Raw genomic sequence first — 43705 nt, 5'->3', positions numbered from 1 at the left:
CGACTTTGTCGCCAGGAGCGATTTTGTCGGCTTCCAGCCACTCTTCAGCCACGCTTCCGTCGTCCTGGGTAGCCATCACCACCTTATAGGGCTGTGATTCCAGGCTGACTGTGGCAAATGCCGACAAAGGCAGGAGCAGGAGTAATGTGGTCAGTAAGCGCATATGTCACCTCAATATCAGTTGATTTCAGCCTGAAGGCGGATTTCTACCGTTGTGTTTTCAGTCAGAGTGCCCAGGGTTACTGACACGTCAGAACCTGCAACGTCGACTTCGTCGTCACCGGCAAGGTCAGTTTTTGCTGCACCGTCGATCGTTACGGAATCGGCTACCAGCGTCATAGACAGTGGAATGGAGTCAGCCACGACCAGGTTGTTAACGTCGCCGTTTACCGCAGTTGCAGTAATCAGGTAAGTAACGATGGTGCCTGGGATGTCAGTCGTGCCACCGAATGGGTCAACGCGGCTCTCAATAGATTTATCCAGATCGATGTAGGCATCAGTGATCAGAGTGCCAACCACGAAGGTACCTGTGTCTGTATCGGTAACCGCAGTACCAACCACAGCGCCTGCTGGAGTGTTGGTGCCCTGACCTGGCAGCAGAGTACCCGGAGCAGCGGTTGCAGCGCCCGGCGTTGCTGATGTCGCAGTCAGTTCAAGTTCAGCTTGCTGGCCAGTCGCCGCAGTACCTGGGATGTTACCCACGATAAATACGGTGGCTGACTCGTCAGCGTCCAGTACCAGGTCAGCAGTGACTACCTGATCGCCAGTGTTGAACACGCCGTCGTTGTTGCTGTCTAGGTAAACAGTCACGCTTTCAGCGTCAAAGTCATCACCAGCCAGGTTGGCTGCTGTCAGGGTGAAGGCTTCGGTACCGTTACCTGTGTTGGTGACGGTAAACTCCAGCACCTGATTCGCACCGCCCGGCTGAGTTTCTACCGGTACTGTGTTTTCGGCTGTGACGTTAACGTTAATCAGCTCGGCAACAGTGATATCTGGTGCTGTTGCTGATGTGCTGCCAGGGTTGCCCGTTGCCGGGTCATCAAAGGTAGCGGTTGCGGTGTTGGTAATGATTGAACCTGCATCTGTACCTGCAGCCCAGGTTGCCGTAGAGGCAGCCAGGCCCGCAGTCAGCAGGGCGATTTTACTGATGGTCTTCATAGGGATCTCCTTAGTTGACCTTTACTTGATAAAAAATGCTGAATTCAGGACTGCCGTCTTCGTCCGTACCCGGCATAGAGCCTCCGAGACGGATTCGGATATCTGTTATCAGCGGATCGAAACCTTCGGCATCCGGCGTTGGCTGGTAGTCAAACGTCGTGCCGTTGTTGTTTGAGAACTCGATGTCGTCTGCCGTCGACGTCAGGTTTTCAAAATTCAGGGTCAGGGTGCTGGCGGTCGCGCCTTCTGTCAGAGTGATGGGGCTGACACTGGCGTCAGTACCAACGAAGAAAGCCGTGTCAGCCGGTAAGCTGTCAGTAATGGTGACTGTATCTGTGTCGGCGGTACCCTCACCTGTGTTAGTCACCGCCAGTTCATACTCAATCAGAGCGCCTGGAATGGCCTTAGGGTTGGCACTGCCGTTAATCGGGTCACTGGTTACCTGAAGCGATTTATTCATGGTCAGCTGCGCCGGTTGAAGCAGAGGGACGGTTACCGTCCGTACGTTAAATACGGTGCCTTCGTAGCCTTCATCAGCCCTGACGGTGAACAACCAGTCGCCGCTCTGAGCGTCGGATGCTGTGGTGTAGGGGTACTCAACTGTCACGGTTGATGGCGTGGTATTCACCGAGGACATCACAGCCAGGCTGACGGGAACCTCACCACTGGCAGCATTAATGGTCAGGCGGGTATTCGTAACGTCGTAGGCTCCAAAGGGGTCAGTGACATCTGCACGGACAAAATATGCGGTTCCAGGATTGATTGAACTGACAGGGCTGCCATCTGGGTAGGCCTGATCGTATAGCTCAACAAGATCGACACTGATCACTGTGTTAGAGGTCAGTGCCACCAATGAAATAACGCCATTATCAGAGCTGTAGACCCTGAGGTTGCGGTACTGAGGGAAGTCTGCAGAACCGCCAACCCGGCTCTGGGTGACAGCCAGACGCAGGGCATCCCCAGCGAGTAAAGGCTGGTTGCTGGAGACGGCCATATCAAACTGGAAGGTCCGCACAGAATCACTTGAGACAGTATTCGCTGCCGTCAGCAGACTCACCTGTTGGGTATCTGACGCAATGGTTGTTGAAGACCCGTTGCTTACTCTGATCAGAGAGACGGTTACGTTGTGCTGATATTCGTTGTTATTGCCCTGGCCTGCCGTCAGGTTGTTCTCGAGGCGCAATGTCACCGGAATAGGGCTGGAGTAATCCAGTTCCACATCGGTCTGGAGTGCCGGAGTCAGGGTCCATTGAACCGTCTGCTGATCATTCACTACCTGAAAACCGCCTGACGTATCGGCAATCCGGGTCAGGGTACTGTCGGGTTGCAGGTACAGGGGCTTATTACCGCTGTTGCCGAGGGCATTGTTGATAGTGACTGTGGGCGAGGTCATCGGATAATTGACCGCCGGATTACCCACAGTCGCGACGTTGGTAATGGTCTCACCGTCTTGCGCCCCGGCGGAAATAACAGCGTCAACGACAACATTCACTGTTGCCCCGGCAGGAATCGTCAGGTTACTGATCTCGACGATGCCAGTGCTATTGTCACCAGCAGGTGCAGGCTGACTGTTATTGATTGAACCACCTGGACGGCTGAACACACTGAATGAGGATATCAGCGCTGGCATCGGGTCGGTCAGAGTCACAGCGGTCGCGTTGAAGTTACTGCTGTTCGACAGACTCATGGTATAGCGCAGGGTGTCTCCGGGCAGGACCTGACCACCATTGAGATCGAGCACGCTTTTGACTGATGAGGACAGGTTCGCGTCCTGCAGCTGAACAGTAAGATCATTGGTATTGTTGGCCAGGCGGTTGTCGAAGTTCACGCCTTCAAGGCTGGCATTGCCACTGATCTGGCTTTGTGTGGTCGCCGACGTATCAAAAATAACGGTCAGGGGCGGTGCTTGATTACCGACAGGGATAATCTGATTGTAGGTACACAGCAGCTCACTGCCGCTGACTGAACAGTTCCAGTCAGTACCTGAGTAACTATCGAGCGTCAGGCCGTCATTCAGTGGGATGCGGATGACACTTCCCTGAGGCGCGTCCAAAGGACCATTGTTTGACGCGGTGAAGGTATAGATTGCATCGGCTCCGCGGGATATGCGGGCAGGTGCGCTGGTATCCAGTATGAGGTCGGAGACAGGTTCATTCGGTACACTGATGATTTCTGCAGTAAGAAAAACCAGATCCTGACCGGAAGAGTAGGTGGTTGTTACTGAGGTGTTACCCGGCGTTAGATATTGTCCTACCTGAAAGTCATCAATATCGACGCCCGGCGAGTTACCTTTGATATTCGAGAACGAATTAAACTGATTATTCGTTGGATTACCTCCATCGGTGAGGCTATTGCCCTCGAATACCAGAGCCTCATTCTGACCATTGAAGCTTTGTGAATTGCTATCGTCGCCTTCCCAGGTGATGTGCGCGTGTTTCGCGCCGAGAGATTGGGCGTTCTGCGAAATAATAAAATTATCGGGGGCTAATGTAATCGACTGCCCACGGAACGAGCGGAAGCCATCGTAGAGGTTAACCACACGTAGCGGCTCACTGGCATTTTCATAGATAATCAGAAGTGCCCAGCCACCGTATGCTGTCGCATAATCGCAGTAAGGGGTCTGTGCTCGCGTGAAATTTACACCACTGACTGTGTATGTGCCCGAGCCGTTGACCAAGCCGGTGACATTAGCGCGCGAACTATAGTAAATGGAATTAAAGCTTTGCCCCTGTTGTCCAGGGATGACGTAAGACTGCTCGTACGTATAGCCCGCAGTGACCTGAGCGCCATTCAACGTAGCCGTGTTGTCGGCGTTACCCGAACCGGACCAATACAGGTAAGCAGCTTCGACGTTGCTTCCCGCGGGAAGTGTAATGGAATCGCTTGACGAGGCCAGGGGAGTCTGACATCCATTCGTACCCTGACGGAAATGGCCACCTAATAACTCGTAATTCAGATTGCCCGCGAGGCTGTCCCGCAGAAGGATTTCGCCATTGCTCAGGCTCTGCGAGGCCACCGTAATGGGTGGAGCGGCGATTTGCGTATCGGAAGAACCCGAGCTAACCACTGCTATATTGGAGATTACAGCACCCTGTGGCGCACTGGCCGAGACCGTCGCATCTATAACAATTTCTTCGCTGCCGTTGGCGGCAACCGACATATTATTGATGACCACAACGCCAGTGCCATTAGCCCCCGCCGTCGCTGGCTGGCTGTTGTTAACACTGCCCGCAGGCTGGCGGATAACATTAAAGCCGTTTATGTACTGCGGCATATTGTCGGTGAGCGTCACGTTGTTGGCGTTGAAGCTGCTGTTGTTGATGAGGTCAATGGTGAAACGGAGAGTGTCACCGGGGTAGAGCTGACCACCATTGAGATCGATGACGCTTTTTACAGACGCAGAAAAATCCGCATCCTGAATATCGATGCTGACCGCGTCTGTGTTATCGAACAGGTTGTTGTCAAAATTGACGCCGCTGACTGTGGCTTCCGTCGTGACGCTGCTGGCGGTACTGCCTGAGGTCGACAGCAGCATGGAAAGCGGTGGCGTTGTGGTATTAATGGTCAGAGGTGAGTTATAGGTACATGTCACTTCTGAGGTGTTTGCGGAGCAACCCCAGTTCGTACCTTCGGCACTGACGAAGCTGGTCTCAGAGCCCAGGGGAATGGTGACGACGCTTCCAGCAGGCTCATTACTCGGCCCCTGGTTTGTTACTGATAAGCTGTAGGTAATATCAGAGCCACGGGATACGAGGGTATCGAAGCTCTGAATATCGACCGCCAGATCGCTGACAGCTTCATTCGGGATACTGATGATTTCGGCGCTGAGGAAAACCCTGTCCTGACCAGAGGAATACGTTGTGGTGACGCTGGTCTGGCCTGCCTGCAGGAAATTACCAATCTGATAAACATCAAGGTCTACCCCTGATGTGTTCGAGCTGGTGCTATTGGAGTACGAGTTAAACTGATTGCCCGCGGGATTGCCCGTACCAGTCAGGTTGCTGCCGTTGAAGATCAGAGCTTCGGACACACCGTTGAGTGTCTGAGAGTTCCCTGTGTCACCTTCCCAGGTGATATGGCCGTGGCGACCTTGTTTCAGTGAAGGATTGTCAGAGACGATAAAGTTGCTTGGGGTAAGAGTAATTGATCTACCCCAGTAATCGCGGAAGCCGTCAAACAGGTTGACCACCCGCAGAGGCTCATTGGTATTCTCATACACCACCAACAACGCCCAGCCGCCATAGACATTGGCGACATCACAGTATGGCTGGCTGGTATCGAAGGTCAGACCGCTAACACTATAGATACCAGAACCATTGATTCGATTACTGACATCCGCGCGGGCACTGAAGTAGTTACGGTTTTCAACAACCAGACTGTAGGAGACACCCGCATTTACTGTGGCGCCGTTCAGAGACACTGTATTGTCGGCCTGGCCTGAACCCGACCAGTAAAGATACGCGGCACGAATGGTACTACCAGCCGGAATCTGTAACGCGGCGCTGGAGGATTGCAACGCCTGGCATTGGTTGAATGAGCTGCCGTCTCTCAGAGAGGCCCCGGTCAGAGCAAAGGCAATGTTGCCTGCATAGCTTTTATACAGCTCTATCTCTTTCGCATGGGAGAGGGCGCTGAAGAAAAGTAACTGAATCGTGATAACGCAGAAAACCAGAGCGGATATCCATCGGCTCTGGTTATGGTTGGCACAAGACACCCGCCCGCAGATACTAGCAGGTAGAGCCAGATTCAAATGATTACTTCCCCAAGCAATATTATGCGTCACGCACTCGCCGATGACTGCACACCGGTTAAATTGCGTCACAAATCGAAATGTTGCGTAATATTAAGGCCGGTAATGTTACGCGTCAATTAACTGATAAAGTGTTAATTAAATGAGAAATATACGTAAAAACAGTTAGTTGGCGAGCGTCTCTACTACTTAGTGGTAGGTTGAGTGTAATTCTGACGTTTTGAGTTTTATTGTTGTTTGTATGATTCCAATAACAGCTATTAACTCACATTTATCGCGGGAGTGTCGGGATTGGCCACTAAGGAAGACTATTTGTCAGATGAATGTAAATGGCTGCTGGGCGTTCAATTCTGCCATCTCTTGCTGGGGTGAACATCTTTACTAACGAGATGTAAAAAGCCCGGCAAATGCCGGGCTCTTGGTTTGCTATCGATCGTTTCAGGAATCAGAAGGCGTATTTAGTGGTGAAGTAAATACGATTCATACTGGCTTCGTCGCCACCTTCACGTTCTACGGTGGCTGTACTGAATTCCGCGCCGTAGGTCAGTTTCGCAACGGGGGAGCGCATGACATTTACGCGTACACTGGATGCGTCTGTAACAGGAGCACTGGTAAAGGTTGCATCATCATCATAGTCTGCGGACAGCATGCCGTAGATCAGACTTGAGCGCCATTCGCTGTTCCAGTGGTGACGGTAGGAAATAAATGCAGCGGTTGTTTCACTGGCTTCGAGGTCGTCGCCTACCAGAGAGGCGTCCGCGACGGCACCCAAGCCAACGTAACGGCCAACACCGCTACCAGCGGTTGCGCTGAATTTCAGATCGTCTTTACCGATCATTACTTTACCGGACAGATTGACGCCATAACCGATAGTTGTGGTGTCGTCGTCTTCAAGAGCACCGTCGTAGGTTAGTTGACGCACCAGAGCAGCAGCTACGAGATCAGCGTTGCCCGCTTTGATTTTGTAGCTGGCAGTGATATCCGGAATCATGCCGTTGTCACCGCTATCGCCGGCACCGGTTGTCTGCGGGTTTTCCAGAGCAATCGCGAGGTCGCCCATGGTATAGCGCACCTGAGATTGGCGGATAAATACGGTGGATTCACTTGGGCCAATAAAGTCAGCAGACTCAGGGAGAGCGCCGACATTCATAAAGTTTGACCAGGTTTGACCGACGAGTAAGCCGTCGTATTTGATAAAGGCATGGCGCAGGCGTGGACCGTAGGAATTCGAAACGACCTCGTTACCGCCCGCACCTTCAAAATCCAGCTCGATAAATGTCGTGACGGATTTGTCGTTGCCGACGTCCGTGACAGTTTTGAAGTTGAAACGCGACGTTCGGGCTGTCATATCAAGCTCTGTCGTATCTGGCTCGGTTCCGGGCTGGATGGTAGACGGAACATAAAATTCCCTGCCCAGTCCGTCAGTCACGTTGCCATCGGAATATGAACTCAGCATGGCATCCATTTTAATGAAACCGCCGAAGCTGAACTCGGTGTTAGCAGCATTCACAGCCATGGGTAGTGCTGCGGCCATCAGAATTAAGGGTGTTTTGCGCATGCTTACTCTCCTGATTATTGTTTGAGCAATTTCACTATGGTGCACAAAATCTGTGCAGCGGAATTAGCCAATAGTCGAAGCCACTTAAGTCGAAGGCATATATACGGTCACCAGAAAGTCTGGCCTGAAAGAGAGAACTGCTTTGGGGAGTGGGTGCTTTTGTTGTCTCTTGTGACTTAACTGACTAGTCTGTGAGTAAGTAGAAATGAAGACCTGAAGTCTCAGAACGGGGCGGGCAGTTGATTATCCGGGCAAACCATCGCTAGACCATCGTCTAATTCAGGTGTGGCGCAGGATTGCAGACACTGAAACTAATCGGAAGCCGTGACAGGGCCGTGTTTTCACAGGAGAAATAATAATGAGTGATCAGCCAAAGGCGAATGAAAAGATTTACAGCGTGAAACCAGAATACGCCGACAGCGCCTGGATCAACAATGAAAAGTACCTGGAAATGTACCAGCAGTCAGTGGTGAACCCAGAGGGCTTCTGGCGCGATCAGGCTAACGACCGTATCGACTGGATCAAACCTTTCAGTAAAGTCCGCAACGTATCGTTTGATGATCACAACGTGGATATCCGCTGGTTTGAAGACGGTACACTCAACGCGGCTGCCAACTGCCTGGATCGCCACCTGGAAACCCGTGGAGACCAGACCGCTATTATCTGGGAAGGCGACAACCCAGAAGAAGATCGCACTATTACCTACCGCGAGTTACATGAAGAGGTATCGCGGTTCGGTAACGCGCTTCGGAGTCAGGGTGTGCGCAAAGGCGATGTTGTCTGCATTTATATGCCGATGATTCCCGAAGCGGCCGTCGCCATGTTGGCGTGTGCCCGTATCGGCGCCATTCATTCGGTCGTCTTTGGCGGTTTTTCGCCGGATGCACTGGCAGGGCGTATTGAAGACAGTAATGCCAAAATCGTGATCACCGCAGACGAAGGTGTCCGCGCTGGCCGGGCCGTTGCTCTGAAAGCTAACGTAGACGAAGCCTTAACTCACCCAAGCATTCGTTCACTGGAAAAGGTCATTGTTGTTAAGCGGACCGGAGGTGACATTGCCTGGCATGATGCGCGCGATGTCTGGTACGAAGATCTGGTTAAGATTGCCTCTCCAAATTGCCCAGCTGAAGAGATGGGTGCAGAAGATCCGTTATTTATTCTCTATACCTCGGGCTCGACCGGTAAGCCGAAGGGAGTACTGCACACTACAGGCGGTTACATGGTCTGGGCGTCAATTACGCACGAGTATGTATTTGATTATCACGATGGTGATGTGTACTGGTGTACTGCAGACGTAGGCTGGATTACCGGGCATACGTACCTGCTGTATGGTCCGCTCGCTAACGGTGGTATCACCGTAATGATGGAGAGTGTACCGAATTATCCGACCAGCGCACGTATGTCGCAGATCGTTGATAAGCATAAGGTCAATATTCTTTATACCGCTCCGACAGCGATTCGTTCGCTGATGGCTGAAGGTACCGCGCCAGTAGAGGGTACCAGCCGGTCTTCTCTGCGTCTGCTTGGTTCGGTTGGTGAGCCGATCAACCCTGAAGCCTGGGAGTGGTACTACAAAACCATTGGTGACGAGCGTTGCCCAATTGTTGATACCTGGTGGCAGACGGAAACAGGCGGCATCATGATCACGCCATTACCGGGTGCGACCGATATGAAGCCGGGCTCGGCAACCCGTCCGTTCTTTGGGGTTCAACCAGCGCTGGTGGACAACTCGGGCATGATTCTCGAAGGTGCTACCGACGGTAATCTGGTGATGGTTGATAGCTGGCCGGGCCAGTCACGCAGTGTTTATGGTGATCATGAGCGCTTCGTGCAGACATACTTCTCTACTTTCCGCGGTATGTATTTCACCGGTGATGGCGCACGTCGCGATGCCGATGGTTACTACTGGATTACTGGACGGGTCGATGATGTTCTCAATGTATCCGGACACCGCATGGGCACCGCAGAAATTGAAAGTGCGATGGTTGCTCACAGCAAGGTCGCAGAGGCCGCGGTTGTGGGTTATCCGCACGACATTAAAGGGCAGGGCATCTACGTTTACGTAACGTTAAATGCGGGCGAAGAAGCCTCAGATGAGCTGGCAAAAGAGCTGCGTGACTGGGTGCGATCAGAGATCGGGCCGGTGGCGACCCCTGATTTAATTCAGATCACGCCGGGGCTGCCTAAGACTCGCTCAGGTAAGATCATGCGCCGGATTCTTCGCAAGATCGCCGCCAACGAGCATGATGCCTTGGGGGACACTTCCACACTCGCTGATCCAACGGTGGTTGATACTTTGATTGATCAGCGGTTAAATCGCTGAGGTCGGCCTGAAAGGAATACCGGACAAACTGTCCGGTTTTCTGTATCTGGCCCATAATAAAAATAAATCTTTGCCGGAGTTAGCTATGCAACTAGCGCAAAAGATCATTGTTGCAGATGATCATCCTCTGTTCCGTACTGCGTTACAGCAGGCTGTCAGCCAGATAGCACCAGATGCTGAGATCGTTCAGGCTGAGTCCTTGCCCGAGCTTCAGACCGTGGTTGAAGGCCATACAGACACAGATCTGATTCTTCTGGACCTCAATATGCCTGGGGCTCACGGTTATTCGGGTCTGGTATTCCTTCGTTCTCATTACCCTGAGATACCGGTGATGGTTGTGTCTGCCTGTGAAGACCCTGCCGTTATGTGTCAGGCGATTGATCACGAAGCATCGGGGTACATCGCTAAGTCTTCGTCGCTGGAAGAGATCTCTGCTGCTATAGGTGAGGTGCTCAAAGGGGATATTTATCTACCCAAGCAAGCCCGGCAGCATCAGCATGCACCAGACACAGTATCTATGGATCTGGCGCAAAAACTGGCGAGCCTGACACCCCAGCAGTTCAGGGTACTGACAATGATGTCGGAAGGTATGTTGAATAAGCAGATCGCTTACGACCTGGAAGTCAGTGAAGCGACGATTAAGGCGCACGTCACGGCAATATTCCGCAAGCTGGGCGTACGCACCCGGACTCAGGCGGTGATTGCTGTACAGACGCTCGACATAGAACGTAATGACCTGGCATCAGATCCGGTTGGTGAGGCCGAGTAAGGCCTCTATGTCTGTCTGCCGTATCAGTGTTTGGCAATACGGCGCATCAATGCCCTGAGGGATGCCGGTCTTACAGGCTTACCGAGGAATTGATAACCATCCTGTTTCGCTTTTTCAGCCACTTGTGAGCGCGGGTCTGCAGTAATCAGAATGCCCGGAATTTCAATATCACCAAACTTTTCCCGCAGTCGCGACATCACATCCAGCCCCGTAACATCGCCGTCCAGTTGAAAATCAGCCAGCATGATGTCGGGTTTAAATGGGATATCTTCCGCATCAATTTCATTCTGGGCTGCGAAAATGTCGCAGCCCCAGCTTGAGAGCAGGGCTTTCATGCCTTCCAGGACTTCCGGATCATTATCGATACAGAAGGCCTTCAGATGCGCGAAGCTGGCAGCCTGCGGCGTGGTATGAACTGCTATCGCCTCTTCAGCCTGAGCTGCGGTTAAGGGCAGAGTAATAGCGAAACAGGTTCCTGCTCCTGGCTTAGATTTTACCTGAATCGGATGATCCATCCGCTTTGCCATGCGCTCAACAATCGCAAGCCCGAGTCCCAGCCCTTTACTGTCTTGCGGTGTGTTATTGAGACGGCGGAACTCACGGAATATTTCTTCTATTTTATCATCCGGTATTCCAGGGCCTGTATCCCAGACTTCTAACCTGAGGGTGTCACCACGAAAGCGACAGCCAACCAGAATACCGCCACTTTCGGTGTAACGGACAGCGTTACTGATAAAGTTCTGAATGATCCTGCGTAGCCAGTGAGCATCACTTATTACCCAGGCAGTGGTATAGCGGACGGTTAATTTGATACCACGCTCCTGCGCGAGCGCACCGAACTCGTCGCGAAGCGGTTTAAGAATCCTCTCCAACGACACAGGCATAGGTTTCGGTTCCATATTACCGGAGTCAAGCTTGGATATTTCGACAAGATGCGAGAGTACTTCCTCTGCAGATTGCAAAGACCCTTCAAGGTGCTGCAATAGTTCACTTTGTTTTTCTGAAAGAGATTGTTGGGCCAGAGTAGAGGCAAACAACTTAGCCGCATTCAGCGGCTGCATAAGATCATGGCCCGTAGCTGCAAGGAAGCGTGTTTTACTCTGATTGGCTTCAATCAGCTGTGCAGCGAGTTCATCCAGTTCTTCGGAGCGTTTTTCTACCCGACGTTCAAGGCTGATGTTCGCCTCTTTGAGAGCACGCTCCGCTTGCCTGTGAACGGTAATATCTGTAAAGCTCGTTACGAAGCCTCCGTCCGGCATTGGATGGCCTTGCATGGAAACGACGACACCGTTCGGTAGTTGTCGTTCAAACTCGTGCGCGGATCCTGTTCTCAGGAATTGCATGCGGCGTTGCACTTGTTCTTCGACTTCGCCTTCGCCACAGAAGCCACGCATGGCGTTGTAAGCAATGACGTCTTCTATAGCTTTACCTACGTGTATGAAGCCACTGGGGTATTCAAAGAGCTCGGAGTAACGGTTATTCCAGGCGACGAGCTTGAGGTCGCGGTCAATAACGCTGACACCTTGTCGAATATTTTCCAGCGCTGCCTGGAGTTGTTCCCGGCTCATGGCAAAGGCGTTAGATGCTTCGCTGGCGAGAAGAGTAAGATCCTTGAGCTGGATCTGCTCGCCGCCCAATAAAGTAGAAAAAATCAATCGTGCAGAAGATGACCCTACGACAGAGCCGAGCAGCTCTTCAGCATCATGTAAGAGTTCATTTGAAGCGGCGGCATGGTCGTACTGAAGGCCGTGCGTTCCCTGATAAACGTGGAAGAAGCTATCAGATTTTTCCTGGCCAAGAATACGTTCCAGAACGACCCTGACATCGTCGACCTTGCAGTCCAGGCTGCTTTTCGGGCGTCGCTCCGGTGCTGCACGCATACTGGTGAACTCGTTCGCCAACATACGCTCTCTTACAGGAGCTGTAGAGACCACAGAAAATACAATATATAGCGTGATGTTAACCATCAGGCTGACAATGACAGCGAAGCTGAAATCGTCCATATCGAAACCCAGCAGGGCGTATGGTATGAGCACATCGACGCTGTCTGCGCCCAACTGTTGGCTGACAACGGGCCAGAACAGCTGCTGAAACCAGATAAATATGCCACCGAGAATACCCGCAATGGCCCCCTGACGATTACCGCCTTGCCAAAGTAATCCGCCAAACAGCGCGGGCGCGAACTGAGCGATGGCAGCGAACGACAGAAGACCGATCGCTGCCAGAGACTCCAGCCCTCCGGCGAAGCGGTAAAAGACATATGAACTCAACAGAAGCAGACCAATAACAAGACGACGGACTGTCAGAACCAGCTGGTGAACAGATTCCAGCTGCTGTCCGTCACGTTGCTGACGGCGGAAAATAACAGGCAGCACGACTTCATTTGAAATCATGGTGCTGACCGCAATGGTTGCGACAATGATCATACCCGTGGCAGCACTGGCGCCACCGATGAAGGCAAACATGGCTAACGCGTCTGCCCCCATGGTCAATGGCAGGCTGACAACGTATGAGTCGGGCGAGAAGCCAAGGTCCTTCATAAACAGATGGCCGGAGAGTGCCAGTGGCGCAACAAATAACAACATGAGTGCCAGGTAGAGAGGAAACATCCATCGTGCCGACTGGATGTGGCCTGTGGACTCGTTCTCGATTACTCCTACCTGAAACTGTCGCGGTAAACAAAGAATGGCGATGCCGGCAAGCAAAGTCTGGAGCATAAAGGAGACAGAGATGAAACTGCTGTTAAACAGCGGATGGTTAGGGTCCGTTTCTCGGGCAATACGCACCACATCGCCTGGCGTATCATAAAGTGAATAAATCGCCCAGAGGCCGACCGTCACCATGGCGACGAGCTTTACGACAGATTCAAATGCGACAGCCAGTATCATGCCGGGGTGTTGCTCGCTGGCATCAATATCCCGGGTGCCAAACATGACGACAAAAAGTGCCATCAGCAGAGTGATATAAAAAGCCGTGTCTTGAAATATCAGTTCGGGAATAGGGTGGCTGAACCCTAGCGGCTGGGTCAGTAACTCGTAGGTCGTCGAAATGGCTTTTAATTGCAGCGCGACATACGGAATCACCCCAACAACTGCAACCACTGTGACCAGAATGGCCAGTGAATGGTCTTTACCATATCGGGTGGCAATAAAATCGGCGATAGACGTCAGGCGCTTCTCTTTGGTGATACGGATAATGCGTTCGAGGAGTGGCCATAACAGCAACAGAAATATAATCGGGCCGACATATATCGCCATAAACAGCCAGCCACTGCTGGCGGCCTGACCGACCGCACCGTAAAACGTCCAGGACGTGCAGTAGACTGCGAGTGAAAGGCTGTACACCAGTGGGCGGTTATGGACGGGGTTACCTGAAATCGCACGCTTGTCGCCGTACCAGGCAACTGCGAAGAGAATGGCGATATAAGCTAGTGAAAGAAGCAGTAGATGCCAGTCAGGAATCATACATTTTTCCGGTTATTTTCTTTCAGCCTAACACTATTTTCATCAGATGCATCTTCAATTATTGGGCCAGAACGCAGCGATATGATAGAGCTTTTCACTTCTACTATGGTAGGGCAGAGAAAAGCCAGCTCAGGCGGTAAACTGATAGTCCAGTATTTGCCCGGGACCGGCCAATGCCCTCGCATCTCAACTTCAGTCAAAACTCGAACGCCAAAGAGTATCGTGCGAAGCTTCTGATACATCCAGAGTATCAGCGATTGCGGGTCCGTATCCGGCAGTATCGTGCAAGTGTCGCCGTCGTGTTGCTTACCTGTTACCTGAGTTTTCTTTTTGTCTTTGTCTCTTTCCCTCAGGTACTGTTGCAGCCGGTCAGTGCACAGAATCCGACTCCTTGGCTCATTCCTGCAGCCATCATGCTTATCCTGTTTCAGTTCCTGGTGACTGGCGTTTACGTCAAACAAATGAACACTGTATTTGATGATGAGCTCGAACGGATCAGGCAGGACGTCGAGGTTTAATGCTGATGAGTAATACGGCACTGTATTTTGTCCTGACTGCACTTCCTTTAATGATTCTGATGATCTGGAGTGCTAATCGGATTCGCACCGCCGCTGAATTCTACGCCGCAGGTCGCGAGTATGGCGGTCTGAGGAACGGACTCGCTATTACAGGAGATTATCTGTCAGCAGCATCATTACTGGGCATTACTGGTCTGATACTGTTTTCTGGTTACAGTGGACTTCTCTATGCCGTCGGATTTTTTTCTGGTTGGCCGATAATTCTGATTTTGCTTGCAGATAAACTGAGAACAATCGGACATTTTACTCTGGCTGATGTTCTTAAAAGTAGATTTTCAGACCCTCGTATTGTGCTTGTCGCTACCCTGGGGTATTTCCCTGTCGTAGTGATTTATCTCTCTGCCCAGCTCGTTGCCATGACCTGGCTACTCAATTATATTTTTGGTGTGAAGTATGAAATCGTTCTGGCCGGCCTTACAGGTGTGGCACTAGTCACGGCGCTGACAGGGAGAATGATATTTTCATCACGCGCACAGATGATTAAGGCAGGGCTGGTCATGACCCTGATGCTTTCTATGACTCTACTTGCCTTTGATAGGGCAAGTTCCAGCCTTTCTGAGTTATTCAGTATTGATATATGGTTTGCCAGTAATCCGCCGGTAAACGGCGCTGTTAGTGAGGACTCACCATTAGCCTTGTTCAGTCTTGGTATTGCTTTGATTCTCGGGCCGGTGGGACTGCCGCATGTCATGAGTCGTTTTTTTTCCGTCGCAGATGAGCGGCGAGCACGTATGTCGGTATTCTATGCCACAGGGATGATCGGAATATTTTATATACTGATTATCCTCCTAGGATTCCTTACAGTGCACCTTCTCGGACAACCAGAAGCGTCAGTAACAGCAGCAGGCAGTAATCTGGTATTAGTCAGGTTGGCTGAACTTATCGGCGGAGAGTTTCTCGCTGCTGTGCTTGTGGCGATTCTTGTGGTCGTATTATTTTCGGTTATGACCTCTTTAATTCTTACTGGTAGCTCTGCGTTTTCTCATGACTGGTATGCCAGAACCGTGATTGGCGGTAGTAAGCGATGGAATGAGCGTCATTTGCACAGGCTGGCATCAAGCGTGACAGTCGTCTTCGCAGCTTCTTTGGCGTTACTCTGGCAAACGGAAAATGTCGCTAATCTCGTAGGCTTAGCATTTGCATTTTCAGCCAGTGTGAACGTGCCCTTGTTGTTGGGGGCACTGTATTGTGACCGGCTCACTTCAGCTGGAGCCTTGTCTGGAGGTCTCGCAGGCTTGTCAGCAACCCTGATCGCAGTCATTACCGGCCCTCTGATCTGGGGCAATCTTTCAGGAAGTGGAGAATCTTTTTTCTCCTGGCGTCACCCCGCACTATTTTCTTTGAGTGTGGCGGTGTTGGTCATGTGGTTTGTATCCCGTTGGTACCACCCGTCACGTAGGGAAGGAGACAGTGACAAATGAGCTTGCAGATTAATCTTGATCAGCCTCCTTTTAGCTTTCTTGGTGAAAAAGAGCTGGCGTGGCTTAAAAGTCGACTGGACCTTGTTTTTTTTCCTGCTGGTGAAGTGATTCTTGATGTGGGGCAGGCGTCACCGGGTATCTATATTCTGTATAAGGGCGTTGTTGAAGAAACCGGAAGCGATGGCCAAGTGTTTACGCAATACGGCACCGAAGACATGTTTGATGTACGAGCGGTATTGGAAAGTAGCTGCAAGCACAGATTTACGGCCATAGAAGAAACTCTGTGTTATCTCCTGAAAGCAAAGGATTTTATTCAGCTTCTGAATAGCTCAGATGACTTCTCTGTCTATTTCAGAACAGATCTGGGCACACAACAATCTCTGGTGGAGCAGCGAGGCGGAGAGGTTTCCGAATTTATTCTGGCGCAGGTTGATAGCGACACTATGCGCACGCCTGTGTACGTTACCGGCCAGACGACTCTGGTTCGAACGGCCGGGATGATGCGAGATGAAAAGCACGATGCGTTATTGGTTCGTGACGGTGATCGGCGTGGAATAGTGACAGGCTCTGATCTGCTGCACGCTGTACTCAATGACTCTCTTCCAAAAGACACGCGTGTCGCCGATGTCGCCTGCTTTGACCTGGTCACGGTGGAGGAGGGGGAGTACCTCTTCAATGCGTTGCTTAAAATGACGCAGCATCAGATTGAACGCGTTGTTGTTACCAGAAATCAGGAAATTGTCGGCGTACTGGAACTGATGGATATGCTCAGTACATTTTCGACGCACTCTCATATTGTGGCCATGCGGATTGAACAGGCCCGCTCACTGGAGGATTTGATTGTCGCAGCCGGACGTCTGGAGAATCTTATAGCTAACCTGTCAGGTCAGGGTGTCAAAGTGATGGCAATTATGTCACTGATCACGACGCTAAATCGTCGACTTATCCGAAAAGCTTTCGAGTTACTTGTACCTGAAAAACTGAATTCTCAGGTTTGTCTTCTGGTGCTGGGTAGCGAGGGCCGGGGTGAGCAGATTCTGAAAACAGATCAGGACAATGCCATCATCATTCGTGATGATCATGTCAAAGATGCGCTGATGCCATCGCTGCAGAAGCTTCATCAGGTGTTGCTTGATTTCGGTTATCCGCGTTGCCCGGGCGGGGTCATGTTCATTAACGATGCCTGGATTCACACGGCGGGAGACTGGCGGGCACGTGTTGGTAAATGGCTGAATAACTCATCCCCCGAAGCCATGATGAATATGGCCATACTGATGGATGCTGAACCTGTTGCAGGAAACAAAGAACTCTTTGACGAAGTTCGCAGTGCCTGGCATCAGGAATCATTGAGATCCAGTATTGCCTCCTCCTGGTTTGCCCGACCGGCGTTACAGTTTGAAACACCGCTCACCCTGCTGGGGAATATCCGCGAAGATCATGGTGCTATTGATATTAAAAAAGGAGGAATCTTTCCTCTGGTTCACGGCGTCCGCGCTCTGGCATTCGAGCATGGGCTTTATGAAACGAATACATTTGACCGTATTGATCGCCTCTCGGAGCAGGAAGTGCTGAGCCCGGATGTCGCGCAGGGACTTAAAGACTCTCTTGTACTCTTCCTCAGAATCCGACTGCGTCACCAACTTGAGAAAGCGGAAAAGAACCCCGGGCTGACACAGCAGCTGAAAGTGTCTGAGTTACGCAGTGTTGACCGATCGTTATTACGTCATGGGTTGCATCGAGTGAAGAAGTTCAAACAATGGCTGATCAGCCACTACCATCTGGAGAACCTGTGAGGTTACCTCTTTGGCTTCGTCGTCGACTCCCGGGCTATCGTCCTCCTCCGGAACGTTGGGCGCATATGGAGCTGCCTTACACCGGTGACGATGTTGTTGTGGTCGATTGCGAAACCAGCGAATTCGACAAAAAGAAGGGGCAGTTATTAAGCCTCGCTGCGGTGGTGGTCAGTGGCCGCTCAATCGAGCTATCTTCGGCGCTGGACCTGACCGTTCGTTCTGATGCCATTACCCATCCAGACGCTGTCAGGGTTCACTATCTCAGGCAAGAAGACCGCATACATGGTGTTGCGACCGCAGATGCCATACAGCAGTTCCTCGATTTTGTTGGCAACCGTCCGATCTGTGGTTTCTACATTGAATATGACAGAGCGATCCTGAACCGCCACATCCGGGAACTTTACGGATTTGAATTACCCAATCGGTTTATTGAAGTATCTGAGATCTATGTCCGGCAGAAACGTCGCTATATCCCCGAGGTGAACCTTGATCTCACATTTGAAGGCTTGGCACGAGATCTGAACGTTCCTGTGATTGATCGCCACACAGCGCTTGGCGATGTGGTATCCACCGCGCTTATGTTTATCAAACTGCAGCGACACTCTGCTTCCTGATGGCTCGAAAAGAGAGCCTCTGATGCCCGCTTTACCCTCGCTCGTTCCAATTCAGACTTTGCGGGAAAGGCACTTCTTGACTACGTTTAATATATAGCGATGGGCAAACCAACGACGAGTCGCGAGTGCGCCGTTCATCGAATTGGAAACCGTTAACTGTCAGCGTATTGACTGTAACTTAGGAGCATGGCGTCGTATGAATGACAAACTGGGGGGCTTTTTCGTTCGGGCACTCGTTCTTTCTTTCTGTCTTCTTTTCGCCTTTCGGCTCTCTGCTCAGGAATATCGGATAAAGATCACAGATATGGCGGGGCAGCCGATGGGAAATGCCGTGGTCTCTGTACGCACTGACAGTCCGACTGAAGTAGCACCGACGATCGCTCTGATGGATCAGGTTGAGCGTAAATTTGCTCCCCGTGTGCTCTCGGTCAATCAAAGCGATCTGGTTTCCTTCCCCAACAGCGATAACATCCGCCATCATGTTTATTCGTTTTCTGCTCCGAAGGTATTCGAAATCAAACTGTACGCAGATGTCCCTGAGGCTCCGATCGAATTCGGTGAGCCGGGCATTGTTGTGCTCGGATGCAATATCCACGATGACATGATTGGCTATATCTACGTAACACCGACTGGTTTCAGTTCGGGTGTTACCGGTCGAAATGGCGAAGCACTGATCCGGGCTGAGGGAAAAATAGAAGAATTGCGTATCTGGCATGAGCGCTTGTCGGCAGTCGAAACCGACCAGATAACGCTGACGGCACAAGGCCTGCAGAATTATCAGAGTGGTGATTCAGACTACTTGATTGCTATTAACCCTGAGCTCCCTCCTGTCGAGACCAAAGCTAGTTGGCATAACCACGGCGGTTTTGGCAATGGGATGAGAAGGTAGATCCGTGCTTGGTTTAAAAGGCGCACCTTTCAGCCTCAGGGCTCAGTTACTAACGTTTACAGCAGCACTGGTTGTCGTATCTTCCTGTACGGTATTGATACTTGTTTTGTTGAGCAGCGGCAGTGCCATTCGTGAAACGGTCAATCAGGAGATGCGCGAAGGTGTAAAGAGCTTCACAACTGCAATTTACGCAAGGCGACAACAACTGATTAATAATGCGACCTTGTTGGTCTCTGACTTTGGTTTCAAGCAGGCTGTCGCTACTAATGACGCAGAGACGATTCTCAGCATGTTGCAGAACCATGGTGAGCGTGTCAGTTCGGATCTTATGGTCATTGTAAATCTGGATGGTCGGGTCGTTGTATCGACCGAACCTGCACTGACCCGTGGGCAGCGCTTTTCGTATGATCGTGCCATAGGGGAAGTTCGCACCGGAAAAACATTTGCAGACTTTCTGGTCGTTGGCGACGCCATTTATCACATGGCAATAGTGCCCGTACGGGCCCCACGTCTGACCGCGATGGCAGGTATCGGTACCAGAGTGCGCCCGGAAGATATCCGTAAATGGATCGCACAATCGACTATTCACCTGACCTTTACCAACGGGCTTCCCGGTCAACAGGCCAATTGGGTCGTGGAAACGTCTTTGCCAGATCTGAGTTCTGTGGTGGAGGCGATCCGTGCACCAGACAACCTGACGAGTCTCGTGCGTTTGCCATTCCAGCGTGTACAGAAGTATTCCAGTCGGGAGGTCGATCTTTCCACTGACGATAGTTCCGTCAGAGTATTTATGACAGAGGATCTGTCGTCGTACTTTAGATCCTACGAATTCATCAGAAATCAGATTCTTGCGATCGCAGTTCTCGTACTCATCATTGCCGTGATCGGTAGTTTTGTTATCAGCCAACGACTGACGAAACCTTTAGTAATCCTTACTGGAAAAGCGCGTGAAATAGCTCGTGGTGTATACAGCGACATGTCTGAGATACCCGTGACGAGTTCGGATGTTGGTAGTCTGACCCGTGCCTTCCGGCGCATGAAAGTTGATCTGGCCGAGCGTGAAGAGCGCATTCTTTATCAGGCTTCTCATGATTCTCTGACGGGCTTACTTAATCGTGACGCCATGATTGAAGCGGTTTCTGGCATTGCTGAGCGTGGAGAGAGCTTCATACTCCTTGGTCTTAACCTGGTTGGCTTCAAAACGATTAACGACACCCTGGGCATGGAGATCGGTGACGAATGTCTGGTGACGGTTGCTAAGCGATTGCAGAAAGTGGCTATGGAGGGAGTTGCCTCCCGTCATTCTGCGGATGAGTTTTCAATGCTCTTGCCGATAACCCAGGACCAGGAAACGACAGCCCAGAGAATTCTTGCCTGTCAGCGCGTACTCAACGAGCTGGCAGCGCCCATGCAAATCGACGATATTAGCCTCACAGTGGAGTATCGAGCAGGGTTTATCGTCTACCCTGATCAGGCAGAGTCCCCGTCTCAGCTCCTCCGTCGCGGCAAGGTTGCGCTGGAGCATGCCATTACGACTGCAACGCCTCTGTACTTCTTTCGTGAGGGGCAGGATAAGGTTCACCTTAAAAAGGTCAAAATTCTTAAATACCTCAAAGAGACACTGCAGAACGACGATGACCAGCTGCAGATGTATTACCAGCCGAAATATAACGTACGTACGGGCGAAGTAGAAAAAGCTGAAGCACTCATTCGCTGGTTCCACCCGGACGAAGGCTTTATTCCCCCGGATATGTTTATTGAGCTAGCGGAACAAACAGGCTTGATTGGCCTGGTCACATCCTGGGTAATTGGTCGTGTTCTGGATGATCAGGCCGACATGAAACGGGCCGGAATATCCCTGCAGCTTTCGATCAACATGTCGGCTCAGGATCTGAGTAACGACAACTTACGTGTACTGATAGATCAGAAGTTGATTGAGAATAATCTGGATGCTGCAGATATCTGTCTGGAAGTCACTGAGCGGGACATGATGACGGAGGTCGATAAGTCTCTGGATCTTCTCAATTATTACCGCAGTCGTGGCTTCAGATTGTCCATCGATGACTATGGCGTTGGTTATTCCGCGTTGTCGAAGCTGGCGATGATGCCGGTGCACGAATTAAAGATTGATAAGTGCTTTATTCTGCGATTAGCCAGCCGTGCAGATGACCAGATTATTGTACGTTCGACGATAACGATGGCTCATGAGTTGGGTCTTTCTGTTATCGCGGAAGGGGTCGAGGATAAAGAATCTCTCGACTTTCTTACGACGCTCGGATGCGACTATATACAAGGATATTTTATTGCTAAACCTATGTCTCGAGATGCACTGGGGCAATGGTTGCAGGAATTTAACCCAGAGCGTCTGGTGGAGGAAAAATGAAGAGTAAACTAATTCCATTAACAGCGGTAGCCATATCCACTCTGGCAGTCGCTGATGTAAATGCAGGCTCGCGCCTGATAGCAACATCGGGTGTTACTCAGCTTGAAGGTGGTGCGGGTGGTGGTTTGACGCCCTGGGCAGTGATCAGTGGTTACGCAGATGAAGGTGAGTATTCGGTGGGTGCCTTTCATACATCCACCGATGTTCAGGACTTTCGTCTGAAAGTAAACGGTGTTTCGGCCAGTTACGATAATCGATTTGAAGTCAGTGCTGCTTTACAAAGTTTCGAAATTAAGGGCGTAGCAGGAGACCTTAGGCAGGAAATTTACGGAGCCAAATACCGGATTTATGGTGATGCTATTTATACCGCTCTACCGCAGGTTGCAGCAGGTATTCAGTATAAGCGGCTGCTTGACGGAGATATTGCAGAAGCTGTGGGAGCCGAAGATAGCGATTCAGGTATTGACTACTACGTGTCTGCGACGAAAGTGCATCTGGCTGCTGTGGGAGGCTATCACCTCTTATGGAATGCCACATTGCGGGCAACACAGGCAAATCAGATGGGGTTGTTGGGGTACGGTGGTGACGATGAGTCGGGCTACACATTACAGCCTGAAGTATCCGCTCTGGTACTGCTGAGAGATGACCTGGCTATTGGAGCTGAATACCGGAAAAAGCCCGATAACCTGAGTGCATTCGATGAAGACAGTTTCAGTGATGTATTCATCGCCTGGTTCCCGAACAAAAACGTCAATCTGACACTCGCGTATGCTGATCTGGGCAGTATTGCTGGTAGTGAAGATCAGGACGGTTTTTATTTTTCCATTTCAAGCTGGTTTAAATAAGGAAGTATCATGATTAGAAAATTGACCTACGTCGCTACCTTGTTTGCAGGCTTGACCTGTTTCAGCGCCGCCCATGCCGACGACTATTATCAGGAACTTGGTGGGAAAGAGGGGGTTGAGAAAATTGTTGATAATTTTATTAACGAAATCTCCTTTGATCAGGACATCGTGACGTTTTTCGAAGGGACTGACATCACTCGTCTTCGTGAGAAGCTCATTGAGCAATTCTGCCATGAGAGCGGTGGGCCGTGTGAATATACCGGTGATTCCATGAAGGATGTGCACGCGGGTATGAAGATTACTAAGGCTCAGTTCAATCGTGTGGTAGAGCTGCTTCAGGCTGCCATGGATGACGCCGGGACGCCTCAGACAGCTCAGAACCGGCTGATACGCTCTCTGGCGCCTATGCGCCCAGACATCATACATCGCTGATGCTGTTCCCGATGGTGAAAGGACTGTTTTGTCGCCATCGGGATTTTCTTTGTTAAGAATGATTGAAAGACCTATCGAGCCATAGCATAGTAATCGTCCATTTCATCGATGTGAGACGACTCATGGCAACTGTTACTCTACAAGGCAATCCATTTTCAACGGCTGGTGAACTCCCACCTGTAGGCACGAAAGCGCCTGGCTTTACCCTTGCTGCAGCAGATCTCGGTGATCTGTCTCTCGATAGCCTGTCGGGTAAGCGGGTTGTTCTGAATATCTTCCCATCTGTTGATACTCCGACCTGTGCGACTTCCGTACGTAAGTTTAATGAAAAAGCAGCGTCTCTGGATAACGTTGTTGTTGTCTGTATTTCCGCTGACCTGCCTTTCGCAATGGCAAGATTCTGTGGTGCTGAAGGCATAGACAATGTGATGGTGGGGTCGACTTTCCGTTCCAGCTTTGGCGACAACTACGGTGTAACCTTCGTTGAAGGGCCGCTGACTGGCCTGTTGTCCCGTGCCGTTGTGGTGGTTGATACCGACGGTTCAGTACTGCACATTGAGCAGGTGGGTGAAACCGCTGATGAGCCGGACTACGACGCGGCACTGTCTGTACTCTGAGGCTCAGCTACACCAAAGCCGGTAGCGTATGAACACCGGCTTTTTTGTCCTTTTCTTTTGTACGCCTTTACTGTGAGATTAAATCTCAGTTTCAGCTTTCTATTTCTCAGGTTCATACATCATGAAAAAACTGATCTGGCTCCCTATTGCTTCGATCTTAAGTGCGTGCAGTCCACTGGGACTTGTGAACGGTATCTCGAATGTTTACAACGCTGAGTTGCGTAAAGATATAGCGTACGGAGAGCACGAGCGTCATAAGCTTGATCTGTACCTTCCTGAGCGTGACGGTGCTCTTTCGCAAGAGGAAACGACTCCCGTTCTGTTGTTTTTTTATGGAGGTAGCTGGAACAGCGGTTCGCGCAGTGACTACCGTTTCGTAGGGCGTCGCCTAGCCAGTGCAGGGTACATTGTTGCTGTCGCCGATTATCGTCTTTACCCAGAAGTCCGCTATCCAGAGTTTCTTTATGACAGTGCTGGTGCCGTACGTAAAGTATCAGAGATTATCCGCTCTGATGAGCTTAAACAGTACCAACCGGATTCGAAGATGACGTTAATCGGGCACAGTGCCGGCGCTTATAATGCCGCCATGATGGCGCTCGATCAGACCTGGCTCCGTCGTGAAAACCTCGACCGCGAAGATGTGTTAAATGGTTGGGTAGGCATCGCTGGGCCTTATGATCTTTATCCGATTAAAATCGAAGAGGTGAAGCCCGTGTTTTTTCACCCTGATTACCCCGCGGAATCCAATCCTATCGAATTTGCGGCAGAGGCGGTTATTCCCGCTTTGCTGCTGGTTCCGGAGGAAGATGATCTTGTCGATCCCCAAAGAAACAGTGTTGCAATGGCAAACAAGCTCCAAGACGCTGGTAAGGAGGTGGACCTTCAGCAACTGCAGGGTACTTCCCATGTGACCATTATCGGCACTATGTCACCCCTGTTGTTTTTCAAAGAAAGCAGCGTTGAACCTGTAGTTCAATTTGTTGAAAAGCTTCGCAAGTAGCAAATTGCAGACATCAAAAAACCCGGCAATGCCGGGTTTTTTGTTCAGTATCACCGATTTAATCAGTGATCCTGAGCGTCTCCCGCACCTTTCGGTACGCGAATGTCTTCAACCATCTGGCGGATATCGTCAGGCACAGGTGCCGTCATGTTCGATACCACAAAGGCCACGATAAAGTTGAGTAAGGCACCCAATGCACCGAACGCTTCAGGCGCAATACCAAGGAACCAGTTATCCGGAGTATTCGCCAGCAGCTCAGTGCCAGGGATAAACAGGAAGCCTTTGTAGCTGAAGATGTAGAGCAGTGTACTCAGCAGACCTGTCAGCATACCGGCAATCGCGCCTGCTTTGTTCACCTTCGTTGAGAATATACCCATCATCAGTACCGGGAAGATCGATGACGCTGCCAGACCAAAGGCCAGAGCCACGACTTGAGCTGCAAACCCTGGAGGGTTAAGGCCAAGGTAGCCCGCCACCAGAATCGCACCTGCCATCGCAATACGTGCTGATAAAAGCTCGTTCCTCTCGCTGATACCGGTCATAAAGGTACGCTTCAGCAGGTCATGAGAGATGGCTGTTGAGATGGCCAGCAGCAGACCCGCAGCGGTAGACAGTGCAGCAGCAAGGCCACCGGCAGCCACCAGAGCGATAACCCAGTTAGGCAGTTTTGCAATTTCAGGGTTGGCCAGTACCATGATGTCACGGTCGACTTTCACCATCTCATTACCTTTCCAGCCGTACTCAGCTTCGGCTTTTGCAGCGAACTCAGCATTGCCATCGTTGTAGTACTGAATACGACCGTCACCGTTCTTATCTTCGAACTGCAGCAGGCCAGTATTTTCCCAGTTCTTGAACCAGTCAGGACGTTCTTCATACACCAGGTTGCCTTGTGGGTCACCGACTTCACCATGTTGAATAGTGTTGGTCAGGTTCAGACGAGCCATAGAACCTACCGCAGGCGCAGTGGTATACAGGATCGCAATGAACAGCAGAGCCCAGCCAGCAGAGGTACGTGCGTCGCTCACTTTAGGTACAGTGAAGAAACGAATGATGACGTGTGGCAGACCGGCTGTACCCAGCATCAGAGACAGCGTATACATCATCATATTGAAGGTACCACCTTTCTGAGCCGTGTATTCCGCAAAACCCAGGTCAACCAGCGTCTGGTCGAGTTTCAGCAGCAGCGGTGTACCGTCAGCCGTGTCACCGATCAGGCCCAGCTGAGGCAGAGGGTTACCGGTCAGGTTCAGTGAGATAAAGACCGCAGGGACGGTGTAAGCGAAAATCAGTACACAGTATTGCGCGATCTGTGTATAGGTAACACCTTTCATACCACCGAGTACGGCGTAGAAGAATACGATTGCCATACCTGAATACAGGCCGGTCGCGTAGTCCACGTCGAGGAAGCGGGAGAAGGCCACACCGATACCTTTCATTTGACCAATTACGTAGGTCAGCGAAGCGACGATCAGACAGATCACTGCCACGATACGGGCGGTGCTTGAATAGAAACGGTCACCGATAAAGTCAGGCACAGTGAACTTACCGAACTTACGCAGGTAAGGTGCAAGGCAGAGTGCCAACAGCACATAACCACCGGTCCAGCCCATCAGAAAGATAGAGGCGTCGTAGCCTTTAAAGGCAATCAGACCCGCCATGGAGATAAATGACGCGGCTGACATCCAGTCCGCGGCCGTTGCCATACCGTTGGCGACCGGGTGAATACCGCGGCCAGCCGCATAGTACTCACCTGTCGTTCCGGCGCGAGCCCAGATAGCGATACCGATGTAGAGTGAGAACGTCAGTCCCACTACGATATAGGTTAAGGTTTGCAGATCCATATCAGGCTCCTCTTATTCGTCATCATCAACGCCGAACTCACGGTCGAGTTCGCGCATTTTTTTGGCGTAGAAAAACACAATGCCAAGGAACACATAGATGGACCCCTGTTGTGCGAACCAGAAGCCAAGGCCAACGCCACCGACTGGAATTGCGTCCAGCACAGGGCGTAACAGAATGCCGAATCCGTATGAAACGACTGCCCAGATCACCAGCAGTACGAACATCAGATTCAGGTTTTTACGCCAATAGGCCTTTTTGTCTTCATCAGATCGGAAAGCCATAACCCACTCCTCGTTTTTATTGGTACTTCACCAAACTAGCCTTGAGGGATGTCGCAGAACAGCTAGACCTTGGTATTAACGCCCGGATTACGGGCATTCACTGGAGTCGACTTTGGGGGAGTGCTAGAGTCAAAGTTGAACAGGATAAAACAAGGTTGAGTTGTGCTAGAAATCGCTGCAATCACACTGGCCACGCTGTTTGCGACGGTCAGTCCGATTGATATTTCCGCTATTTTTGCGGCGTTAACATCTGAATATTCGGATCAGAAACGTAAGAAAACGGCGATCCGGTCTGTTGTGGTTGCGACTATAGTCTTACTCATTTTCGCCATCCTGGGTGAGGCCTTGTTGTCCGTTCTGGGAATTTCGATGGCCTCATTACGTACTGCCGGTGGCATTATTTTGCTGTTGATTGGCATCGAAATGGTGTTTGCGAGGACTTCGGGGGCCAGCAGTACAACCGAACTTGAGGACGAAGAAACACAGGAGCGTCAGGATGTTTCTGTGTTCCCCATGGCATTGCCTCTGATTGCCGGGCCCGGAAGTATGGGGGCCGTTATGCTGATGATGGCCCACGCCAGCGATATTTATCAGCAAGCCACCGTGGTTGTGTGCATTCTGGCCATTATGATTCTGACGTTGATCTGTCTGTTTGCTGCAACTCCGATTACCCGCTTGCTGGGGGTAACCGGAATGCATGTGATTATGCGGGTAATGGGGGTATTACTGTGCGCTCTGGCCGTTCAGTTTATCTTTGACGGCATCATCGAGAGTGGATTGCTGGCGCCGGTCCACCAGGAGTAGCAGTGGCGGCAACAGCAGAAAGTCGATAATCAATGCAACGGCAATGGTGAGGGCCAAGAGCAGGCCCATCGCCCGGCTCGGGTTGAAATGCGAGAATTCCATGACGGTAAAACCACCGACAAGAATCGCTGATGTGATCAGCAGGGCGATGCCGACGGTGTGGAAGGCGTAACGTATGGCGTCTTCGACATTTCTGCCGAGCACAACACGTGCGTGATTGTATTTACTGAGAAAGTGTACCGTATCATCGACCACGATTCCGAGTGACAGGCAGGCGACCACCGAGGTTGCCGTATCGACGTGACCGACAATAATCCCCCACAGTCCATAAGCCATTAAAGCGGGAAACACATTCGGGACCATACTGATGAGGCCAAGGCGCAGGGAGCGTAAAGCGCCAATCATAAGCAGTGAAATAATGACCAGGGCCAGTGCAGTTCCTTCAAGCATCGAAGACACATTGCGGTGGGTCAGGTTGGCAAAAACCACATCGAGGCCTGTCGTTTCCGTAATATTTAATAGAGGTGCGTTTTCTTGTGCCCAGAGAACGGCGGCTTGTTCCATGTCGCGGATCGTTGCTGAGTCAGTTCGCTCCAGTGTAGCGCTTAAGCGGGTCGCGCTACGGTCACTGGTCATGGTTGTTTCCAGTCCCAGCCCCATCGGCAATGACAGCTCGTATAGCAATAGATACTGTGCTGCTGCCTCTGATGATTCGGGTATCTGATACCAGGCATCGTCGTTCTGGTGCAGGTTTTTATTCAGGCGCTTTATGGTGTCACTTAATGAACTGACATGGACGACGCCGGGTTGTTTCTCCAGCCACTGATCAAACGCATCCAGTTGATGTAAAAAATCGACCTGATTAATACCGTCGCTTTGGCGAGAGTCGGCGACAAAATAAAGTGCGTGAAGGCCTTTTAATGATGTGTCGATATTATCGACGGTGCGTCTGACCTCGAAGGACTCGTCAAAAAATTCGTGCCAGCGCTCAGTAATAATATTGCGATTGGCCATGGTGGCGCAGCCGGCGACAATAGCCAGCATTACGATGAAGAGAAGTTTGTGATGTCGTATGACGCCATCTGCAAATGTATCCATCCAGCGGTGTTGCCCCTTTGCTTTAAAGCGGTCGGGTGCAGGCAGAATTGTTAGTGCGGTAGGTAAGAAGGTGATCGTCAGCGCCCAGGCCACCATAACTCCAACAGCAATCATGTTGCCCATATCACGATATGGCGGTGAGTCGCTTGTATTAAGTGCCAGTACGCCAATCATCGTGGTAATGCTGGTTATAAAAACCGGGGCAAAGTTAATGCGTAAACTGTTGAGCAGTGCCTCGCGTTTTTCCTCTCCCTCGCGTAGGTGAAAATAATACGACACCAGAATATGGATGGTATCGGCAACAGCGATGGTCATCACTGCAGTAGGCACAAAGCCAGTTGGCGGGGTGAGGGTGTAACCTGCCCAGCCAAACAGCCCCATGGTAATCAATACCGACATTCCTATCAGAGCCGTGACCAGAATTACCCCTGAAAGTGTGCGGAGCATGACCAGCATAATGACCAGCATGACGGCAAAAGAAATAACCAGAAGCGAACTTATATCCTGAGCAATAGCTTCGCCCATGGTGACATTCGATGTCGCCGACCCGCCCAGTTCTATCAGAAAGTCCGGGTAGTCCGGGCGAATAGATTCGAGAAGCACTCTTGCTGCATCGACAGCCTCAAGGGATGCTTGCGATGATTGCCCATCGGGTAAATACAGAGTGAGGTTTATGCCGGTAACTTCGCCGTCTTCGCTGATCGTTTTTAACACCAGATCAGAATGCTCGATGGCTTTTTTCTGCAACTCGGTTAAATCGTCGGGGAGTTCGTCGATGCGATAGAAGTTGTCGATAATCAGTTCGTCGCCATCGACATCGGTATTCTGAAAATTTTGCAGAGAATCGACGCGTTGCACGTGAGGCAGTGTCCATGCTTCTTCTGTCAGGCGTTCAACCAGTCTCAGACCTTCTTCAGAAAACAGGGTCTGATCGACGGAGGACACCAGAAAATACAGGTTGTCTTGTCGGGAGAAGCGTTTTTCCATGGCTTCGAAAGCGCGTAATTCCGGGTTCTTTTCACTGAAATAGGCGCGGAAGTCGCTGGTAAAGGACAACTCTTTCACGCCACTGCCTGTCGCCAGAAGCACCAGGAGTACAGAAAACAGAGTGATCAAAGGGTTGCGAAGTATCAGCTCAAAATAACGATTCAGCATGGTGCCTGCTTAAAGAAGAAAAGATCTGACCCTGAGCATAACGCTGATCAGTGTGTGATCAAGGTGATTAAGAGACATATGCCTGCACGCAAGCGTTGAGTGACGTTATACTCCTGAGCACAATTAATTTCAGTGAAGTTATTTATGGAATCTCAGGAAAAATCGCAATCAAACCAGAGAATGAGCTGGGAGCGTCTGTTTTCACCGATTCGCTTTGGTGAGCATCAGGGCAGTCTTGCGCTAGAAAGTGGTCGGACGCCATTCCATAAAGACTATGATCGCATTATCTTTTCCTCAGCATTCCGCCGCCTCGACAGAAAGACTCAGGTACACCCACTGAGTGAAAACGATCATGTACATACCCGCCTGACCCACAGCCTTGAAGTCGGTTGTGTCGGTCGCTCCCTCGGGATTCGCGTCGGTCAGATGCTGGGAAAGCAATTGCCCGGACACGTTGACGCCAGTGATGTTGGCGCAATGGTTCAGGCCGCCTGCCTCGCGCATGACATCGGTAACCCTCCGTACGGTCATACCGGCGAAGATGCCATCCGTCATTTTTTCGTAGACCCTCGAAACGCACATTTTCTGGATGGCCTCAGCATTGATGAAGCGGCTGACCTGCAGACTTATGAAGGCAACGCTCAGGGCTTTCGTATCGTCACTCAGGTTGAATATCACAGGTTTGAGGGGGGAATGCGCCTGACTTACGGGACGCTCGGCGCCTTCCTCAAGTATCCATGGACGGTCGACTACGTTGTGCGTGGCGAAGAAAAGAAGTTTGGCTGCTTCAATACGGAGTTGCCGGTACTGAAAGAGGTCGCTTCCAGTCTGGGATTGTTGCCGACTGGTAAGAATGCCTGGTGTCGTCACCCGTTAGTGTATCTGCTCGAAGCAGCCGACGACATCTGCTACGGCCTGATTGACCTTGAGGACGGTATTGAGCTGGGTTTGCTGCGTTACGAAGAAGTTGAGAATCTTATTCAGCCACTGTTGAGTGAGCAGTGGGAGGTGATTCTGGATGACCTCGAAAAAGCAGATAACCCTCGTCGCCGCCTGCAAATGCTGCGAGGGCAGGCGATGGAGGCGATGGTCAATGCCGTGGCCAGTGCCTTTATCCGTCAACAGGATTCTCTGCTCAGTGGTACTCTTCAGGGCAGCATCATTGACTATTGTCCGGAGGAAGTGCGCAACCTCGTTAATGGTGCCAAGCAGATGGCGCGGGAGAGAATTTTCAACGACAGCCGTAAGTTAGCGATCGAAGTCGGATCGTATGCCACCTTGTCGGTGCTGTTGGAGAATTTTCTGGGCGCCGTGCGCGAGAATGTCCAGACAGGTAAGGCGACTTTTCGTAATCGTCGCATTATCGAATTGATGGGACGCTCGGCGCCAGGTGCAGACTGGACCTTATATGACGCCTACATGCGTGCACTCGACTACATCTCCGGAATGACTGATAACTACGCCGCCGAGATGGCACGCCAGTTTAGTGGCTATCAGCCGGACTGATCGGGACTGTCCAGTGGCTCGAGCCAATCCATCGGGTCACTGCTGTCTTCGTTCGCGGCCGTTTTGGTCGGAACTTCGGCACGCTTTTTCTTTTTCAGCTTTTGTTGCCATTCAGTGTCGGCGCGGTTTACGTGCTTGATCAGCAAACGGCTAAGTCTCGGCACCAGTGATTCCGGAAAATCGTGTCCCATGCCTGTGACGACCCGTAATTTTGCTTTGGGGATCAATGAGGCGGTCTCGATGCCCATAGTGACCGGAATCAGCGGATCTTCGGCGCCATGAATGACCAGGGTACGTGCTTTGATTTTTTGCAATAAACGCCGGCGGTCACCCGCATGAGTGATTGCGACAAGCTGGCGCTTGAAGCCGAGAGGACTTGAGGTGCGTTCCCAGCTGGTTTCTGCCAGACGTTGTATCTCTGCCTCTGACATCGGATAGCCAGGGCTGCCGATGACTTCACTCATTCGGGCAATGTAGCGGAAGTGTTCGTCGCGGTTGCGTTGCACCGGGCGGCGGGCAAGTTTAAGCATGACCTGGAGCTGACTGACGGGTACTTTAGGCGCCGAAGCAGAAGACATGATTGAGGTCAGGCTGCGGACCCGTTTGCGCTTCTTTGCTGCCAGAATCTGCGCAATCATGCCGCCCATTGAGGCGCCAACGAGATGAGCGCTGGGTAAACCAAGCGCATCCATCAGGGCGATGACATCACGGGACATGTCTTTGAGGGTATAAGGTACACGGGGTTTACGCTTAAGGCGGCGGCCCAGCCACACTCTGATCAGGCTTGGATTGCCATGCTCATCAAGCGAGGTTGACGCGCCCGTATCACGATTATCAAACCGGATGACACGAAACCCTGCATCAACAAGGCGCTGGCAAAGAGAGGTAGGCCAGACATGCATCTGAGCCCCCAGCCCCATGATCAGAATGACGGGAGGAGCATCTTCTGCTCCCATGGATTCGTAAGCCAGCTCTATACCATCGCGGGTACGTATTCGGGTCATCAGTGCGGTTACCTGGCGCTGGACTGCTCCAGGCCTTATTCGGGTGGCTATCAATAACACCGCCAGTTAGAATGCCAGACCTAACAGCGGACAGAAGTGCCAGCAAACCTGCATCCTCTGCAGTGTCATACTGGCTTTTCCCTAGTCTAGCGTAAGCCTGCAGCAGGAATATGACACTTTTATGGAACTTGATTTACCCCTGATTCTTATGGTGGCCACGGGCCTGACGGGTCTCATTGTATTGGTCGACCGACTTTTTCTTCGCCGCAAACGTCAGGAGCGCATCGAAGCACTCGAGCAGAGCGGTGCGCCTCAGGAAAATATCCTGGAAGCGACAAAAGAGCCTTTCCTGATTGATCAGTCCAGGCAGTTCTTTCCTGTACTTGCACTGGTGTTTGTTCTGCGCTCGTTTGCTTTTGAGCCTTTCCAGATTCCCTCTGGTTCAATGGAACCTGGTCTTCAGGTCGGTGATTTTATTCTGGTCAGTAAATTCAGCTATGGTCTGCGTGTGCCGGGCAACGGATCGACTATTATTCCAGTAGACCAGCCTCAGCGTGGTGATGTGATGGTGTTCTTCCCGCCGGAAGACTCTCGTTACTTTATTAAGCGTGTTATCGGTTTACCCGGTGATCATATCGTTTACAAAGATCTGCGCCTGACGATCAACGGGGAAGCGGTGCCAACCGAGGTGTTAGGCGGCAAGCCTGCCTACGCGCCGACTATGGTGTTGGGTGAAGAAACTATGGATAACGCCACTCCGGTTGTGAAATGGTTACCAGGGCGCGATCGTACTACCGGTCAGGCAGCGCTCTGGGGTGGCCCGGAGGGGGAGTGGACGGTTCCTGATGGTCATTACTTTATGATGGGTGACAACCGCGGAAATAGCGGAGACAGCCGCATGTGGGGCTTCGTGCCAGAGAAAAATATTGTCGGAAAGGCTGTGGCTGTCTGGATGCACTGGGAGTCCTGGACGAGCCTGCCGTCCTTTGACCGCGTAAAAGTGATTGAGTGATGACAAAAAAGAAACCATGCAAGTTCTGCCAGCGATCGCGCTGGCTTCTTGTGGTCACCATGTTGGCCATGATGCTGGGTGTGGTTTTAGTTAATCATTCGACCTTCGGCTGATAATTGACCGAAATCGCATAAAAATTTTCTTCAGGGGGTAGTAATCCTTACGCCCATGCATAGAATGCCCGCAGTCGGTAAGCAAAAAAGCTAATCGCCACAGGGTTGGCCAGCAGAGCCCTGTTTTTTCAGAATCAGACCATAGGTCCCATGACGCAGTTATGAATCTGACGAGACATATCAAAGGCAAAACTCTCGGTCTGGTAGACCGATTCCTTCCGGTTAAGCCGATTGAGCGACCAGCAGAAGAGCAGACTCTGCTGAATCGCGAATCCCGCCGAATGCATCTTTATTACTCGAGACAGTGTCCATCATCGATATCCGTGAAACGGTATGTTGAGCGAGCCGGCCTGCACCCAGTGACGAAAGAGGTTGAGCGTGCGGATGCTTACCGAAACGAACTGGTGAAAGGCGGCGGTGAAAGCCGTGTTCCCTGTCTGAGAATCTGCACCCGCAGTGGCGACCGCTGGATCTACAGCCCTGAAGCCATTATCAACTATCTTGAAAAACGTCTGGGAAAACTGGGCAGCTGCCAGTCACCCAAAGCACCTCTATAATAAGTGATCATTTGTTCAGATAACACAACGGACTAAGTGTTGTGGTCTGGTACTGCATTTGTGTGAAACTGTTACAAGCACCTGAAAAAGTGGCCTGACGCGTCTAGAGTTACAGCGAAGACGTTTTCACCGGGCCCACCAGATGATCCGACTCACAATTCTCTTCCTGCTGCTGACCGGGTGGCAGGTGGGGCATGCTCAGACCCCGCCAGCGCTGGAGTGGGCAGACCTTCATATGCTGAACGGCGACAGCCACAGGGTCATGTTGTTGGGCTCGCGTTCGGCACCGTATCTGATGCTCGAAGACGGCCGCTACCTGGTCGAGCAGCAGGGTATTTATTATCTGGCTCGTCTGCAGGATAAGCGCTATGCCACCAGTACCGGTGAAGAATTTGGCCGGTCAGCATCGTATGAAGAGTCTGAAGAAAAAGAGTCTCGTCAGGCGAGCAGTACCGTAAGCGCCCAGGCCAATCCGCCGGCTCGTACTCCGTACCGCTATCAGGGTGGCGCCTTTGAACAACCTCTGGTGGTCGTCCGTGTTGCTTTTTCTGATCAAGGGTTCGAGTACAGTGATGCTGAGATCTCCTCACGAATTTTTGGCGCTTCTGGGAGTGTCTCTTCCTATTTTTATGAGGGGTCAGGTCAACAATTCCGCATTGTGCCTGCCAGTGAGTCCGACGGCACCAGTGGCGATGGCATTATTCGCACAACGCTTAGCAGCGCGCATCCTGACTTCGGTTCCTCTTATGGTACACAGAGCCGTAACCTGGTGACATCCGCGCTTCAGGCATTGAATGGCAAGATTAACCTCAGTTCTTATGATCGCAATGGTGATTCCTGGCTCGATCCTTCTGAACTCGGGGTGATCGTTCTTGCAGCGGGTTTTGAGCAAGCGTACGCCAGCTCTGCTACAACTCATCCTCGTGTCTGGGCTCATAAGTCTTCTGTACCTGCGGTCAATACCGCTGGGGTCTGGATTTCTGAGTACACCATGTTTGGTGAGCAACACGAGCAACACATGGCGACCATCGGTCTGATGGCCCATGAGCTTGGTCATCTCCTGTTTGACTTGCCAGATCTCTACGAGAGTATCGGGCTGGGTGAATCGATCGGTCGCTGGGGATTGATGAGCTTCGGTATCTGGAACTCTGGCGGTGGCAAAGCAGGAGATAAGCCGGCGCACCTGATAGGTTGGTCACGAGAGTTTCTGGGGTTTACTGACAGTGTGTCGGATACGGGGGGGATTTTCCTCAATTCAGCCAGTGACGGTGGTGAAGTGCTGCGTATTGATCTTGATGAGTATCGTCATGGCAAGCGCCTGATGGTCGAGAACCGAACTCGTCAGGGCTTTGACAGTGGCTTGCCTTCACCAGGTTTGATGATTACAGAGATAGATGATTGGCGAGGGTTCGGGTCATTGTCCAGCCTGACTGCGCGACACTCCCAACGTCTGGTGACCGCCGAAACCACGCATACCGGCTCGAATATAGTGACCGACAGTAGCGGCATCATGATAGAAAGCGCCTCTTCTGTAACTCTGGCTGATGGCAGGGTGACTTTGACGGCCGTTGCATCCGGTGACCGCGCTCAGCTGAATGTGCAGTCGAGTATTAAACCCAAAGGCTTTGCCATTGGCTATGACGAGCTTCCCGCGAATGCAACCTGGGGAGCCTACGGTGGTGATGGTTACGCACTGGTTACTGTACCAGTCAGTAGTGATGTTCTGAGTATTGATGGCATTGATTTCTATGCTCACGGTTCGGGTACGGTGGAATTCGGCTTATATACCAGCGCCTCACGGTACTCGGGTGAAGGGCGTCTGGTTGAGAAGAAGAGCAGTGTTCAGGAGGGCTGGAACCGCCTGCTATTTGATGCCCCGCCAGAAATCCCCGTGGATACCATCTACCTTCAGATTATCAGCGAGCCTTCGGGTCAGCACGCTCCGTTTCTGGTCGACATTCAGGGGCCCCCGAGCGGGCAGACAAAAGTGAAAGAGAGACTGGACTACGCATTTGGTGATGCAAGCTTTGATCTGAGTGTGAAGCTTCTTGTCAGCAGCAGTGACCAACCGATTGAACGTGCGCCAGCGACTGCCAGCTCATCCTCTTCCTCGTCATCTGGCGGAGGAGGCTCTATGGGCTTGCTGTGTCTTGTACTTAGCCTCGGATTGCTGAGAAGACGACCGCTTAGGTGATACACTGCCTCTTTTTCAGAGGCATTGGTGTGCAACATTTCCTCGCATGGTCGGTATGGGTTGGTATTGGCCTTTTATCCGCTGTCGTTTTCGGTGCTGGTGAAGCGGCCACTGAGCTTTTGCGCTTTGACCGTACAGCCGTAGAGGGCGGCGATTGGTGGCGATTACTCACTGCCCACTTCGTTCACCTTTCTTCTGGTCACCTCCTGCTTAACCTGGCGGCGCTTGCTCTGGCAGCGTATGTTGCCTCGCCCGCAACACCCTTGCGCATGCAAATTCTGGCGTGGGGATGGCTCTGTTTCGCGACGGGGCTTGGCCTGTATCTGTTCGCCGATGATCTTTATTACTACGTCGGTCTCTCCGGTGCCCTTCATGGTGCGATGCTGATCGCGATTGCTCCATCCCCATACTATTCCCTGAAAGTCCGTATCACCGTTGTGCTTGTTATCGTCGTTAAGGTGCTCTGGGAGCAGTCGGGTTTTTACGACGACATGGCAAATGCAGAAATGGTCGGTGGCCGTACAGAGGCCAGATCGCATTTGTTGGGTGTCATTGCAGGCCTTATCTGGATAGCGCTATCACAGAGTTGGAAACACTATGAGCGAAGAAAATCCCTGGAAAACTAAGTCTGTTACAACGACTTATGAAAACCCCTGGATTAAGGTGGAGCATCATGACGTTCTGAATCCCGCTGGTAATCCGGGGATATACGGAACAGTGAGCTTTAAGAACAGAGCCGTAGGCGTTGTTCCTATCGCCGACAACGGCGACACCTGGCTGGTGGGGCAGTATCGTTTTCCGCTGCAGGAATATCACTGGGAGATTCCCATGGGCGGCGCACCCAAGGGGGAATCCCCCGAAGACTGCGCGCTCAGAGAGTTGCGTGAGGAAAGCGGGCTGATTGCAGAGTCGCTCATACCCATAGGGCGTGTACATCTGAGTAACTGCATAACCGATGAGGAGGGGCTGCTCTTTGTTGCGCAGGGTCTCACTGAAGGGCCAAGTGAGACTGAGGAGACAGAAGTGTTGACATTACGTCGCCTGCCGTTTGAAGAGGCGTTTCAGATGGCCCAGGATGGTCGCATTACCGATGTACTTTCGGTACTTGCACTGACGCGTATCCGGTTATGCGGCATCGCCTGATCACGATGGTGATCAGGCGATATAACACAAAGTCGATTGAGTAATTCTCAGGTCCGGTTTCAGTAAGGCAAGCTTAGTGAACCAGTGCGACCTTCTGGCGAAATCTCTGACGGAACTGGGCGGGTGACATATTCATTTCTTTGATGAATATCCGGTCCAGAGTTCTGCGTCCTGAAAGACCAATATTCAGAGCGATCTGTTCAATAGGATCTTCTGAGTCGGTCAGCATCTTCTTCGCCATTTCAAGACGAACCTGAGTGACGATCTGCTTCAGTGACGTATCTTCACGGTGCAGGTGTCGATTCAGGGTGCGAGCACTGATATGAAAATAGCCAGCCACTTCCTGCTGATTAGCATTCAGGCGGACTTTTTCCTGTAATAGGGCTTTGCGGATGCGATCTGCCAGAGAACCAGAGCGAGCCAGTTTACGATACTGCTCTTCGACTTCCCGCTTCATCATATTCAGGATATGCGGGTTGGTGTTGTGGAGGCCCTCATCCAACGCACCGGCAGACAGCAGAATGGCGCACTCTCCTGAATTGTAATTCAGCTTAGCGTTCCATAGCTGTGCCTGGGCCTGTTGATATTGAGTCGCAGGGTAAGGCAGGTTGATACCCAACAGGTTCAGGCGGTTACCGCAGAGTTGACGCATCCAGTTCAGTAAAACGCTGAGCATAAGCTCGGAGCGGTGACGCTGATCAGACATGTAGGAAGACTCGCCGACAGGCAGCTTCACTTTGATGGTGCCTTCGCGAGTTCGTGTCACGTTAATCTCGAGTAAGTCACTTAACAGCGGGGCAAATTTCTCCATGTAGTAGAGAGCTTCGCGCAGGGTGTTGCTGCAAAGAAACAGATTCTGTAACTGACAACTGCTCTGAGTATTGAACTTATGTGGGGGGTGAACGCACAGTGCTTCATTACCTGACTGACGAATCAGTTTTGCAATGACGTGATCTGCATCCTCTACCGGAATCCGGCAGTCATTATCTTTGAGCTGTTTAACGACGCGCTGTATATCAGCATCCTGCTCGGCCAGCTGATCAATCGACCGGATACCTGAGTTCTCGATCACCGGGCGGATTAACGCTGCTGAGACGTAACCTTTATCCATGTTCATACGCTGGTAACTATTATTGGGATTGTTGTTATTCAACGTCTGCTTAGCCGGACTTTCCTGGTCCCACAGCAGACAACCATTGCATGGTATACCGGGTGACAAAATTTGTCACCTGTTACCTCGAGTAGCACTTTGTTGGCTTAGAGGTATAAACCGGCCCATATGACACCAACAGAAACCCTTGGTTCCCTAAGGGTAATCGAATATCATAGACAAGTTACGCCAATCTATTGGTCAGAATTCGTACTGAAGGCCGAGGCTGTATAGAAAGAAGCTGGTGGGCTCAATATAAAAACTGTCGAGCGAGGTGGACTCAATCTCCGCGCGAACATTCAGACCTGCCCAGGGATTCCACAGAAGACCGGCACCAGTAATCAGTTCGACACCGGATGTCTCGTTTTTACCTGCGTCTTCCTTAACGCCATAAGTACCGTCGCCGTAGTAAGTAATACGGGTTTTCTCTACGTCGGCAATCCAGGCACTGGCTCCGCCCTTAATAAAGAAGTCGAGAGTTTCGGTGTACTCGAAGTTATAGCGCAGATTCACCAGGATACTACGTGCCTGATAACTTTCGGGGCCAGTGTAGATGGTTTCGCCTGGCACGCCGTTATCGTTACTGTTGCGATCTACATCGCCCTGACTTGCACCACTCAGAAGAGGCGCAATGGTTGGGTCGTCTTCAAACAGAATGGGTGACGGATCTTTGTAGGACATTTCACCAAAGTCCATCAGGCCGAATTCCAGAGACAGATTTTCAGTAATGTTGGGGCCGAAAACGATTTTGGCTGCGAAATCTGTTTCGTCGATGTCACTGGTCTGGATGTAAGACCCTGTCATCCCCAGAAATCCCCCATAGCTTTCTGATTCAGCAGCACTGGCTGTAACACCAGATATTGCCAGAGTGAGCGCTGTCAGTGTGGCAGAGATACGCATGATGTATATCCATTCTTGTTATTGTTGGGCCATCTTTCCACGGAAACTGATTCAGGTTTCAGTAGTCGGCAGTAGACCGCATAATAACAATGATGTGATTAACTTACAGTCCCCAGAGCGCATTATTTAACCTGTTTTGAAGATTGCCTTCCGAAGTTGATATTTAATAATGAGAAAGTGCATCTGGATGGTTTTCATTCTCGTTTTTTTGCGATAGGTTGTTATCAATTGTTTTTTTATAACTGATTGAAATATGACAGTTCGAGACACTGGCGCAGGGGCAGCGCCGGAAATAAGAGTTGAAAATGATATTGTGGTGCACGATCTGACGGGCATCAGTCACTTGAGTCGCGAATTAATGCGCACTCTCTACAAGCAGCGCGTGCACAGGGCCGGCATGTCACCCAAGATGGTCGCTATCATTGCTTCAGATGTTCTTACTGTTGATTTCGAAGTTCAGATATACGCATCAAACCCCCTGGTGCAAGCCTCTACCACGGCCGTTGCTGTGATCGGTGATTCGTTTATGCTGCAACACCTTACCTCAATGTTTCTGTCGTACCATGCGCCAGCTTATCCCGTCAGGCTTTTCAGTCATTACGACGATGCGATGCAGTGGTTGTCTGGTGGAAACCCTGTGAGTTCTGATGATGAGATTGTAGGGGATAGGTAAGTACCCGGCTGAGCCCGGGCACTTATCAGTAAGTAGCTGAACTGTCGTTCGGTTTACAAGGCTTTAATGTAACCTGCAAGGTGAACATCGTCGTTGCGGGTAGCTGCTACTTCGAAGTTAATTTCCTGATCTTTTTTGCCTGAGTGCAGCTCCACTTTGGCTGGCAGGAAAATCGGACGTTTAAACTCAACGTAGATTTCTGCGGCATCTGAGCCCAGCATCTTATGAACGCTCGCTGCAGCGCGACCTTTGGTCCACATACCGTGAGCAAGGTGACGTTTGAAGCCGAACGCTTTCGCTGCGATAACACCCCAGTGAATAGGGTTCGGGTCACCGGCAACGGGACCATACTTCAGGCCGAGGTTTGACGGCAGTGTCCAGGTTTCGCTTTCAGTGTACTCAGGGTTCTCTGGAAGAACCTGCTCGACTTCTTTCTTCTCGACGCCTTTGCTTGGCAGCAGTGCCAGATACGTGCTGAGACCCTCCCAGACAAGCTCCATACCCACACGAATTTCGGTGCGAAGGCTGACCTCCAGACCTTTATGTGTGCGGTTTGAACCAGCAAAGAAAGCACGTACGTCAAGCGCTTCGCCCAATTTGATACCGCGGTGCTGGGTAATCTTATTGGTGACGTGAACCATCCCCATGATCCCCAGTGGGAAGGTACGGTGCAGCATCAGCTCCATGTGCAACTTGAACGCAGCGACGTGCGGATAGGTAATCGGCAGCAGCTCGCTCTTAGTGTCGAAGCCACAGATACTGGAGTAATCTTTGACGTTTTTTTTGCTTGGGACGTGGCCGTAAATGACCGCATCCATATTTGGCAACTCAGGGTTGCGGATGTTGGTGTTGCGTGAAAACGCAGAGCGCACAGTGTGATTTGCAACGCTCGGAAGCTTTTTTAACTCAATACGGGTAGCGTGATACATAAATAAAGTCCTGAAAAAACTCTTTTTTGACACATATCAAGCCAGATAGTAGGCCGGCCAGAGCGGATCACCATTGGCGCAATCACGCGGGTTCTGCGTCAGATCGGTCAATAAGGCTTGCAGACGGCCGAGTATCTGGCAAAATCGCACTCTCTTCTTTTTGGAATATCAAACACTTATGTCTGGCGGAATGGCTGAATTGCGTGACTCCGGCATCATGATCCAACTTGCGCATCATGCGATGCTGAAGATGGGGATTAATGCTGATGAGGTCTGGCAGAGACTTGGGGTCACACCTGAGGTCCTGCAGGATCGCAATCTTCGTACCCCCCACGACGCTCAGATTATCTTCTGGAGTGTTATGGAAGAGGTCTCTGGTGATCCTGATATTGGTATTCACCTCGGCGAAAATATGCCTGTCTACAAAGGGCAGGTGTTGCAGTATCTCTTCTTGTCGAGTCCAACCTTTGGCGAAGGGCTGAAGCGGGCATTGAGTTACCAACGTCTGTTGAGCGATGCCTCTCAGGCGAGTATTGAGATAGACAGTCATCAGGCATCGGTGAAAGTAGAGTCGGCGAGCGACAAAGTAACCGGTCTGCGTCACTTGAACGAATGCATGGTGTTAGGTCTGGTACGCTTTTTTGAGTACGTGACGGATGAGCAATTCCGCCCGGCGGCGATTGAATTCACACATCCAGAACCCGAGAACTGCTCAGAGCATCATCGCATCTTTGATTGCGATGTTCGTTTCGGCTGCAGTGAAAATCGTATTCGCTTTGATGACAGTCTACTGGATCTGCCGTCATTGCACGCTGAACCAGAGTTGTTACAACTTCACGAGAAGCTTGCCAGCGAGCATGTTGCCAAGCTTGAACGCCAGGATGTTGTTTCCAGGGTGTACAAAGTCTTTGGTGAAGTACTGGAAACAGGCCAGGTCAATCTTGATGACGTGGCAGGGCGTCTGGATATGAAACCGCGCACACTGAGAACCCGTCTGACCGAGGCGGGTACCAACTTTAATCAATTGCTCGCTGACTATCGATGCAATCTGGCCAAGCGACTGCTGTCCGGTACTGATGAGAGTATTGATGAGATCGTCTACCTTACGGGATTCTCTGAGCCCAGTACCTTTTATCGGGCGTTTAAGCGCTGGACGAATCAGACACCGGTTGAGTATCGCAACAGCCGTCGAAGCTGATTGATCCGCGCCATGCGGGACAGCCCACGCCAATTTAGTGTAAATATTTGCTGAACGGGCTATTTTCGCTTAAGAAAACAGCTTCCCGACCGATATAGAAGTCACACTCATCGGTCACTGCGGAGCTTGCTATGAACATTCCGTCTTTTTCATCATTCTCCAGCGCAGGTTTTCAGAACTACGGCAAAAGCCTGGGCAACCTGCAGCGATCCTCTCAGGAATCGGCTCAGTCGCAAAATACTTCAAACCGTCCGGCGCAGGGGGGCAAGTCTGAGCAAGCCGCTAACACCACGTCAGCTCAGCCTGTTTCCACTCAAAGCCCTGAAGTTACAGCTACCAATATTCTTCGTCATGTCTATCAAAGTGTTGAAGGCCTGCGGGCAGCGGGCGCGTCGGAAGAGCGGATCGCTGAGCGTCTCGAAGCGGCGCGAGAAGGCATTGAGAAAGGTTATGGAGAGGCTCGCTCTATTCTTGAGGATCTCGGGCGGCTTGATGAAGCCCTCGCAACAGATATCGATAAGGGCGAAGCTTTGATTGCAGAAGGACTGAAGCAGATTGAGGCCGGTGAGAAGCCCGATTTACTGACGCCTCAGATTCCAGAGCGCGATGACTCATCTGACAGGGCGCAAAGCTCTGCGCCTGCGGGGTTCACGCTGGCAGGTACGAGAACATCACAAAGCCTTTCACTTGAAGTTGTCACCCGCGATGGAGATAAAGTCACCGTGAATTTCCGTCAGAAAGAGGGTGGGATCAGCCTGACCACGCCAGGGATGAGTCTGACGGCCAGTGCGTTTTCCAGCCGTTTTGATATGCAGGTAGAGGGGAATCTCGATGAAGGAGAGCTTAATGCACTGCAAACTCTGTTTGACGATGTTGGCAAACTGAGCGAAACATTTTATGGCGGAGACCTTGGTGCGGCGCTCGAAGAGGCAATGCAGCTTGGTTTTGACGGTAATGAACTGGCTTCTATGAGCCTCGAATTGCGCCAGAGAAGCTTCTCAAGCGTTTCCCGTGCATACGGTGAGTCAGGCCCATCGCTGCCGACACCGCGCCTCGAATCTCAGCAGAATATGATTTCTGACTACGTTAAAAGCTATACCGAAGCATTGGATCGCGCTAAGCCACTTGCCGAACCACGGGACACATTGCAGAAAATGCTGGATGCACTCGTGCCAGACGATTCAAGAATGGACGCATTGCGCCAATTTAATGCAGGTCTCGGCAAGCTGCTCGATCGCTGATCTTCTGAACGTCTCTTAACAGCATGCTCCTACGTCGCCAGATAGGATTACACCTCTGGCGGCGTTATACTTTTATTCCTGTTATAACTTCGGTAAACCAACCTTGAGCTACGTTCTTCTGGGGACTTCTGAGTGCCATCTTTGTGACCAGGCTTCGGCAATTGTGACTGAAGGCGCAGAGGGCCTTGCGGTCACCGTATACATTGAAGATATTACCGACATTGAGGGTGGCGTTGACCGGTATGGTCTACGGATACCTGTCCTCCGCAACGAAATAACAGGCGAAGAACTCAACTGGCCGTTTACGGCGG

The 43705-nt window shown here is 51.3% G+C and carries 34 protein-coding genes; 23 read left to right on the top strand and 11 right to left on the bottom strand.

What is annotated here, in order from left to right; all coding sequences use genetic code 11:
• Window positions 1-177: 177 nt before the first annotated feature.
• From B2R29_RS04735 to B2R29_RS04725, 3 genes are all read right to left on the bottom strand, one after another.
• The gene (locus tag B2R29_RS04735) at window positions 178-1158 is read right to left on the bottom strand and encodes a hypothetical protein (protein ID WP_301180011.1); all 981 of its coding nucleotides are present in this window, start codon (window positions 1156-1158) and stop codon (window positions 178-180) included.
• Between the two features lie 10 nt (window positions 1159-1168).
• Window positions 1169-5941: a hypothetical protein gene (locus B2R29_RS04730; RefSeq protein WP_301180010.1), complete on the bottom strand. Its 4773-nt coding sequence runs from the start codon at window positions 5939-5941 to the stop codon at window positions 1169-1171.
• 412 nt (window positions 5942-6353) lie between these two features.
• Window positions 6354-7466 (bottom strand): DcaP family trimeric outer membrane transporter, encoded by a 1113-nt coding sequence (locus B2R29_RS04725; RefSeq protein WP_301180009.1) that lies wholly within the window; start codon window positions 7464-7466, stop codon window positions 6354-6356.
• Between the two features lie 358 nt (window positions 7467-7824).
• On the opposite strand from B2R29_RS04725, the gene acs reads away from it, so the two are divergent.
• Window positions 7825-9789 carry an acetate--CoA ligase gene (gene acs / locus B2R29_RS04720; protein ID WP_301180008.1) on the top strand — a complete coding sequence of 655 codons (1965 nt, stop codon included), beginning with the start codon at window positions 7825-7827 and terminating at the stop codon, window positions 9787-9789.
• A gap of 85 nt (window positions 9790-9874) precedes the next feature.
• Complete coding sequence (locus B2R29_RS04715) at window positions 9875-10558, top strand: response regulator (RefSeq protein ID WP_076514084.1); 684 nt, start codon at window positions 9875-9877, stop codon at window positions 10556-10558.
• A gap of 23 nt (window positions 10559-10581) precedes the next feature.
• On the opposite strand, the gene B2R29_RS04710 is transcribed toward B2R29_RS04715, so the two are convergent.
• A complete protein-coding gene (locus tag B2R29_RS04710) occupies window positions 10582-14022 on the bottom strand; it encodes a PAS domain-containing hybrid sensor histidine kinase/response regulator (RefSeq protein WP_301180007.1) in 3441 nt (1146 codons plus the stop codon).
• A gap of 173 nt (window positions 14023-14195) precedes the next feature.
• On the opposite strand from B2R29_RS04710, the gene B2R29_RS04705 reads away from it, so the two are divergent.
• From B2R29_RS04705 to B2R29_RS04660, 10 genes are all read left to right on the top strand, one after another.
• Entirely contained in the window at window positions 14196-14540 is a 345-nt protein-coding gene (locus B2R29_RS04705) for a DUF485 domain-containing protein (RefSeq protein ID WP_068435142.1), read from the top strand.
• Window positions 14541-14545: 5 nt separating this feature from the next.
• Entirely contained in the window at window positions 14546-16021 is a 1476-nt protein-coding gene (locus B2R29_RS04700; RefSeq protein ID WP_301180006.1) for a solute symporter family protein, read from the top strand.
• Window positions 16018-17814, top strand: a complete 1797-nt coding sequence (locus B2R29_RS04695; protein WP_076514087.1) for a DUF294 nucleotidyltransferase-like domain-containing protein — start codon at window positions 16018-16020, stop codon at window positions 17812-17814. Before B2R29_RS04700 ends, B2R29_RS04695 begins: the two co-directional genes overlap by 4 nt.
• Window positions 17811-18428: a 3'-5' exonuclease gene (locus B2R29_RS04690; RefSeq protein ID WP_297533150.1), complete on the top strand. Its 618-nt coding sequence runs from the start codon at window positions 17811-17813 to the stop codon at window positions 18426-18428. The genes B2R29_RS04695 and B2R29_RS04690 overlap by 4 nt, the downstream gene beginning before the upstream one ends.
• A gap of 196 nt (window positions 18429-18624) precedes the next feature.
• Window positions 18625-19317, top strand: coding sequence for a methylamine utilization protein (locus B2R29_RS04685; protein ID WP_297533149.1), 693 nt, complete (start codon window positions 18625-18627; stop codon window positions 19315-19317).
• 4 nt (window positions 19318-19321) lie between these two features.
• A complete protein-coding gene (locus B2R29_RS04680; RefSeq protein WP_301180005.1) occupies window positions 19322-21700 on the top strand; it encodes a bifunctional diguanylate cyclase/phosphodiesterase in 2379 nt (792 codons plus the stop codon).
• Complete coding sequence (locus tag B2R29_RS04675) at window positions 21697-22545, top strand: DUF3034 family protein (RefSeq protein ID WP_301180004.1); 849 nt, start codon at window positions 21697-21699, stop codon at window positions 22543-22545. Before B2R29_RS04680 ends, B2R29_RS04675 begins: the two co-directional genes overlap by 4 nt.
• A gap of 9 nt (window positions 22546-22554) precedes the next feature.
• A complete protein-coding gene (locus B2R29_RS04670; RefSeq protein WP_301180003.1) occupies window positions 22555-22977 on the top strand; it encodes a group I truncated hemoglobin in 423 nt (140 codons plus the stop codon).
• A gap of 122 nt (window positions 22978-23099) precedes the next feature.
• Complete coding sequence (gene tpx, locus B2R29_RS04665) at window positions 23100-23594, top strand: thiol peroxidase (protein ID WP_301180002.1); 495 nt, start codon at window positions 23100-23102, stop codon at window positions 23592-23594.
• A gap of 121 nt (window positions 23595-23715) precedes the next feature.
• Window positions 23716-24594 (top strand): alpha/beta hydrolase, encoded by an 879-nt coding sequence (locus tag B2R29_RS04660; protein WP_301180001.1) that lies wholly within the window; start codon window positions 23716-23718, stop codon window positions 24592-24594.
• A 62-nt stretch (window positions 24595-24656) separates the two neighbouring features.
• Here B2R29_RS04660 and B2R29_RS04655 read toward each other — a convergent pair whose 3' ends face one another.
• Together B2R29_RS04655 and B2R29_RS04650 are read right to left on the bottom strand one after the other, a co-directional pair.
• On the bottom strand, window positions 24657-26435 hold the full coding sequence (locus B2R29_RS04655) for a sodium:solute symporter family protein (protein ID WP_301180000.1): 1779 nt from the start codon (window positions 26433-26435) through the stop codon (window positions 24657-24659).
• A gap of 12 nt (window positions 26436-26447) precedes the next feature.
• A complete protein-coding gene (locus B2R29_RS04650; RefSeq protein ID WP_068435164.1) occupies window positions 26448-26717 on the bottom strand; it encodes a DUF4212 domain-containing protein in 270 nt (89 codons plus the stop codon).
• A 162-nt stretch (window positions 26718-26879) separates the two neighbouring features.
• On the opposite strand from B2R29_RS04650, the gene B2R29_RS04645 reads away from it, so the two are divergent.
• Entirely contained in the window at window positions 26880-27521 is a 642-nt protein-coding gene (locus B2R29_RS04645) for a MarC family protein (protein WP_068435166.1), read from the top strand.
• On the opposite strand, the gene B2R29_RS04640 is transcribed toward B2R29_RS04645, so the two are convergent.
• Window positions 27441-29774 carry an efflux RND transporter permease subunit gene (locus B2R29_RS04640; RefSeq protein ID WP_301179999.1) on the bottom strand — a complete coding sequence of 778 codons (2334 nt, stop codon included), beginning with the start codon at window positions 29772-29774 and terminating at the stop codon, window positions 27441-27443. The two genes, B2R29_RS04645 and B2R29_RS04640, sit on opposite strands and share 81 nt — an antisense overlap.
• 144 nt (window positions 29775-29918) lie before the next feature.
• On the opposite strand from B2R29_RS04640, the gene B2R29_RS04635 reads away from it, so the two are divergent.
• Window positions 29919-31280: a deoxyguanosinetriphosphate triphosphohydrolase gene (locus B2R29_RS04635; RefSeq protein ID WP_301179998.1), complete on the top strand. Its 1362-nt coding sequence runs from the start codon at window positions 29919-29921 to the stop codon at window positions 31278-31280.
• Here B2R29_RS04635 and B2R29_RS04630 read toward each other — a convergent pair.
• Entirely contained in the window at window positions 31268-32284 is a 1017-nt protein-coding gene (locus B2R29_RS04630; RefSeq protein ID WP_301179997.1) for an alpha/beta fold hydrolase, read from the bottom strand. The genes B2R29_RS04635 and B2R29_RS04630 overlap by 13 nt on opposite strands.
• 181 nt (window positions 32285-32465) lie before the next feature.
• On the opposite strand from B2R29_RS04630, the gene lepB reads away from it, so the two are divergent.
• The 5 genes from lepB to B2R29_RS04605 all read left to right on the top strand — a co-directional run bounded on the left by lepB (window position 32466) and on the right by B2R29_RS04605 (window position 37303).
• A complete protein-coding gene (lepB, locus tag B2R29_RS04625) occupies window positions 32466-33296 on the top strand; it encodes a signal peptidase I (protein ID WP_301179996.1) in 831 nt (276 codons plus the stop codon).
• Window positions 33297-33570: 274 nt separating this feature from the next.
• Window positions 33571-33966 carry a glutaredoxin family protein gene (locus tag B2R29_RS04620; RefSeq protein ID WP_299084393.1) on the top strand — a complete coding sequence of 132 codons (396 nt, stop codon included), beginning with the start codon at window positions 33571-33573 and terminating at the stop codon, window positions 33964-33966.
• 142 nt (window positions 33967-34108) lie between these two features.
• Complete coding sequence (locus tag B2R29_RS04615; RefSeq protein WP_301179995.1) at window positions 34109-36160, top strand: M6 family metalloprotease domain-containing protein; 2052 nt, start codon at window positions 34109-34111, stop codon at window positions 36158-36160.
• A 29-nt stretch (window positions 36161-36189) separates the two neighbouring features.
• Window positions 36190-36786, top strand: coding sequence for a rhombosortase (rrtA, locus tag B2R29_RS04610; protein WP_301179994.1), 597 nt, complete (start codon window positions 36190-36192; stop codon window positions 36784-36786).
• The gene (locus B2R29_RS04605; protein ID WP_301179993.1) at window positions 36758-37303 is read left to right on the top strand and encodes an NUDIX domain-containing protein; all 546 of its coding nucleotides are present in this window, start codon (window positions 36758-36760) and stop codon (window positions 37301-37303) included. Before rrtA ends, B2R29_RS04605 begins: the two co-directional genes overlap by 29 nt.
• Window positions 37304-37376: 73 nt before the next feature.
• Here B2R29_RS04605 and B2R29_RS04600 read toward each other — a convergent pair whose 3' ends face one another.
• Together B2R29_RS04600 and B2R29_RS04595 are read right to left on the bottom strand one after the other, a co-directional pair.
• Complete coding sequence (locus tag B2R29_RS04600; protein WP_301179992.1) at window positions 37377-38522, bottom strand: AraC family transcriptional regulator; 1146 nt, start codon at window positions 38520-38522, stop codon at window positions 37377-37379.
• Between the two features lie 132 nt (window positions 38523-38654).
• Window positions 38655-39353, bottom strand: coding sequence for a hypothetical protein (locus B2R29_RS04595; protein WP_301179991.1), 699 nt, complete (start codon window positions 39351-39353; stop codon window positions 38655-38657).
• A 253-nt stretch (window positions 39354-39606) separates the two neighbouring features.
• Here B2R29_RS04595 and B2R29_RS04590 point away from each other — a divergent pair, with 253 nt between their 5' ends.
• A complete protein-coding gene (locus B2R29_RS04590; protein WP_301179990.1) occupies window positions 39607-40026 on the top strand; it encodes an STAS/SEC14 domain-containing protein in 420 nt (139 codons plus the stop codon).
• Between the two features lie 53 nt (window positions 40027-40079).
• On the opposite strand, the gene B2R29_RS04585 is transcribed toward B2R29_RS04590, so the two are convergent.
• On the bottom strand, window positions 40080-40955 hold the full coding sequence (locus tag B2R29_RS04585; protein WP_301179989.1) for a MaoC family dehydratase: 876 nt from the start codon (window positions 40953-40955) through the stop codon (window positions 40080-40082).
• A 178-nt stretch (window positions 40956-41133) separates the two neighbouring features.
• Between B2R29_RS04585 and B2R29_RS04580 the strand changes: the two genes are divergently transcribed.
• The 3 genes from B2R29_RS04580 to B2R29_RS04570 form a co-directional block, all read left to right on the top strand.
• Window positions 41134-42153, top strand: coding sequence for an AraC family transcriptional regulator (locus tag B2R29_RS04580; protein ID WP_301179988.1), 1020 nt, complete (start codon window positions 41134-41136; stop codon window positions 42151-42153).
• Between the two features lie 131 nt (window positions 42154-42284).
• The gene (locus B2R29_RS04575; protein ID WP_301179987.1) at window positions 42285-43394 is read left to right on the top strand and encodes a DUF5610 domain-containing protein; all 1110 of its coding nucleotides are present in this window, start codon (window positions 42285-42287) and stop codon (window positions 43392-43394) included.
• Between the two features lie 103 nt (window positions 43395-43497).
• The coding region (locus B2R29_RS04570) for a glutaredoxin family protein (protein WP_301179986.1) at window positions 43498-43705 on the top strand (208 nt) is incomplete at its 3' end.

The sequence above is a fragment of the Thalassolituus sp. UBA3500 genome, assembly GCF_002377545.1.
Taxonomy (GTDB): Bacteria; Pseudomonadota; Gammaproteobacteria; order Pseudomonadales; family Oceanobacteraceae; genus Thalassolituus.
Note: the sequence above shows the minus strand (reverse complement) of the source record. Positions and strands in the feature narration are given on the sequence as shown.

Bases quoted from the DNA above. Each gene is read 5' to 3' on its own strand.
- B2R29_RS04735 (WP_301180011.1), bottom strand. From the start codon at position 1,158: ATGAAGACCATCAGTAAAATCGCCCTGCTGACTGCGGGCCTGGCTGCC.
- B2R29_RS04725 (WP_301180009.1), bottom strand. From the start codon at position 7,466: ATGCGCAAAACACCCTTAATTCTGATGGCCGCAGCACTACCCATGGCT.
- acs (WP_301180008.1), top strand. From the start codon at position 7,825: ATGAGTGATCAGCCAAAGGCGAATGAAAAGATTTACAGCGTGAAACCA.
- B2R29_RS04715 (WP_076514084.1), top strand. From the start codon at position 9,875: ATGCAACTAGCGCAAAAGATCATTGTTGCAGATGATCATCCTCTGTTC.
- B2R29_RS04710 (WP_301180007.1), bottom strand. From the start codon at position 14,022: ATGATTCCTGACTGGCATCTACTGCTTCTTTCACTAGCTTATATCGCC.
- B2R29_RS04705 (WP_068435142.1), top strand. From the start codon at position 14,196: ATGCCCTCGCATCTCAACTTCAGTCAAAACTCGAACGCCAAAGAGTAT.
- B2R29_RS04700 (WP_301180006.1), top strand. From the start codon at position 14,546: ATGAGTAATACGGCACTGTATTTTGTCCTGACTGCACTTCCTTTAATG.
- B2R29_RS04695 (WP_076514087.1), top strand. From the start codon at position 16,018: ATGAGCTTGCAGATTAATCTTGATCAGCCTCCTTTTAGCTTTCTTGGT.
- B2R29_RS04685 (WP_297533149.1), top strand. From the start codon at position 18,625: ATGAATGACAAACTGGGGGGCTTTTTCGTTCGGGCACTCGTTCTTTCT.
- B2R29_RS04675 (WP_301180004.1), top strand. From the start codon at position 21,697: ATGAAGAGTAAACTAATTCCATTAACAGCGGTAGCCATATCCACTCTG.
- B2R29_RS04670 (WP_301180003.1), top strand. From the start codon at position 22,555: ATGATTAGAAAATTGACCTACGTCGCTACCTTGTTTGCAGGCTTGACC.
- tpx (WP_301180002.1), top strand. From the start codon at position 23,100: ATGGCAACTGTTACTCTACAAGGCAATCCATTTTCAACGGCTGGTGAA.
- B2R29_RS04660 (WP_301180001.1), top strand. From the start codon at position 23,716: ATGAAAAAACTGATCTGGCTCCCTATTGCTTCGATCTTAAGTGCGTGC.
- B2R29_RS04655 (WP_301180000.1), bottom strand. From the start codon at position 26,435: ATGGATCTGCAAACCTTAACCTATATCGTAGTGGGACTGACGTTCTCA.
- B2R29_RS04650 (WP_068435164.1), bottom strand. From the start codon at position 26,717: ATGGCTTTCCGATCTGATGAAGACAAAAAGGCCTATTGGCGTAAAAAC.
- B2R29_RS04640 (WP_301179999.1), bottom strand. From the start codon at position 29,774: ATGCTGAATCGTTATTTTGAGCTGATACTTCGCAACCCTTTGATCACT.
- B2R29_RS04635 (WP_301179998.1), top strand. From the start codon at position 29,919: ATGGAATCTCAGGAAAAATCGCAATCAAACCAGAGAATGAGCTGGGAG.
- B2R29_RS04630 (WP_301179997.1), bottom strand. From the start codon at position 32,284: ATGACCCGAATACGTACCCGCGATGGTATAGAGCTGGCTTACGAATCC.
- lepB (WP_301179996.1), top strand. From the start codon at position 32,466: ATGGAACTTGATTTACCCCTGATTCTTATGGTGGCCACGGGCCTGACG.
- B2R29_RS04620 (WP_299084393.1), top strand. From the start codon at position 33,571: ATGAATCTGACGAGACATATCAAAGGCAAAACTCTCGGTCTGGTAGAC.
- B2R29_RS04615 (WP_301179995.1), top strand. From the start codon at position 34,109: ATGATCCGACTCACAATTCTCTTCCTGCTGCTGACCGGGTGGCAGGTG.
- B2R29_RS04605 (WP_301179993.1), top strand. From the start codon at position 36,758: ATGAGCGAAGAAAATCCCTGGAAAACTAAGTCTGTTACAACGACTTAT.
- B2R29_RS04595 (WP_301179991.1), bottom strand. From the start codon at position 39,353: ATGCGTATCTCTGCCACACTGACAGCGCTCACTCTGGCAATATCTGGT.
- B2R29_RS04590 (WP_301179990.1), top strand. From the start codon at position 39,607: ATGACAGTTCGAGACACTGGCGCAGGGGCAGCGCCGGAAATAAGAGTT.
- B2R29_RS04585 (WP_301179989.1), bottom strand. From the start codon at position 40,955: ATGTATCACGCTACCCGTATTGAGTTAAAAAAGCTTCCGAGCGTTGCA.
- B2R29_RS04580 (WP_301179988.1), top strand. From the start codon at position 41,134: ATGTCTGGCGGAATGGCTGAATTGCGTGACTCCGGCATCATGATCCAA.
- B2R29_RS04575 (WP_301179987.1), top strand. From the start codon at position 42,285: ATGAACATTCCGTCTTTTTCATCATTCTCCAGCGCAGGTTTTCAGAAC.